This is a genomic window from Hydrogenophaga sp. (genome assembly GCF_030158645.1).
Taxonomy (GTDB): domain Bacteria; phylum Pseudomonadota; class Gammaproteobacteria; order Burkholderiales; family Burkholderiaceae_C; genus Hydrogenophaga.
Genome location: NZ_JAOASO010000023.1, coordinates 1 through 56440 on the forward strand (window position 1 = coordinate 1; position 56440 = coordinate 56440).

General features: G+C 63.2%; 53 protein-coding genes and 1 tRNA gene (1 of these 54 cut by a window edge). 26 read left to right on the top strand and 28 right to left on the bottom strand.

Annotation, left to right across the window (positions count from 1 at the left end):
- Nucleotides 1–179 precede the first annotated feature (179 nt).
- From Q1W68_RS01530 to Q1W68_RS01540, 3 genes are all read right to left on the bottom strand, one after another.
- Nucleotides 180–1445 carry a restriction endonuclease subunit S gene (locus tag Q1W68_RS01530; protein ID WP_300658990.1) on the bottom strand — a complete coding sequence of 422 codons (1266 nt, stop codon included), beginning with the start codon at nucleotides 1443–1445 and terminating at the stop codon, nucleotides 180–182.
- Nucleotides 1436–3853: an N-6 DNA methylase gene (locus Q1W68_RS01535; protein ID WP_300715481.1), complete on the bottom strand. Its 2418-nt coding sequence runs from the start codon at nucleotides 3851–3853 to the stop codon at nucleotides 1436–1438. The genes Q1W68_RS01530 and Q1W68_RS01535 overlap by 10 nt, the downstream gene beginning before the upstream one ends.
- 378 nt (nucleotides 3854–4231) lie before the next feature.
- Nucleotides 4232–5176 carry a WYL domain-containing protein gene (locus Q1W68_RS01540; RefSeq protein WP_300658993.1) on the bottom strand — a complete coding sequence of 315 codons (945 nt, stop codon included), beginning with the start codon at nucleotides 5174–5176 and terminating at the stop codon, nucleotides 4232–4234.
- Between the two features lie 110 nt (nucleotides 5177–5286).
- Between Q1W68_RS01540 and Q1W68_RS01545 the strand changes: the two genes are divergently transcribed.
- The 6 genes from Q1W68_RS01545 to Q1W68_RS01570 all read left to right on the top strand — a co-directional run bounded on the left by Q1W68_RS01545 (nucleotide 5287) and on the right by Q1W68_RS01570 (nucleotide 10282).
- Nucleotides 5287–5598: a hypothetical protein gene (locus tag Q1W68_RS01545; protein WP_300658994.1), complete on the top strand. Its 312-nt coding sequence runs from the start codon at nucleotides 5287–5289 to the stop codon at nucleotides 5596–5598.
- Between the two features lie 61 nt (nucleotides 5599–5659).
- Nucleotides 5660–6589 carry a zinc dependent phospholipase C family protein gene (locus Q1W68_RS01550; RefSeq protein WP_300658995.1) on the top strand — a complete coding sequence of 310 codons (930 nt, stop codon included), beginning with the start codon at nucleotides 5660–5662 and terminating at the stop codon, nucleotides 6587–6589.
- Nucleotides 6586–6999 carry a hypothetical protein gene (locus Q1W68_RS01555; protein WP_300715482.1) on the top strand — a complete coding sequence of 138 codons (414 nt, stop codon included), beginning with the start codon at nucleotides 6586–6588 and terminating at the stop codon, nucleotides 6997–6999. Before Q1W68_RS01550 ends, Q1W68_RS01555 begins: the two co-directional genes overlap by 4 nt.
- 20 nt (nucleotides 7000–7019) lie before the next feature.
- Nucleotides 7020–8297 carry a DUF2235 domain-containing protein gene (locus Q1W68_RS01560; protein WP_300658999.1) on the top strand — a complete coding sequence of 426 codons (1278 nt, stop codon included), beginning with the start codon at nucleotides 7020–7022 and terminating at the stop codon, nucleotides 8295–8297.
- A 228-nt stretch (nucleotides 8298–8525) separates the two neighbouring features.
- Nucleotides 8526–9164 (top strand): hypothetical protein, encoded by a 639-nt coding sequence (locus Q1W68_RS01565; protein WP_300659001.1) that lies wholly within the window; start codon nucleotides 8526–8528, stop codon nucleotides 9162–9164.
- Complete coding sequence (locus tag Q1W68_RS01570; RefSeq protein ID WP_300659003.1) at nucleotides 9164–10282, top strand: hypothetical protein; 1119 nt, start codon at nucleotides 9164–9166, stop codon at nucleotides 10280–10282. Before Q1W68_RS01565 ends, Q1W68_RS01570 begins: the two co-directional genes overlap by 1 nt.
- A 218-nt stretch (nucleotides 10283–10500) precedes the next feature.
- On the opposite strand, the gene Q1W68_RS01575 is transcribed toward Q1W68_RS01570, so the two are convergent.
- From Q1W68_RS01575 to Q1W68_RS01650, 16 genes are read right to left on the bottom strand one after another with little or no spacing between them, the layout of a single operon-like run.
- Nucleotides 10501–11844 (bottom strand): DUF1173 domain-containing protein, encoded by a 1344-nt coding sequence (locus Q1W68_RS01575; protein ID WP_300659005.1) that lies wholly within the window; start codon nucleotides 11842–11844, stop codon nucleotides 10501–10503.
- A gap of 10 nt (nucleotides 11845–11854) precedes the next feature.
- Nucleotides 11855–13033, bottom strand: a complete 1179-nt coding sequence (locus Q1W68_RS01580) for an LPD7 domain-containing protein (RefSeq protein ID WP_300659007.1) — start codon at nucleotides 13031–13033, stop codon at nucleotides 11855–11857.
- A 40-nt stretch (nucleotides 13034–13073) separates the two neighbouring features.
- Nucleotides 13074–13751: an OmpA family protein gene (locus Q1W68_RS01585; protein ID WP_300659008.1), complete on the bottom strand. Its 678-nt coding sequence runs from the start codon at nucleotides 13749–13751 to the stop codon at nucleotides 13074–13076.
- On the bottom strand, nucleotides 13748–15814 hold the full coding sequence (locus Q1W68_RS01590) for a type IV secretory system conjugative DNA transfer family protein (protein WP_300659009.1): 2067 nt from the start codon (nucleotides 15812–15814) through the stop codon (nucleotides 13748–13750). Before Q1W68_RS01590 ends, Q1W68_RS01585 begins: the two co-directional genes overlap by 4 nt.
- A complete protein-coding gene (gene virB11 / locus Q1W68_RS01595) occupies nucleotides 15811–16947 on the bottom strand; it encodes a P-type DNA transfer ATPase VirB11 (protein ID WP_300659011.1) in 1137 nt (378 codons plus the stop codon). Before virB11 ends, Q1W68_RS01590 begins: the two co-directional genes overlap by 4 nt.
- Nucleotides 16944–18347 carry a type IV secretion system protein VirB10 gene (gene virB10, locus Q1W68_RS01600; protein ID WP_300649047.1) on the bottom strand — a complete coding sequence of 468 codons (1404 nt, stop codon included), beginning with the start codon at nucleotides 18345–18347 and terminating at the stop codon, nucleotides 16944–16946. Before virB10 ends, virB11 begins: the two co-directional genes overlap by 4 nt.
- A complete protein-coding gene (locus tag Q1W68_RS01605) occupies nucleotides 18344–19282 on the bottom strand; it encodes a TrbG/VirB9 family P-type conjugative transfer protein (RefSeq protein ID WP_300649048.1) in 939 nt (312 codons plus the stop codon). The genes virB10 and Q1W68_RS01605 overlap by 4 nt, the downstream gene beginning before the upstream one ends.
- The gene (locus Q1W68_RS01610) at nucleotides 19279–20049 is read right to left on the bottom strand and encodes a type IV secretion system protein (protein WP_300649049.1); all 771 of its coding nucleotides are present in this window, start codon (nucleotides 20047–20049) and stop codon (nucleotides 19279–19281) included. Before Q1W68_RS01610 ends, Q1W68_RS01605 begins: the two co-directional genes overlap by 4 nt.
- Before the next feature lie 37 nt (nucleotides 20050–20086).
- On the bottom strand, nucleotides 20087–20776 hold the full coding sequence (locus Q1W68_RS01615; RefSeq protein WP_300659013.1) for a type IV secretion system protein: 690 nt from the start codon (nucleotides 20774–20776) through the stop codon (nucleotides 20087–20089).
- Nucleotides 20777–20810: 34 nt separating this feature from the next.
- Nucleotides 20811–21878, bottom strand: a complete 1068-nt coding sequence (locus Q1W68_RS01620; RefSeq protein WP_300649051.1) for a type IV secretion system protein — start codon at nucleotides 21876–21878, stop codon at nucleotides 20811–20813.
- Nucleotides 21879–21893: 15 nt separating this feature from the next.
- The gene (locus tag Q1W68_RS01625; protein WP_300649052.1) at nucleotides 21894–22301 is read right to left on the bottom strand and encodes a hypothetical protein; all 408 of its coding nucleotides are present in this window, start codon (nucleotides 22299–22301) and stop codon (nucleotides 21894–21896) included.
- Nucleotides 22298–24826 (bottom strand): VirB4 family type IV secretion/conjugal transfer ATPase, encoded by a 2529-nt coding sequence (locus Q1W68_RS01630; protein WP_300649053.1) that lies wholly within the window; start codon nucleotides 24824–24826, stop codon nucleotides 22298–22300. Before Q1W68_RS01630 ends, Q1W68_RS01625 begins: the two co-directional genes overlap by 4 nt.
- Complete coding sequence (locus Q1W68_RS01635; RefSeq protein WP_300649054.1) at nucleotides 24810–25142, bottom strand: VirB3 family type IV secretion system protein; 333 nt, start codon at nucleotides 25140–25142, stop codon at nucleotides 24810–24812. Before Q1W68_RS01635 ends, Q1W68_RS01630 begins: the two co-directional genes overlap by 17 nt.
- An 18-nt stretch (nucleotides 25143–25160) precedes the next feature.
- A complete protein-coding gene (locus tag Q1W68_RS01640; protein WP_300649055.1) occupies nucleotides 25161–25460 on the bottom strand; it encodes a TrbC/VirB2 family protein in 300 nt (99 codons plus the stop codon).
- Complete coding sequence (locus tag Q1W68_RS01645) at nucleotides 25457–25966, bottom strand: lytic transglycosylase domain-containing protein (protein WP_300649056.1); 510 nt, start codon at nucleotides 25964–25966, stop codon at nucleotides 25457–25459. The genes Q1W68_RS01640 and Q1W68_RS01645 overlap by 4 nt, the downstream gene beginning before the upstream one ends.
- Before the next feature lie 11 nt (nucleotides 25967–25977).
- Nucleotides 25978–26547 carry a hypothetical protein gene (locus Q1W68_RS01650; RefSeq protein WP_300649057.1) on the bottom strand — a complete coding sequence of 190 codons (570 nt, stop codon included), beginning with the start codon at nucleotides 26545–26547 and terminating at the stop codon, nucleotides 25978–25980.
- Nucleotides 26548–26648: 101 nt separating this feature from the next.
- On the opposite strand from Q1W68_RS01650, the gene Q1W68_RS01655 reads away from it, so the two are divergent.
- A complete protein-coding gene (locus Q1W68_RS01655; protein WP_300649058.1) occupies nucleotides 26649–27791 on the top strand; it encodes a rhodanese-like domain-containing protein in 1143 nt (380 codons plus the stop codon).
- Here the strand turns inward: Q1W68_RS01655 and Q1W68_RS01660 are convergent.
- The gene (locus Q1W68_RS01660) at nucleotides 27784–28737 is read right to left on the bottom strand and encodes an autoinducer binding domain-containing protein (RefSeq protein ID WP_300659015.1); all 954 of its coding nucleotides are present in this window, start codon (nucleotides 28735–28737) and stop codon (nucleotides 27784–27786) included. The genes Q1W68_RS01655 and Q1W68_RS01660 overlap by 8 nt on opposite strands.
- A 533-nt stretch (nucleotides 28738–29270) precedes the next feature.
- Between Q1W68_RS01660 and Q1W68_RS01665 the strand changes: the two genes are divergently transcribed.
- Together Q1W68_RS01665 and Q1W68_RS01670 are read left to right on the top strand one after the other, a co-directional pair.
- Nucleotides 29271–29477 carry a hypothetical protein gene (locus tag Q1W68_RS01665; protein ID WP_300649061.1) on the top strand — a complete coding sequence of 69 codons (207 nt, stop codon included), beginning with the start codon at nucleotides 29271–29273 and terminating at the stop codon, nucleotides 29475–29477.
- A gap of 116 nt (nucleotides 29478–29593) precedes the next feature.
- Entirely contained in the window at nucleotides 29594–29899 is a 306-nt protein-coding gene (locus tag Q1W68_RS01670; protein WP_300649062.1) for a hypothetical protein, read from the top strand.
- A gap of 117 nt (nucleotides 29900–30016) precedes the next feature.
- Here Q1W68_RS01670 and Q1W68_RS01675 read toward each other — a convergent pair whose 3' ends face one another.
- A complete protein-coding gene (locus Q1W68_RS01675) occupies nucleotides 30017–30244 on the bottom strand; it encodes an AlpA family phage regulatory protein (protein ID WP_366146688.1) in 228 nt (75 codons plus the stop codon).
- Between the two features lie 213 nt (nucleotides 30245–30457).
- Between Q1W68_RS01675 and Q1W68_RS01680 the strand changes: the two genes are divergently transcribed.
- Entirely contained in the window at nucleotides 30458–30718 is a 261-nt protein-coding gene (locus tag Q1W68_RS01680; RefSeq protein ID WP_300649063.1) for a hypothetical protein, read from the top strand.
- 172 nt (nucleotides 30719–30890) lie between these two features.
- Nucleotides 30891–31523 carry a LysE family translocator gene (locus Q1W68_RS01685; RefSeq protein ID WP_300649064.1) on the top strand — a complete coding sequence of 211 codons (633 nt, stop codon included), beginning with the start codon at nucleotides 30891–30893 and terminating at the stop codon, nucleotides 31521–31523.
- Between the two features lie 154 nt (nucleotides 31524–31677).
- On the opposite strand, the gene Q1W68_RS01690 is transcribed toward Q1W68_RS01685, so the two are convergent.
- The 5 genes from Q1W68_RS01690 to Q1W68_RS01710 all read right to left on the bottom strand — a co-directional run bounded on the left by Q1W68_RS01690 (nucleotide 31678) and on the right by Q1W68_RS01710 (nucleotide 35029).
- Nucleotides 31678–32892 (bottom strand): integrase arm-type DNA-binding domain-containing protein, encoded by a 1215-nt coding sequence (locus Q1W68_RS01690; protein ID WP_300649066.1) that lies wholly within the window; start codon nucleotides 32890–32892, stop codon nucleotides 31678–31680.
- A gap of 189 nt (nucleotides 32893–33081) precedes the next feature.
- A tRNA-Ser gene (locus tag Q1W68_RS01695) sits at nucleotides 33082–33171 on the bottom strand.
- Between the two features lie 36 nt (nucleotides 33172–33207).
- The gene (locus tag Q1W68_RS01700) at nucleotides 33208–33600 is read right to left on the bottom strand and encodes a DUF2237 domain-containing protein (protein ID WP_300649067.1); all 393 of its coding nucleotides are present in this window, start codon (nucleotides 33598–33600) and stop codon (nucleotides 33208–33210) included.
- A 22-nt stretch (nucleotides 33601–33622) separates the two neighbouring features.
- Nucleotides 33623–34537 (bottom strand): stomatin-like protein, encoded by a 915-nt coding sequence (locus Q1W68_RS01705; protein WP_300649068.1) that lies wholly within the window; start codon nucleotides 34535–34537, stop codon nucleotides 33623–33625.
- A gap of 66 nt (nucleotides 34538–34603) precedes the next feature.
- Nucleotides 34604–35029, bottom strand: coding sequence for an NfeD family protein (locus Q1W68_RS01710; RefSeq protein ID WP_300649069.1), 426 nt, complete (start codon nucleotides 35027–35029; stop codon nucleotides 34604–34606).
- Between the two features lie 227 nt (nucleotides 35030–35256).
- On the opposite strand from Q1W68_RS01710, the gene Q1W68_RS01715 reads away from it, so the two are divergent.
- Entirely contained in the window at nucleotides 35257–37539 is a 2283-nt protein-coding gene (locus Q1W68_RS01715) for an arginine/lysine/ornithine decarboxylase (protein ID WP_300715483.1), read from the top strand.
- Nucleotides 37540–37547: 8 nt separating this feature from the next.
- Here Q1W68_RS01715 and Q1W68_RS01720 read toward each other — a convergent pair whose 3' ends face one another.
- The gene (locus Q1W68_RS01720) at nucleotides 37548–38402 is read right to left on the bottom strand and encodes a DNA ligase (RefSeq protein ID WP_300649071.1); all 855 of its coding nucleotides are present in this window, start codon (nucleotides 38400–38402) and stop codon (nucleotides 37548–37550) included.
- A gap of 24 nt (nucleotides 38403–38426) precedes the next feature.
- Nucleotides 38427–39224, bottom strand: a complete 798-nt coding sequence (fabI, locus tag Q1W68_RS01725) for an enoyl-ACP reductase FabI (protein ID WP_300649072.1) — start codon at nucleotides 39222–39224, stop codon at nucleotides 38427–38429.
- Nucleotides 39225–39262: 38 nt separating this feature from the next.
- Between fabI and Q1W68_RS01730 the strand changes: the two genes are divergently transcribed.
- The 14 genes from Q1W68_RS01730 to Q1W68_RS01795 form a co-directional block, all read left to right on the top strand.
- On the top strand, nucleotides 39263–41110 hold the full coding sequence (locus Q1W68_RS01730) for an extracellular solute-binding protein (protein ID WP_300649073.1): 1848 nt from the start codon (nucleotides 39263–39265) through the stop codon (nucleotides 41108–41110).
- A gap of 107 nt (nucleotides 41111–41217) precedes the next feature.
- Nucleotides 41218–42246: an ABC transporter permease subunit gene (locus tag Q1W68_RS01735; RefSeq protein WP_300649074.1), complete on the top strand. Its 1029-nt coding sequence runs from the start codon at nucleotides 41218–41220 to the stop codon at nucleotides 42244–42246.
- Nucleotides 42230–43282 carry an ABC transporter permease gene (locus Q1W68_RS01740; protein WP_300649075.1) on the top strand — a complete coding sequence of 351 codons (1053 nt, stop codon included), beginning with the start codon at nucleotides 42230–42232 and terminating at the stop codon, nucleotides 43280–43282. Before Q1W68_RS01735 ends, Q1W68_RS01740 begins: the two co-directional genes overlap by 17 nt.
- Nucleotides 43282–44889, top strand: coding sequence for a dipeptide ABC transporter ATP-binding protein (locus Q1W68_RS01745; RefSeq protein WP_300649076.1), 1608 nt, complete (start codon nucleotides 43282–43284; stop codon nucleotides 44887–44889). Before Q1W68_RS01740 ends, Q1W68_RS01745 begins: the two co-directional genes overlap by 1 nt.
- Nucleotides 44890–44952: 63 nt before the next feature.
- Nucleotides 44953–45702 (top strand): DUF2189 domain-containing protein, encoded by a 750-nt coding sequence (locus tag Q1W68_RS01750; RefSeq protein WP_300649077.1) that lies wholly within the window; start codon nucleotides 44953–44955, stop codon nucleotides 45700–45702.
- Between the two features lie 3 nt (nucleotides 45703–45705).
- Nucleotides 45706–45927 carry a DUF2788 domain-containing protein gene (locus Q1W68_RS01755; RefSeq protein WP_056274579.1) on the top strand — a complete coding sequence of 74 codons (222 nt, stop codon included), beginning with the start codon at nucleotides 45706–45708 and terminating at the stop codon, nucleotides 45925–45927.
- A 181-nt stretch (nucleotides 45928–46108) separates the two neighbouring features.
- Nucleotides 46109–46708: a ribosome maturation factor RimP gene (gene rimP / locus Q1W68_RS01760; protein WP_300662200.1), complete on the top strand. Its 600-nt coding sequence runs from the start codon at nucleotides 46109–46111 to the stop codon at nucleotides 46706–46708.
- Between the two features lie 51 nt (nucleotides 46709–46759).
- Nucleotides 46760–48259 (top strand): transcription termination factor NusA, encoded by a 1500-nt coding sequence (gene nusA / locus Q1W68_RS01765; protein WP_300715484.1) that lies wholly within the window; start codon nucleotides 46760–46762, stop codon nucleotides 48257–48259.
- Nucleotides 48260–48290: 31 nt separating this feature from the next.
- Nucleotides 48291–51164: a translation initiation factor IF-2 gene (infB, locus tag Q1W68_RS01770; protein ID WP_300715485.1), complete on the top strand. Its 2874-nt coding sequence runs from the start codon at nucleotides 48291–48293 to the stop codon at nucleotides 51162–51164.
- A 3-nt stretch (nucleotides 51165–51167) separates the two neighbouring features.
- Entirely contained in the window at nucleotides 51168–51539 is a 372-nt protein-coding gene (rbfA, locus tag Q1W68_RS01775) for a 30S ribosome-binding factor RbfA (protein ID WP_300715486.1), read from the top strand.
- A 2-nt stretch (nucleotides 51540–51541) separates the two neighbouring features.
- Nucleotides 51542–52531, top strand: a complete 990-nt coding sequence (truB, locus tag Q1W68_RS01780; protein WP_300715487.1) for a tRNA pseudouridine(55) synthase TruB — start codon at nucleotides 51542–51544, stop codon at nucleotides 52529–52531.
- Nucleotides 52528–54351 carry a translational GTPase TypA gene (typA, locus tag Q1W68_RS01785; RefSeq protein WP_300715488.1) on the top strand — a complete coding sequence of 608 codons (1824 nt, stop codon included), beginning with the start codon at nucleotides 52528–52530 and terminating at the stop codon, nucleotides 54349–54351. Before truB ends, typA begins: the two co-directional genes overlap by 4 nt.
- A gap of 50 nt (nucleotides 54352–54401) precedes the next feature.
- The gene (locus Q1W68_RS01790) at nucleotides 54402–55421 is read left to right on the top strand and encodes a DMT family transporter (protein ID WP_300651510.1); all 1020 of its coding nucleotides are present in this window, start codon (nucleotides 54402–54404) and stop codon (nucleotides 55419–55421) included.
- 22 nt (nucleotides 55422–55443) lie between these two features.
- Nucleotides 55444–56440, top strand: the 5' portion of a protein-coding gene (locus Q1W68_RS01795) for an enoyl-CoA hydratase/isomerase family protein (RefSeq protein ID WP_300651507.1). The gene runs 104 nt beyond the window's last position; the window shows 997 of its 1101 coding nt (coding positions 1–997); it begins with the start codon at nucleotides 55444–55446; its stop codon lies off the right edge, out of view.

Here is a 56440-nt window from a genome sequence, read left to right on the forward strand (position 1 = left end):
GCGCGGCCAGAAACAGGCCGTTCTGGGCGTCGCCAAAGGCGGTCTTGCCCTGGAGCTGGTGCACCAGCTCGTCGGCCAGGGCGGTGCGGGGGTAGGCGATCATGTTTATCTCATTTTATGTTGACTTTGATAATTTATCGAAATCGAAATAAAAGTCAATAAAAGAGTGCCCTGCAGCGTCACACCAGCCGGATGCGCCCGGTCAGCAGGGCCTGGGCCATGCCTTGTTTGAGCTGGCGGGCTTTGGTCAGGCGGACTTCGAGGGCAGAGATCTCAGTGTCCATGTCGGACAGGATGGTGGCGATGGCGGTTTGCTCTGCGATCTCGGGAGCTCGCACAGATATTTGAGCCAAGGCGGCTGCGCTGATGTGAACAACCGCGTCCCCTTGACCTTTGCTGGCCTTTTGCCGGTTGACTTCAGCGGCATTGAGCGCGTAGCCAAGAAATCGCGAATCGGAAGCCCTTGGCCGCAAGATCACGATATCGCTGCCGGCATAGGCCTCAAAGTCATCCAGAAACGCGACGCACTTGCCGATGTCTTCTTTCGTTTCGCCAGACCCGGCGAACAGAATGTCCCCTTGTCGCAAAGGTGTAGCTGTTGCAGCGACAGCTGGAGAAATTCCAGACTCGAAAGACCGAACGTGGTCTGTGTGGGTCGTGTAAATCTCACCGTAGCGAACGCAAGGAATGGCGCCACTTTGTGCCTGTTCTCGCGTGATGCCTGAACCCTTCAAAAACGTACCTATTTCTCCCAAAGACACGGTACACCACTCAGCTTGGAATCCCGGCAAACGTCGCTGGCCGGTGAGCAGTTCCTGCATCGCGCCTTGCTTGATTTGGCGCTTCTTGGCCAGCAGTTGCTCCAGCGATTCGATCAGAGCGTCGGCATCTTGGAGCGCCTGAGCAATAGACTCTTGTTCCCGCTTGGGCGGTAGAACGACGCGCAGCGACTTGAAGGTGGGCATGTAGACAGTGTTGTGAATACTGCCGGCCATGAGCTTGCGCCATTCAGGAGCCATGTACCTGAACAGGTACACAAGGAAATGACTGTCAACAGCCGGACCACAAACATAGTTTGCAAAGTCCTGACTCGTGGCCATTTCCCTACCCATCGATGTCGCTTTCCCTACCGTGGCGGTCCGCGAAAGAACAACAGTGCCCTTCGGTAGCAAACGGGCCGATGAGTTCTTCAGCCCAGCTTGCGAGATGTATTGTTGGGTCGCAAGTATCTCCAGGTCGTTCAGTGAGCCCGTGTCGTGGAGTGAAATCCAAGGAATGTTTCCACCCCAATAGGAGGGCTGCCGACGGCTCGGCGTGTGTCCGCTTTCAAGGCGAGCAACATCCGTGAGTTGCTGGTAGTTCCAGTCCACGGGGATCACACCACCTTCTGTCTGCTTATAGCCAGCCTGCACCAGGTACTTCGCATTTGGCTCGTTCAGTTCCATGCGAACCCCATCCGGGCCAGATGCTCGTCCACCCGAGCCTGCAGTTCGTCGGCCCGTTTCGACACGGCAGGCAGGGGAAGGTCGTAGCGGTCAGCCAGCTCTTTCACCCGCTGCGTCAGGCTCTGGGTGATGCGGTTCAGTTCGGCGTGCATGGAGGTGTCCAGCGCTGCGAGCCATTTTTCATCCACTACCAAGGTCTGGATCTCGGCTTCGCTCAGGCGCGGGTAGTGGTCGTGGGCCAGTTTGTCCACGTGAGCGTCCAGCTCCTTGAGGGTTTTCTTGAGCTGGGCTTCTTGCTCGCTGAGCTGCAGCCACTGCCGGAGCACGCCGGCTTCGTCTTGCGCGTCGGCGTCGCGCTGAATCTCTTTCAGCCGTGCGCTCACCTGGGCCTTGTTCACCTTGTCCAGCTCGGCAAAGGCGCCTTCGTCGCCGCCGTGTTCTTCTTCCAGCTCGGCGAGCTGGGCGGCCATGGCGTCGAGCTGAGCGCTCATCTCGTTCATGAGCGCCTGCTCTTTGGCGTAGTACCGCGCCACCAGCGTGGCCTTGGACACCAGATCGCAGGCCCAGCCCTTGTCCACCTGCTTGCCGGGTTTTCCGTCCTTGCCCTTCTTGGTTTCGATCACGCGGTAGGTGGCGGCCTTCCAGCCGTCGGCCGCCAGCAGGTAGGCGTCGTCTTGCCAGGTGCTAGCCCACAGGTCCATGAGGCGCTGGTACACGTCGTAGGCGTTGAGCAGCGGTTGGCCCTGGTAATGGGCCAGCAGGTCTTCGGCCAGCTCCACGATCAAAGCCTTGGGTTTGAAGCCAGGCTTGAGCTTTCTCAGGCGCTGGCTGGCGCGGCTGCGCCAGGCGTCAAAGTGCGCGGCCATGCGCTGGGTGTAGGCCACGAACTCGGGGTGCTGGTAGATGCTGGTCTGGATGGCGGCTTTGTCCACCGCCAGAGCCAGGTAGCCGGGGCGCAGCGGCGCGAAGAGGGCCGCGCGCAGCTGCGGGCAGGTGGCCCAGTAGGCCTGCAGCGCGTCCACATCGGCCTGGGGAATGCCGCCGCGCAGGTGGCCTTCAATGTCTTGCTGGTCTTCGGTCTGGCGGTTTTGCAGGTAGCGCGGCAGGTTGAGGTTGAAGTCGTTCTTTTCGATCTCGGCCAGGGGCACGAGGCGCGCGTAGGTGGGGTCGCTGCCGTCCTGCTTGCTGTAGGCGTCCACGATGCGGTGGATGTCTTGCTCGCGCAGGCGGTTCTTGGGGCCGTCTTTCATGAAGGCGGCGCTGCCGTCCACCATGAAGATGCCGCGCCGGGCCTGCGCGTCCTGCTTGTCGATGACGACGATGCAGGCCGGGATGCCGGTGCCAAAGAACAGGTTGGCCGGCAGGCCGATGATGCCTTGGATGAGCCCACGGCGAACGAGGTTCTTGCGGATCTCGGCTTCGGCATTGCCCCGGAACAGCACGCCATGCGGCAGGATGCAGGCGGCTTTGCCCTGGGGCTTGAGCGAGCGGATGATGTGCAGCAGGTAGGCGTAGTCGCCCTGTTTGGTGGGCGGGATGCCAAAGCCCTTGAAGCGCTCAAACTTGTCGTTGTCGGGCGTGAGGCCGGTGCTCCAGCGCTTGTCTGAAAACGGCGGGTTCGCGACCACGTAGTCGAAGGTCTTGAGCGCAGCGCCGTCGAGGTGCTTGGGGTTGGCCAGGGTGTTGCCCTGGGTGATGAGGGCGCTGGCGTTGTTGTGCAGCACCATGTTCATCTGCGCCAGGCCGCTGGTGGCTTCGTCCATTTCTTGCCCGTACAGCGTGACCGGGGTGGGCGCGGCGTCGGCCACTTTCAAGAGCAGCGATCCGGACCCGCAGGTCGGGTCGTACACGGTGGTGTCGGGCGTGGTCTTGGCCTGGTGGATACCAATGACCTGCGCCAGGATACGGCTGACTTCGGCGGGTGTGTAGAACTGGCCTTTGCTCTTGCCGCTCTCGGTGGCGAAGTGGCGCATGAGGAATTCGTACGCGTCACCCAGGATGTCGTCACCATCGGCCCGGTTCTTGGAAAAATCGAGCGCCGGGTTTTCAAAGATGGCGATCAGGTTGCCCAGCTTCTCGACCATTTCCTTGCCCTGGCCGAGCAGAGCGGTGTCGTTGAAGTCGGCCTTGAGACGGATCTTGTTGGCTTTCTCAAGCGGCTGCAGGATGTGCTTGTTGATCTGGTCGCCAATGTCGGACTTACCCTTGAGGGCCACCATGTCTGCAAAGCTGGCGCCAGCGGGAATCTGGATTGCGGCGAAGGGCTGGCCCGCAAATTTGTCGCTGATGTATTTGATGAACAGCAGGACCAGCACGTAGTCCTTGTACTGACTGGCGTCCATGCCCCCGCGCAGCTCGTCGCACGAGGCCCAGAGGGAGGAATACAGCTCGGATTTCTTGATGGCCATGGAGAACACAAAAAAGGTGCCTTTGGGCACCTGAAAAAACTGGGTTAACCGGAGGAATGTTACGGCAGCGGGATGGCCGGTTGCCTGTGCTGTGGTACGACAGGGCGGGCATTTCACATTCTGTGGTGTTCCACCGCCAGAGGGACGTGTTATCAGGGGTGGTCTGCGCCATGAAATCGGGCGGTAAGGGATCGTCATGGCCATGGTCGGGGACGATGAGCAGGGGCCGTGGAGCATCGCCACAGTCCAGCAGACTGACTGCAACCAAGGGCTGATCGGGCGCTTCGTTGTCTAGGAGCCCGTTAATAAAGCTTCGACCGTTTCGCACAATTGCGCCCATAGGTTGTATCTCATGGCTTCGCAATTTTTCAGTATTTTCTAGCTCCGACGCGCGCGTACTTGGGGGGAATCTTCGGTAACGGGATGTACATAACCAGGTGCCAGCTTTGCGCTGTCTGACCCATACAGCGAGAGCGGATCTTTAAGCCAGAGCGCGTGTTCATTCCAAGGCTCACTATGGTCTGGCGAACAATCCACCGCCCACAACCTAAGCATGTATCCAGCCAGCGCAGCACGAACTGTTGCCCTCAACACGCCGTCTATCATTCGATAGTCTCTGACCACAACGTCAGGCATTTTGTGGTCGGGGTGAACCACCAAATCAAGTTCCATGATCCGACTCCACTGGGCATCGAATTCAGCGGTCTCCTCCCGCGTCACCTGACTGTCCGCCAAGACAACAGGGTTCTCCATGCGCGTGGGAACAAAGTCTAGAAACTTCTTCCGCTTGCGATCGAATGCGCGTACGTGCCATCGCGCGCCGCTATTCACCAAGGCAAGGGGAACGATCTCGCGCACACCGCCACCACTGGTGACCGAGTAGTAGGTGAGGCGCAAAGGCTTTCTCAGGTTGATCGCGCGCGTAACCGGCGCTAGAACGGACATCGCCGGCAAGCTCAGTGGGATGGGGTATTCGCAGGGAAGCATGCTCATGGGATGGTCAGCTCCACCATCGCCAAAGCCTTGTGAGAGAGCTGTCAAAACCCTTTGGGGCGCGTGCTCAAAGAGTGGGACAAATTCGGCACTGGGCTTGTAGACCTTGCCAATCCCGTCGAAGTCCAGGTTTGCAGGAGCGAGCTCCCGATACAAGGCGATGTCTCGTGTGGCTGCAGCGGGTCCGGTGCCAAATCGCTCCGTCACATCCGAACGCCGCAGCTTGCCCAGAAAGTACGCGGCGAAATCGATGTACGAAAGCCGGTCTTGCTGCGCGCGTGACATGCCCTCCAGGCGGAGCGCGACATCGATTGCTTGGCGTTCTGACATGCCGCGCATCATACATCTGGGGGAGTCGTGGTCAGATCACCACCATGCCTTGGCATGATCATTTTGATGATATAACATCGTCATTACGAACTTCATCCGAGATCTATCCCATGTACGAATCCACCATGACCTTCTTTTTATCTCGCCCACGCCTGCTTGTTTCGTGCGGCAGGACGCTGATGAAGGCGGCTGCCTATCTGGCGCTGTTGGGGCTGATCGGCCAAGTCATGAAATCGGTGATGTCTGTCACAGGACGCATTTCCCAGACTCCACCAGTGCAAAGTCTTGCGGAAGCCTACGGCGCAGGTGTCACATGGTTCATACCTGAGGGGTTGATCGGCTTTGCCGTCGTGTTGATCTTGGCCGTCACAGGACTGAGTGCCATTCGATTGGGCACAGAACTCGACCGCATGAGCCGCTAGACCGCGCAGCAGCTCCACCCGAAACAAATCACGACCAACTTAACCCTGAGAAAGAACGCTCATGTCCGGCGCCTACACCCATCTTGCGATCGCCAATGACGCACGCCCTTTGGCGGCAAGGGCTGGCCTGCGCAGCAGTACGCTGAAGTCCCTCGGGCTTCACCTGAAGTACGTTGAGCTTGGTGCCGTGAGTCCGGACTACCCATACCTCTGCCTGGATCGGCGGCAAACGGTTTGGGCAGACTTGATGCATTACACGAGCACGGCAAGGCTTGTGCGTGCCGCGGTCAGTGCTGTTCACAAGCTGCCGCCTGACCTTCAACCACAGGCGACTGCTTGGTTGTTCGGGTTTGCTGCGCACATAACGACTGACATGACGATCCATCCCGTGGTCGAACTGAAAGTCGGTCCTTACAAAGGAAACGAAGCCGCACATCGACGGTGCGAGATGCATCAGGACGCATACATATTTCCTCGAGTGATGAACGCTGGGGCGACCAACCTCACGGAACATCTGAGTACGGGAATCGCGGCATGCTGCGATGGGCAGGATGAAGATCGTCTCCACAAGGCGGTAGAGCAAGTCTGGCTTTCGATGCTGAAAGACACCTACCCAGACAGGTTCGCAAAAGAGCCCCCAACACCGAGCGCCTGGCATTCAGGCTTCAAAGGCATTGTGACGTCGCTCTCGAAGGCCAATCACCTGTTTCCTTTCTCCCGGCATGTCACGGCGAACGCTGGCCTGACCTACCCACCGGAGCGCGACGTTGACAAACAGTACCTCGAGGATCTGGCCACGCCCGAAGGGCCCAAGAGCTTCGACGAAATCTACGCCAAAGCGCGCGACAACGTCCTCGCCATTTGGAAAGGACTCGATGATGCGTTGATCCTCGGAAATTCACCCGAACTGGACCGACTTGAAGACTGGAACCTCGACACAGGACGAAGCGTTTCGACTGGACAACTTGTCTTTTGGGGGAACTCAAAATGATGCTGGTGCGAAAAGCAGCCGCGCTGTTTGCGGCACTCACCCTGCTGAGCTGTGCAACCCAGACAGACGAGCGGGAGATGAACTACCTCGCGTCAGCGCTCACCAAGATATCTGCCGCGGTCGACGCAACTGTTCGATACGGCGCACTCGCACCCAACGTCACAGACGACCAGGTTTTGGAGATGGCAACTTCACAAGATCCAGCGCTACTGAAGAACTTCGCAGGTCAGACCGTCCGCGTGATTCGGCAAGGTGAAAACTCGGCCGTGCTTGTCTGTGAACGCGTCACTGGCAAGGCCTTGCTTGAGGATGCCGGGTGCACAGCAAAAATGGACCTGCATCGATGGAACATGGCGGCAACGCGAACCTGCGAACCCGTTCTTGATTTGAATCGAGTTTGCGGTCAATAAAAAAGGGCAGGGAGTTCCAAGTGTCAAAGAACATCGTCATCTTCTCCGACGGGACCGGGCAGGCTGGAGGGCTGAGGCCTGACCAAAATCTCAGCAACATCTACAAGCTGTTTCGTGCGTCACGCATTGGACCAGAGAGCCCAATTGATCCCAAGGAACAAGTGGCGTTCTACGACGCAGGGCTTGGCACTGACAACGATGGTGGAAGTATTCCATTCAGGTCGGTTCAGTGGTTTCGAAAGATGTGGAGCAGCGTGACCGGCACTGGCATCAGCCGAAACATCGCGGACTGCTATGAAGCAATCCTCAAACACCACGAGCCGGGCGACCGAGTTTTCCTGTTCGGGTTCAGTCGTGGAGCGTACACAGCCAGGTGTGTTGGTGGCGTGATGGCCCTTTGCGGCGTGCCCACGCGGGCTGCAGACGGAGGTCCTCTTCCACGCCTGGGAAGAGATCTGAGAAAGATCGCAGACGAGGCCGTTCAAGAGGTGTATGAGCATGGCTCCGGAAGCGACTTGCCCGAGCGAAAAGCGGAACGTTTGGAGAAGGCCCGGCGTTTTCGGCAGAAGTACCGTTGTGAGGACGAGTCTGGTGCGCCAAACGCCGCGCCGTACTTCATTGGTGTTTTCGACACGGTAGCTTCTCTGGGGGCATCTGGCCTGCGAAGACTTGGGATGTTGCTTCTGCTTGTTGGCTTCGTCGCTCTCATGACCGCCATCGTGACCGGGGTCGTTAACGCGGTGCTGCCATTCGGAAGCTACTGGCGGACCCTTTTTGCTTTGTGTCTCGCAATCGGAGCAATCATCCTTGCTTTATCTTTCAAGGTCAGCCTGAAAACGATCAAGGATTTTCCGAACAAAGGAAACTTCAGTTGGCACCTTGCTGCGTGGCGTTTCCGCTTCTACGACAACAACTTGAATCCAAACGTCCGGTATGCCAGGCACGCCATTGCCATCGACGAGGATCGAAGGGACTTTCAGCGGGTGCCATGGGGGTCGCCAAAGGACTGGCCAGATCGAAAAGGCGAACCAGAATGGCTGCGCCAGATATGGTTTGCGGGCAACCACTCTGACATTGGGGGGAGCTATCCAGAGGACGAATCTCGCCTTTCTGATGTATCCCTTGAGTGGATGCTCGAGGAGGCAACCAGCCTGCCACATGCGCTACGGGTCGACAGATCACGGCTGCACCTCTTCCCTGACCCTACGGGCATGCAGCACTGCGAAATCGAAAGCATGCGGAACTCGTACCCCTCGTGGATACCGGACCGGCTGCGCCCAGTCTGGGCACGTCAATAACGCGACCTTAAAGCCCAAGCACCTTTGCACCCGTCAGTCGCCGTCCGCATACGCCATATGAACGGCGTACTGCAGTACGGTCGAAGAGCTCCTTACCGTCCTACAAATTTGATTGCTCATGAAGTTGCGGTTGGTATTCTTCAAGAGCAAGGCGTGGATGGCTGAGCAAACTGCCTGAGCGAGCGAGGGAAGTCGCACGCGCCAACAACTACGATTCGGAAATGAAGCTTGACCTCAACTAACGATCATGAATACGCCGTGCTGGGCGGAATCAATCGCGCCAGCATCGGCCGCTATCTGGCCATTTTGTCCAGTTCAATATCAGCGGGGCTTGTCTTTGTGCTGCTTCAAGCTCAGAACTTCGCCAGTTCGATGGGCTTGCACGTCAATTTGCCACCCATTGTGTTGTCACTTGCCGGTGCGGGCGCGGTGTACACGCTGCTCTTCTGGGTACTTAACAACCATGCGTGGAAATGGCGCCCACTGTCACTCATGCTAAAGGTGCCCAACCTCGCGGGCACCTGGGACTGCAAGGGCGAGAGCTTGGACCGTGATGGCAAAGTCGTCTATGCGTGGACGGCAGAGGTGGCGATCGTTCAATGCTGGGACAGACTCCGCGTGCGGCTCAAGACCTCGCAGTCTGGCTCCAACAGCATGGCAGCCGCGCTGACCCATGACAACGTCGATGGCTGGTTGCTTCTCTATCAGTATCGGAACGATCCCAAGATTGGCGAGCCCGAGTTGCGCTCGCACGTCGGCACCTGCAGCGTGACGTTCTCCAAAGATCTCGCATACGCCTCCGCCGAGTACTTCAATGGTGTGGGGCGTGCGACGTTTGGCAAGATGACCTGGACCCGGAGGAAATGATGGCCCGTGATATCAATCAGCGACTGCAGCAACTGCGCATCCGACGTGACGGCTCGCGCGGCACTGCCATGGACAGCGCAACGCTCGGATCTATCTTTAGGTCGGCCCCGCCAATTGAGCTGTGGGAGTCACGCGGCACGGGTGACCAGCCCAATACGCGCTATGCGCTGGGATCCATGCAGGCCGTCAGCGACACCTACACACGAGTGAGCAAGGACACCGCCGATCGAGTAGCCAACCAATTGAAGGAGCGCCTTGCGAAGGACGGTATTGACGCTGAGTTCAAGCTGCAAGGATCGGTGCCGCTTGACGTACATATCAAGGGGGTCAGCGATGTCGATCTGCTGACACTGTCCAACGAGCTATTCTCATACCACCCGAACGGTATCAAGGCGCTGCGCGGCGACTATACGAACCCTGCAAGGCGCAACTCGCTGGGTGTCCTTATCGAATTGCGCAGCCGTGTAGAGGTCAGGCTGGAAGAAGCCTTTCCAGCGGCCAAGGTGGACAAGGCGGGCGCGAAGGCAGTGAAGATCTCAGGCGGGTCGCTGGCCCGTGATGTGGACGTCGTCCCTGCCCACTGGTCTGATACTGTCCAGTATCAAGCGACGGGTAGAGCATCGGATCGCGGCACCAAGATCCTGGACAAAAGAGCGATGACGACGATCGAGAACCAGCCATTTCGTCACATTGAACTCATAGGAGCGCGGTGCGACCTAAGCGGCGGCGGACTGCGCAAGGCGATTCGCCTGTGCAAGAACGTCAAGGCGGACTCTGACCGTAAGGTAACCTTGCCCAGCTTCGACATCGCTTCAGTCATGTACCACGCGGACCTGGATGCACTGAGGCACGGCCGCTACTATGAACTTTCGATCCTCGCCGAGACGCAGCGTCACTTGGACGTACTTGCTTGCAGTCACGCCATGGCCCAGACCTTATATGTGCCCGATGGCAGCCGGCTGATCTTTGACACTGCCGAGAAGCTGCAAGGCTTGAATGAGTTATCGCGCGATATGGACGAACTCCTGAGCGCAGTTCACGCTGAGCACGCGCCAAGTTATCTGTCGAACCAACTTATGAGCGAGAAGCGGCAGACGATCAGTGCGCTCGCCGCTTGATGCACACCTAGCTACCGCCGCCTCCGGCGGGTACCAGCGCATCTTTCAGATCAAGACCGATGGCATCCAATGAGCGATCGCGAGAGCTTCGTCGTCCTTGCGATCGTTCAATCAGAACAGAGTCACACGTAGGTCGTTGTGGGCAGGGAGCAGCAGCTGCCGGTCATCCGGGCCCACGGCACTAAGGACCGCTGTCGCTGCACGACGGACCTACAGCATTAGGTTCTGGATGTCTGCATGGTCGATCGTGAGCCCCAATTCAATTGATCCCCCGACGCTGGTTTGAATAGCAGAGGCTCGATGTAGCTTCGACCTTTGACAGGAATCTTCGGTAGTGGCTCAACGAGCGCGTTCCATACCCACGGGCGCTGACCCTCACTGGTGATCAATCGTTCAAGATCCCCAGCGCTCTCATCTTTGTTGAAGGATTGCCGTTCAATGATCAAGAAATGCGGCGAGGCACCACAGTCGGTGAGGCTGGCACTGACCCCCACCTTGGATGTCGGCGCGTTGTACCGAAGACATTTGATGAAAGAGCGGCCCTCTCCCACAAGCTTTTCAAGGAGTTGGCGGTCGAAATGATCCTCGATGAGGTGCCACTGCGCGGTGGCTGGCATCAGTGACAGCTCCACGATGTTGGGCAGGCCTGCATCAGTCATTCTGAAAGTCGCAATCATCAACATGTGCAGGTTTTCTACCGCGCTCCAAAGCGCCAACTCCTGCTCAAAACACCGGGCGAGCCGGCGGTACAGCTGGTCATCGAGCCCGAACGGTTGGTCGGGAACATGTTTGATGACTGCCTTGTGGCCATAACGGGCCGGGACGATCTCTTTGACCTCGACGATCATGAGCATCAATGGCTGGGGAGACCCCGATGTTGGTCTTGAGCGCGTCCACTGCTGCAGGCGGCGCGCGGTGATGGCGTCCTTGTTTTCAACCGAAAACACCTCCGGGATGTAGAGGCTGGCCAAGAGCGGATGGCCGCCGACGACCTTGTTCTCGGCGGCGCGCAGCAGGTGGCGGCGCACGGTGGCCCAGGATCTTTTGCCAGTGAAGCTGGGTTGCCATCGCGTCAGTTCGGCCTGGTCCCACAGGTAGTGCAACAGGCTGCGCAGGGTCAGCTTGTTGCCTTGGGACGAGGCGCTGCTGGCGGTGCTGCTTGCCGGCGGTGGTGCCGAGCGCCCCGGCATCTTGGTCATCGGGAAGTCCAGCTTCAGCGTTGTTGTGCCGGTGGACGGATTTTCGAGAATGGCCGTTCCGAGAAGTTGCCCCAGACCGGAGAGATCTGCCGGTGGCTCGTAGGAGGGGCAGGCGGTGGCGTGTTGGCTGCCAGTGTTCGGCATGCGTTTGACGATGTAGCCGTCCAGCAGACGGGCCACATACATCTCGATGCCTTGGCCCTGAGTGTCTCGCTGGCACAGGCAGCGGGGGCGCAGGTGCTGTTCGTGGGCTTGCGCGACGGCCTCTTCAAAACCTGTCGTGCCCTTGTTCCAGCGCTGGCCGCCGATCTCGTAAGCGACTTGCGGCTCCGATGGTTCGAGAGCGTGTTCCGGGGCACGCACAGCAGCATCCTCAACGAACAGGTGCCGCCCGTTCGCGGGTGCGTTGCGTTTCCCGAGGCGTGATCACTGCGGGGCGCCGGGAGGGGGCGTTCGTGTCGTAGACCTTGACCTTGGGCATCTGACCGTCGCGCATGCGTTGGGCGAGTTTCTCTGTGGCGACCGCCATGATCGCCATGCGCTGTTTCTCGGGCACCCGTTTGGCCAGCAGGATGGCATCGATGGCAGCCAGCACCGCCTTGCGTCCGCCGCTGCCACGGCCAGTGGGGGTCGCAGTGCTTGCCGTCTCCTTGCCCGTGATGGCATCCCGGGCCGGTTCAATGCGGTTGACCTGGCGCAACTCGCGTTCGACCTTGAGGCGCTCCAGATCGGCTGGGATGGGCTCGTAGCCCAGCGTTTTGACGCCACGTGCAGCGGCCTCCAACCAGACCAGGCGCTTGAAGTCTTCGTTGCCCGAGATACGAAGCGAATGCCAGTTACGCGCCTCGGCCACATCGACCATGGAGCGCGCGACCGACGGGCTGTTGGTGTCGGTGGCCAGGCGGAACGTGGACTCGGTGAAGGCCACGCGGGAGGTGTCTCCCCGAAACCGGTATTCGGTCAGGCCAATGGTCAAGTCGCCCACAGTGACGGGCGCACGTTTGATCAGGTAGCGGTCGATCAGCGCAGCTTCCAGCCGTGCCACGAGGGCTGCACGTTCTGCCTGGGCATCCATCTTGGCCAGGGCTTGTGCGTCGGCGACGTCGGTCGACCGAGGTGGTGGCTGGGTTGTCGGTGTCGTCGCCAACGGGATGACGTTGCTGGCGGGTACCGACCGATCCCTGTCCGGTGCGGCCTTTACCGGTCGCTCGGGCGTGGCCGCGCGTTGCGGCGAACGCGGAGTGTCGCGCAGCCATTGGCCATCCACCTTTTGCACCCACGATCGCTGGCCTTGTGCATCCAGGGCCACGAAGCGGCTCGCGCCAAGGCGGTCGGCCTTGGCCACCATGTCGGTAAAACGGTCGCTGCGGTAGGTCACGTCGGCAAATGGATCCCGCAACTCGAAGCGTTCAGCCGGTGGCTCTGCTGGCGTCTGAAAACGCTCAATGGCGACCGTGGTGCGGTTGGCGGGCTCGACAGTCCCGCCTTGCGGCGGAGTGTTGACCGGGGTCGCACGGGTCGCGCGGCGGCTGGGGGGGTTGTTGGCATCCATGGAAACCTCGCTCGGTTGGGCTGGCTGATGACAGATCGTTTCAGGGTTGAGGGGGAGGCGTCGCCCGCAGGGCCACCGGCAAAGCCCGGTACACCTCGATCTCGACCCGCCGGTTCAGGTCACGGCCCTGCGGGTGGTGGTTGTCGGCGACGTGGTCACCGCTGGGCTGGTGGGTGCTGCGGATGCGCGCAGCATCGACGCCGGCGGCCACCAGGTAGTCGCGCACGGCCGCGGCGCGGGCCTGGGCCATGCGGCTCTCGGCGGGTGTGTCGGTGTTGCCGTCGGTGCGTCCGCGCAGCACCACCAGCGGCGCGACTCTGGCGTCCTCCAGCAGCGCGGTGGCCACCTCGGTGGGGATGAGCACGCGCGCACTGCCAAAAGCGAAGCGCACCGTGTGCACGCTGTTGGCCAACGGGGCCGGTGACAAAGACGGCGGCGCGGGTGACGAAGGCATTTGCATGGCCGCGAGCAGTTGCTGGCGCGCCGCCAGGTGGGTAAGGGTCGCGGAGGCTGTGTCTGCCAACCGACCCGATTCGATCGCCAGAATGCGGGTGTTGTGCAGGTCGTTCTTGCAGACCTGCAGCTCCACCGCCATCTGTGCGTTGGCTGGACGCTTCTGCGATTCGTCCACCGTCGGTGGTTTGGGCGGCGAGCCACAGGCGCTCAGCAGCGCACCCAGCAAGCAGCACGCAGCGAGGCTAGGGGTGGGGATTTTCATGGTCGGTCTCCTGTGGTCTCGAACAGTTCGCGGTTCACACCCGTCTGTGCGGGTGCCGCCGCTGAAGTCGTTGTGCCATCTGCGTCCGCAGCGGGGTTGAGCTCGACGGGCTCAATCGACCCACCATCGTCCAGAGTCGTTGACGGATTGGCCGGCAGACCTTGACTGAAAAACTCCAGCAGTGCCTCAGCAGTCTGTTCAGGAGACCCGTGAAAGTCGTCCGGCAGCAACGTGAGGTCGTGCGCGAGGGCTTCCACGGACAGGCTCTCGTCCGCTGCGAGTTCGTCGTCGGCAAAGCGCCAGCGCTGCTGCACCCGGGCCAGGTGCAGCTCAACATCCATGCGGGGCACCAGCGGGGCGGGGAACAGGCGTGATTTGAAAGCCTTGTCACTGAAATAACGGATCTTCTCGGCCAGGATGGGTTTGCAGTTCTCGCAGATCACCACCAGTCGCTCACGGCCCAGTTCCTTGAACTCTTGCGGGAGCAGGAGGGCGCGGCGTTGGTCACTCTCGTTGCGACTCACCGTGCTGTGGCCGTGGCCACTGAAGGAACGGCTGCGCCCGCGCGAGGTGGCGCGTTCCGTGAAGTGGCCGAGCATGGCGCTGTACTCATCGGCGTCGCGCTGTTCACGCGGCGCGTAGAGGATCTGCAGGCCGTGGTTGGTGGCGAAGGTGCGCGCCTCCTTGTCGCCGTAGACCGCGTCCAGCTGCGACATGGCCTGCACCACCGTCAGCAGGCGCAGGTTGTAGCCCGCCAGAAAAGCCGCTGCGTTGGTGATGACACCCACCCGGCCCATGGCGGTGAACTCGTCGTTGACCAGCAGGCACTGCAGCTTCAGACTGGGGTCCTGCTCGGGCAGGTGCTGGGTGTTGAGGCTGACCAGTTGCGAGAAAAACAGGTTCAGCAGCGGGCGTGCGTTGGCCAGGCGGTTGGGCGGGATGCGCACATAAATCGACATGCGCCGCCGCCTCAGGTCCTCCAGACGGAAATCGTTGGCGCTGGTCGCAGCATCCACCACCGCGTCCGCAAAAATCGTCAGCGGCGCGTGGAAGGTGGCGACCACACTGGCGAGTGTGTTCTCCGAGTTTGAGAGCAGGCGCTGCAGGGCATCGACACATTCGTCTGTCAGTGCACGGCCATCGTCACGGCGCTGGGTGATCAGGCTGCTCAGGTGGTCTTTGAGGGGGCGACCTTGGCCTGAGGACTGGCGCAACATCTCGCCGACCGTGCGCGGGAGCTCGGGGGTCTCCAGCAGGAGCAAGCCCAAACCCAGGAACAGGTTGCGCGCTTGGTCGTTGAAGAATGCTTCGGACGAGCTACCACCCCCGTCGTTCGGAAAAAACACCTGTCCGATGCCCAGCAGGTCCCCCACCCTGTGCAGCGGGCTGGTGCGCACAGCACTCAGCGGGTTCCAGCGGTGGCTGCGCGCCTCTTCGTCGAACGGCGAGAAAGCGAACACCGTCTGACCGTGCGCGGCACGAATACCGGCCGTGATCGCGTGGTTCTCGCCCTTGATGTCGAGCACCACGACCGAATCGGGCCAGTTGAGCAGGTTGGGGATCACCACGCCCACACCTTTGCCGCTGCGTGTGGGCGCGGACAACATGACCGAGAGCTGGCCGGGCAGGGCGAGGAACCGACCCCGGAAGCGCCCGATCAGGATGCTGGGCCCGGAGGACGGATTGTTTGAGGCGATCAAACCAGCGCGCGCGACCTCGGACGGGGTGGCAAAGCGTGCATCGCCGTGCAAGGCCCGGCGCGGCCTGGCTGCCGCGATCAGCGCGCCGGGCAACACCACGAGCAGCCCGATGCCGGACAAGGCCATGGCAGCCAGCAACTGTTTGCGCAGCGCAGCGTCGGTGGCGTAGATCTGCCAGTAGCCGACGACGCTTCCCCACCGGGCCTGGCGCGGATCTGCCTTGTTGAACACCAGAAACAGCACACCCGCCAGATACACGGCCGCGCAGGTGAGCGCTCCGTAGGCCGCGACCGAAAAAATGCCCGCCGCGATCTTTCGACCCAGAGGCCACGCCGAAAAGGATACCGAGGTCAGTGCGCTCATCTGTGCGCGCCCTCGAAGGCCGATGCACATGATGTGGGACGATCGATCCCGCGTTCCTGCGCCGGCGAGTCGTACCGGCGTTGGGGTTCGTAACGAATATCGGCGATGAAGCGCCCCCGCTCGTCCCGGTCGAATTGCACGATGACATCGATAACGATGTGCAGCAGCGCCTTGATCTCGTCCATGCGCAGGCCACCACCCGCGCCACTTTCACGGATCATCAGCGACATCTGTTCCAGGGCCAGGGCACAGCTGCCGGCGTGCACGCTGGTGATGCTGCCCGGATGGCCGGAGGCCGCCAGCCGGATGAACGAAAAACACTCTTCGCCGCGAAGCTCGGCGAGGAAGATGCGGTCTGGCTTCATGCGCAGGCAGGCTTCCAGGAGCGACTTGGCCGATACACGCGCGGTGCCCTGGGCGTCCTTGCTGTAGAAGAGGTGCACCACGTTCGGGTGATTCGGCAAGGTGAGCTCGGCCGTGTCCTGGATCGTGATCAGCCGCTCGTGCTTCGGCACCTCCTCGACCAGGCCTTTCATGAAGGTGGTTTTGCCCGACCCGGTTTTGCCGCTGACCACGATGGTCTGGTGGTGGCGCACGGCCAGGCGCAGGAACTCGGCGAACTGTCCCGCCGATTTCAAGTTGATCAGCTCCTGCTCAAAAGGACGCAGGCCTTCGTTGGTCGAGCCGCCGTCCTTGCTGTTGTGTTCACCGAGGCGATCGAACAGCCCATCGCGCTCAAAATCGCCCAGCCGCAAAATCAGCTCGGACGGTTTGCGCACCGTGATCGAGACCGTGCCGCGTGGCACCGCCGGTGGAATGGCGAACTGGATGCGCTCGCCGCTGGGCAAGGTGGCCGAGAGCAGGGGCCGTTCCTGGTTGATCTGCTGGTCGCAGAACGTGGCCACGGCGGTGGCCAGGGACAGGCAACGCTCCTGCGTCATCTCGGGCACAGCAACAGTTTTCCAGCCGCGCGCGGTCTCCACCTGGAGTTCACCTGGCCGGTTCACACAGACCTCCAGCACGCCCGGCGCGTCGAGCTGCTCACGCAGCGGGCGCAGAAACTCGATGACCGAGGTGGCGTCACCGCACCAGCCTTCGAAGAGCACTTCCTGGTCGTGGGCCATGGTGGTCATCGCGCCACCGGGTTCAGTTCGTAGACCGATGAAAAGTCCACGTCACGCGCCACGTAGATGCCGACGATGCCGCCCTGGTTCTGGTAGATCAGCGGCGGGATGTTGATGGTGCTGTCCAGCACTTTTTCGGCGAGCTTGCTGGTGTTGTTGGTGGTCGAGGGCAGGATGATGGTGTTGGCCTGCTGGTCCTGCGCCTGGTTCTGGATCACCAGCTTGACCGAGTCGTCGATGAGCGAGAGCAGCATGGCTGCGCCGATGCGCTCGCCCCAGCGGTTGTCGACATAACCATCGATGCCCGACTCACCCAGTTGGCCTGTGCCTGGGGAATCGATTTCCACCGTCACGCCCAGCGGCGTTCGGATGCGGGTCCACAAAACGGGTATGCGCACCGTTCCCGGCCGCACCGAAGTGATGCGGTACTCCCCGTCCAGATGCGAGCCGCGCTCGATCAGTAGCACCCGGCCGTTGTCGCCGAACACGTTGCGCTGGACCTGGCAGCCCACCAGGCCCGAGGTGGCGCTGATCACCTTGGTCTTGAGGGCGCAGGTGAAGGCCGTGCCTTTGGGCAGGGTGAGGCTTCGGTCGCCGAGCAGGGTGGCCGCCACCCTGGGCATGGCCGAGCCCTGGAGTTGCCCGCCGAAGAGCCCGGCAGCAGCCTGTGGAGCAGCCGCCCCCATGGGCCCGCCCGCCATGGCGGGCGTTTGGACCGGGCTGCTGTTCGGGCCCGTTGCGATCGCTGCACTTTGGGTCAGGTCGTCGAGCAAACCTTGCAGCTGGCGCTGGTAGGCCTGGAGGTTGCGCGAGGTGGCGGCGAGCGGGTCGTCGGGGTCGGTCGGCCCTTCATCCATTCCGCCTCCTGCTTCTGTCATCGGGGCGGCGGCCACCTGCCTTGGGGGTGCAATACCCGATGAACTGGGCGGTGCACCAGGGCGCGAGGACACCACCAACACCGGGGCGTCTTCGGGTGGCACACCCTTGGGGCCGCCTGCGGTCGGAGCCGCTTCCCCGTTGCGGCGCACACCAATGGGTTCGACCACTTCGTTGGCCGTGGGCAACAGGGCCGGAATGCGGGGTGAGGAGGGTGGTGCAACAACCGCCATGTCCAGCCTGCGGGGCTCCGTCGTGGCAGCAGAGGGGAGGTCGTGCGCGAGCTTGGACGCCTCTTTGTCGGCCTCGTGACCGCTGGCGGCAAAGCGGTGGATGGAGAACGCCGAGACCGCGATCAAGGACAGCATGAGCAGGGCCACCGCGAGCAGGCCTTTGGCCGACCACGAGACGCGCTGGCGTGCGGCGACGTTCGGGATGCCCGCCTCACCGAGCAGCGGCGAGATGGTGTTGCCGTCTGTCTCAGCGGAAGGTTCGGCCGAGGGAAGACCCGCCGGGACGTCTCGATCGTTCATGGTGCGCCTCCCGTTTGGCGATCGGCCGGTGAGGAGCCAACCGCTTTGAGCATGCGGCGCACACCTGGCACGGTGGTGGCGCCTTCAGTGGGGGCGCCGTCCAGATCGAAAGCCTCGTTCCAGACGCCCACCACGGCCGAGCCCGCTCGCAGCATCAAGCGGCGGCTGACCCGATCCACCACGAGCAGGTCGTCTTCCATGCGCGCGTTGACCAGGGTCTCACCGCCATCGCCCAGCACGTGAAAGACGGCGGGCACCTCGCGGTTGCCTGGAAAACGCAAGTAGGTGAAACGCCCGTCGTCATAAATCAGCGTGGGCACGATGTCCAACGATCCTGCACCTTCGGCAATCGAGTACTGGGTGTTCATCACCGATGGCCTGGCCTGCAGCCGTTCGGCCACCACTTGCTGGGGCGAGAGGGGTCGGGGCAGCGCTGGGAGCGTGGCGAGGCCGGGCGTGTCGCGCAGCGCGAGCCGAGGCGGTGGCACGGGCCGGGCTGGTGCCTGGATCGTCAAGCGGTACACCGGTTGTTGGCGGTCGTTGTCTGACAGCACCACGAAGCGCAAGCTGTGTGAGCGCCGGTCGGTGACCACGGCCAGGTTGTTGGGATTGCTGGCGCTGCTTTTGGCCTTGACGAACAAATGGCGCCCACCGGGCTGGGCTGCCACACACCACACGGTATCGGCCTTGCTGCAGTCACCGCCCAAGCCGGCGGCCACTTCGGTGATGGCTTCGTCCGTGTCGAACACCACGAGCGTCACGACGCCCCGTTTGACCGGCACGGTCACCACGGCATGCGGGTCGTAGATTACTTCGCGCAGCCGTGGGTCAGCGGGCGTGTTTGTAGAGGCCGCAGCGGTGTCAGCAGCCGCCCCCGGCGCAAGGGCGAAGGACAGCGCACTGGCGAGCACCAAGGCGACCGGCGTGCGACTCATGGCTTGTCTCCCGCTGGGACGGTGTTGATCTCCGGGTCGGAGCGGTAGGCCGTGACCACAAAGCCAAACGGGTTCTCCAGCCGATCACCTTCTTTGGCGAGCACCTTGGGCTGGTACTGGTAAACGATGCTGGCCACGTGCCGGGTCTTGACCTCGGGCAGGCTTCGGTCGGTGAGCCGCACCACCTTGTCGTAGGTGACGGTGGCGTCGCTCTGGTTGCCCGTGCGGCCCGACGCGGCCAGGCGCACGCCCACGATCTGGATGCGCCAGTCCTCGGTGGCGCCGAGTTTTTTCTGCAGAGCGCCTTCACCCTCGAAACGGCGGTTGTAGTCGGAGAAGACGCCCGGGACCGCCATGCGCGCCACCTGGTCGAAGTCGCGCTGCAGGAACATCCAGCTGTAGCCCTCGCGGGCGCGCACGAAGGTGGCCAGGTTGTGCTTGTCCAAGGCCTCCATGGGCGGAATGGTTTCTTCGCTCAAGCGCTGCTGGATGGTGGTTTCACCGGTGAGGCGGTCCACCACGATCGGGATCTCGACCACGCGGCGCAGCGGTCCCTGCACGAACACCGCCGCGATGCCGATCAGACCCATGACCAGCCCGGCGATTGCCACCGCCCAGGCGCGGCGCTCCGAACGTTCGAGCATCAGGGCACGGTCGATTTCCCAGTCGCGGTTCGCGATGAAGGTCGGTGATTCGGCTGCATGCCCGGGGTCGCTGTTGCGATCCGGCCATGCGGCGGCTTGTCCTGAGGTCAGGATGGCGCTCATGGGGGGCTCCTGTGAGGCTGGTGGTCAGGGCAGCGGGTCAGGGAAGGAAGTCGGACACCTTGCCAGTGCGCCCGAGCATCTGGTACTGGCGTTCGCGCTCGCGGGAGCGTGCGATGCGCTCCTCGCTGTCGGCCATGCCTTGCAGCATCTGCACCTGCGACATCTCATGAGACAGCAGCGCGTTCTCAGCGCCCACGCGGGCCTGGATCTCCTGAACGGACTTCTGATCTGTGGTCGCGTTGATCTGGCCCATCAGCGACTGGATTTGCGAGAGCCGACCGGCCGCCGACTTCATCGCGTCCTGCAACAGGCCTTTCTGCTGGTAAGGCTGCGCCAGCGTTGCCTGGCAACTGGTGCGCGCGTCACCCGTGAGGTCCATGCAGTTGTAGACCATACCTGCGTCGCGCAGGGCCTTCGCGGTCGTGTTGAGACCGGAGTAACCCGAGGTGTTCACCGCATTGAGGTGGGTGTAGGCATCTGCCGGCACGTAGTTCTTCAACAGCGGGTTGTTGAACACGTTGCCCAGATTGCGCACGCCGTTGATGCTGCTCAACTGGCTTTGCAACTGGGTGATCTGCTGCACCTGGTTGTTGATCTGGGTGATGTCGTTGACCACCTGCTGCACCGTCTGAACCAGGTTGGCGACATCGATGACCGGGATGCCACCCGCTCGCGCGTGGTTCGCGCCGAAGGCGATCAGGACGGCGGCCGCAACTTTGAGATGCATGCGCATGGTGAGGCTCCTTGTGCTGGGTTGACGATCAGGACCGCCCTCGCAGGGCGGCGAGTTTGTAGGCGGCAGAACGGGCAGCTCCATAGCCGCGTCGTGCCATGTTGCTGGTGTAGCGCCCGGTGGCGGCAGTGGCTGCGCCTGCGGTATAGGGCAGGCCAGTGCCGGCGCGGATAACGCCACCGGCCCCTGCAGCAGCGCCCGCGCCCCGTGATGACGATGCAGAACGCAATCCAGACACCATCATGGCGTTCTGAATCATCTGGATGCCTTGTTGAACGGCGGCGCCTCCCGTCAGCGCGGAGGCGAGACTGGGTGCCTGGAAGCAGATGATGGCCATCAAGATCATGACGACGCAGTACTTCAGGCTTTCGCCGACCACGTTGAAGGTTGGACCGAGGAAGCCGCCGTTCACTTGGATGGCTTGCACAAGCGCATCCCCCATGAACGCACTGAGTCCGAGCGCGAAGAAGGCAAACCAGGTTAGAACTACAGCGTTCAGCACCATGGACAGCCAGCTGTCGAAGAACCGGGCCGTGGGGCGCCATGCCAGGCACAGGACGAACAGGGGGCCGACGGCGATGACGAAGGTCAGAAATAGCTTTGCCAATGTCACCACAAACAGTGCGATGCACAGGAAGACGACATTGCCGATTGAACAAACTACTGCAGCGAAGAGAAGATCCAACCTGAGGATGCCAGCATCTTTCAGCAGATCCAGCACCAGCTTGCTCGCTTCATCGTTGAAGCTATCCAGCAGTGCATAGGGCGAGGAAATCGTCATTGGATCGGCGGCTGATGGGAGGAAGGTCGTTGCGACGCCGGTCGCCAGTGCATTCGCGGTATCGGAGACGTTGGAGATATAGAGGCCAGACTGCAGCGCGAATGCGAGCACCAAACCTATCTTGAAGACTTTCCAGAGGAAGGTCGGCACGGTCTCTGAGACCTCGTTGCGAAGGACAGCCCAACCGTAGAGGCTCACCCAGATCGTCATGGCAGTCAGTGCTATGGGCGCAATCCCCGCCATGAGCGAACTCACGACACCGAGCACATAGGTGCTCAAGACCGCGTCAAACTGAGAACCAACCCAGGCAAACATGACGTTTCCTTCCTGTCATTGGACGGCACTGATTGGGAAGCTCTTTAGGCTGACACACTTCCCGGAGATATCGGGCCGCTCGCACTGCGCCCACTCGCCCTTGATCTTGACGATCCATACGCGTGATCGTTTTTCTGTGCCGTACGTGGCTGGGCGACAGGTCGCAGGACGGGCGAAGACTTCAGTGCATTCAACCAGTCCCGAATCACTCTCTAGCATCTTCCAGCCGCCGCCAGCGCATCCTGGCTTCGTTGCGGGGCATGGCGATCCCAGAGACACGGATGGAACTGGCGGCACATCCACTTGTTTGCGTCCATCCGGCATGACCTTGACGGCCTCATTGCCCTTCACGAACTGGGCACTGGCTGCGGTGGATGCCAGTACCATCAAGGCCAGCGAAAGGTGATGAAAAATCGGTTTCATGCAGATCTCCTGGAGGTTCGAGATTTGCGATCCTGAACCTCACGCAGCAGAACGGGAAGCCACTGAAACGGATCGTTACCATGACGCTCACGCACGGCATCGAGCAGCGCCACGTTGTCGGTGGTGGCCGAGAGCACGGTGATGAAATCGTCCAGACCGGTGAGGTCCAGTTCACAGATCGCGCTGGTGTGGCCTTGTTTGACCAGAAAGCGCCGGCCACCTTGCGCACCGAGGCTGCGCACGATGCCGAACTCGGCCTCACTCAGGCCAAACCCCTCGATGTATTCCTCGCGCACAGCCTCCGGGTTGGCCAGGAAGATTTTGGTCACGCTCTGCTCAACCATGGTGCGCCCGATGGGGTGGCGCAAGACGTCGGACGGGCTCTGGGTGTCGAAGATGCCCAGGCCGTTCTGCTTGCGGATGGTCTTTTGCTTTTGTTTGGCGAAGTCGCTGAAGATCTCGTGGTCCAGGGCCTTCCAGAACTCGGAGATCACGTAGATGAGCCGCTCCCCGTTGACCAGCTCTTCCATCACCTGAAGCAGGTACAGCATGACCGGGGTGCGGACCTCGGGCAGATCGAGAAACTCGGTGGTGTCAAACCCGATCACCGAGGACGCATCCAGGTCCATCAGCTGGTCGTTGGCCTGATCGAACACCCAGCCCAGCGCACCCCCTTCGCACCAGCGCCCCAGGCGCTCGTACAGGCTGTTCTCGCCGGCTTTGGGCAGGTTTTGCCTCACGGTGGAAAAGCGGCGCAGCGCCGCCGGCATCGTGGCCACGGTTTTCACGGCATCGGCGATGGCGCGTTCGTCAGCGGGCAACAGCGGCAGGGCCGGTGTGGCGATGCAGGTGCGGATCAACTGCTCCCAGAACTGGACACGTGCTGGTGTGGGGTCTCGCTGCAGCGGGTTCAGGTGCGTGGGCTTGCCGGCCTCGAGCGTGAAGTAACGCCCACCGAGCGCCCGGATGGCGATCTCACAACCGCGGTCGAGGTCAAACAGCACCAGGCGCGGTGCCGGGTCCCACTTGCGGGTGAGTGTCAGCAGGAACATCTCCAGCGTGGTCTTGCCCACCCCGGTCGATCCGATGATGAGGGTGTTGCCGGGCAGCTTTTTGTCGCCCGAGTCTTCACCGTCCGGGCTGCTGTGCAGGTTCAAGTAAAACGGCTGGCCCGAGGGCGTGCGCAGCAGCGCGAGCGCTTCGCCCCAGGGATTGCCATCGCGTTTGCCGCGGGCGAAGTTGTGGCCGCTGGCCAGGGCTGCAAAGGCGCGCGAGGACAGTTTGGCGTCGCGGGGCCGCCACTGCCAGTTGCCCGGCATCTGGGCAAACCAGGCCGCGTCGGCCACCAGGTCCACCGGTGACATCTGCAGGCTGGACGCTTCACCAACCGCACCGATGGCCTGCGCCGCCCGGCGCCCCGCATTGGCCAGGCTGTCGGGCCCGACGTTGCCGAACACCACCAGGCTGTAGTGGTACTCACCCATGCAGAACTGGCCGTCGCCCAGATCATTGAGCGCTTCATCCATGTCGGCGATCTGGCTGGCGACCACGTCGTCGCTGGCGATCAACTGATCGCGCTGCAGTTGCAGTGCGCGTGTCGCTTCGCGCCGGGGCAGGATCGAAAAACTCTGGGTTTCGATGAACTCGCTATCTTCGTAGAGCAGGGCGTTCAGGATGCCGGGCTCCACCGCGTCGGCGTATTCCTTGATGTCGACCAGTGCGGCACAACGGCGCTGGTCACCGTGGCGCAACTCCAGCTTGTCACCACCGAACGAGAGGCGGGTGCTCGGCAGCGTGCGGTACAGGGGGCCGGCGGCCAGGGGCACCGTGCGCCAGTGCCCGTTGACCAGGTAGCCCAGAAACTCGGCCACTTCGGAACAGGACCGGCCGCGCTGCTCGCGCCGGCCCAACAACTGCGGACCAAAGCCGCGCAAGACACGTTCGACGAAGGCGGAACGTTCTTCCATGGCCCGCAGGGCTTCGGCCTGCGCTTCGAGCAACGCCGCGCGTGAGCGCTGGGTCGATTGCAGGGCCCGACCAATGCGTGAGGCATGGGGTCGGTACACCAGGGTGAGGTACAGCTCGTTGCTCATCATGGGTTGTGTGCCCAGCCGTGCCTGGTAAGCGCGGGAGAGATCGCGGGCGAATCCGGGTGCGGTGGGGTCCTGCAGGGAGTCTTGGACCGCGCGGTGCAGCCGGTGGGTCCACACCGCCCACTGGCCGCCGGCCAGGTTGCGCAACAGACTGCACAGCGCTTCATGCCGCTCGGTGATCAGGTGCTCGTCGGCGCATTCGAAGGCCACACCGTCGAGCCGCCAGACCCTTAGGTAGTCCCCACCGCGTGTGATCACGTCGTGTTCACTGACGAGCGAGGAGAACGGCACGAAGCGCGTGAGCGGGTTGTCTGCTAAGGCTTGTTTCCAGTGGCGCGGCTGGGTCTGATTTTGCGCACCGAGGTTGGGGCGGTTCAGAGGAGCCGGGCGGCGGGTGACCGCCCTGCCGAGCGAATCAAAGATGCCAAGCATCAAGGGCTCCCCGGTACAGCGTGGGCGAATAACTGCGTGCGTGCCAGAAGCGGCGGTTGTGGTCGTGCAGGCGCAGCTTGAGCGCAACGAACATCTGCCGAAAGCGCTGGTCGTCCCGGGCGGTGACCCAGCGCATCCACAGCAGGGCGGGCACAAATGACAGCAGCACGCCAGCAGCGATCCACCAGCTCAGCAAGATGCCGCCCCAAATGATCAGCAGCATGCCGCTGCCGAAGAGCACGACCAGGGGCACCAGGGGGATGCCCAGTTTCATGGCCGGTCGCGTAGCGCCTTTGTAGATGACTTCGGCTTGCATGGTGAACGCCCGGTGTCATCAAGTGACGATGTAGCTGGCGAAGGCGCCTGCCCCACCGACCAGGGTGCCGCCGATCAGCACGTTGGCCACATCGGCCAGACGCGCGCCCTGGAAAATCATCTTGAAGCCGGCCCAGATGATTGCGATGGTTACCACGGCGATCGAGATCGTGACCAAGATCGCGCTCACATTGAGGACCGTGGTGTTGATCTTGGCGAAGCCCTGGGCGCGAGCGTTGCAGGCCAGGGACAACAGGAGCAGGGCGATCAGCGGCCGTGCCTGGCGCAGGATGGGGTGTGTGGAGTGGATGGGGGTCATGACGCCTCCTGGGTTGAAGTGGATGAACTGGGGCGGGACGTTGAACGGACGGCTGCCACGACCTTGCGCACGTAACCATGGCGAAACCCGGTGGAAAAGTTGCCGCTGTAGTAGCAGGAGAGGGCGCGATGCAGCGCTGTTTGGGCATGCGGCGAACCGTTGGCCGATCTGCTGGCGCGCTCATAACACTCGCCGAGCACGGTCTGCATCGCAGCCAGGTTGGTGCAAGGCTCAAAGGCCGAGCCCAGCGTCAACCCCAGGCGCGCGAAGTTGCCGACATTGATTTGCCCCAGGCCCACGCTGAAGCTCCAGCCGGCCGCCTGCAGCGATTGCGCCGTGGCCAGCGCTTCGGCGCGGTGGCGCGGTTGGCGCACCAAAGCACCGCCCACCACACCAATGGCCCAAGGGTTGAAGCCACTCTCCACACGAACCAGGGCGTGTGCGGTGTCGCTGTGCACCTGCGGGGCGCAGGCCAATGTTAGGGCGAGGAAGGTGGGGGCGTCCATGCTGGTCTTCCTCAGCGTGTGGAGTCCGCTGCCACGGGTGGGGGCAGGGCGGCGCGCCAGGCGGCGTGCTCGTCGTCGAAGCGGGTGTCCCAGCTGCCGAGTTGGGCCTTGGCGGCCGGGCTGAACTCGGTCACCGTGTCACCAGCCATGGCCCACCAGGTTTGGGCGAAAGGCGCGCCGTTGATGGCAACCGAGACCGCGCCGGTGTAGTCGCAGGTGTAGACCCGACCCACTTTAGTTTCGCGCTCACGGGTGTATTGCGGCGGGCAGTGGCTGGGTGCGCGGGCCCAAGTGTGCTGGGCCGAGTTGCCCGCGCCGGCCATGGCGCAGGTGGGGAATGCTTTGCCACGGGCGAGGTCGCGCAACACCTGACGGATCGGCGGCACGCACTGGGGCACAGCGCGCCAGTTGGGTGCGGCAAAGCACAGCAACACCAGGCATCCGTCGACCGCCAGCGCCGGAGCGGACAGCAGGCAGAGCGTGGCCGTCCCTAGCCCTGCGATGCAACGCCGCGTTACAGAGGCGGGGGTTTTCCGCTTGTTGACGGCAGCTCGGGGGTCTAGAGTGTGGTCGGTGTGCATGCGGCGGTCCTCCAGAAAATCGCCCAAGGGAGCCTTCGTTTCGTGTCGCGGTCGCTTGCGGCACGACTTCAATGTAGGTTCGCCAACCCTTGGTTCACGCGATGACTTTGATTCCAGAATCATCGGCAGACGGCCCGACTCCGGGCATCTATGCCGGCATCGAATCCCTCGCGGGTGTTTTTCACCCCCATGCGATCGAGGTGCAGGACTTCTCCCACTACCGCGCCATCATTGACCTGCGATCTGCGGCGGCGTTTGAGGACGACCACATCCCCGGTGCGCTGCATGCCGATGTGCGTGATTGGGCGATCGGTGCGGCAGGTATGACGTCCGATTCCCCCGCGACAGCGCCTCTCGCGGTGCCCGAACCGACAAAGTTGGAGCTGCCACCCGCGCTGCAGGCCTCTGTGGCTGCGGTGGGTCGGGACCAGGCCCTGCTTGTCTATTGCGACCAGGGAGGGCGGGTCAGCAACCCGGTGGCCCGCGCCTTGCGCTGGCGCGGCTGGACGGTCGATGTGTTGCCCGGTGGCTGGATCAACTACCGCCGCTGGGTGTTGGCCGGGCTGGAGGTACTGCCGCGCTTGGTCCCATTCCGCGTGATCGCGTCAGCTCTCGGCAGTGAGACGTTGCGCATCATGGCCGCCCTTCGCACCCTGGGGCAGCAGGTGCTCCACATCGAAGCACTGGCTGGGGTACGACGCAATGCGTTGTCTGTGCCCGTGTCAGCCGCCTCTCAACCCTCCCAAGCTTGGTTCGACAGTCAACTGCTGCAGGCGCTGCGCGCGCTGGACCCGCGCGCGGCGGTGTGGGTGACTGACACTGGCGCCCGGATCGGGGAGGTCATGTTGCCAGGGGCCCTGAACGACGCGCTCGCCATTGCACCGGTGGGCCAGCTGCGGATCGATGTGGCGATTCGGGCGGCGACATGGGCACAGGATGAACCCCTTTGCGCGAATGCCGATGCTTTGATCGAAACCGTGGCCAATCTGGATCCGCAGCCCCCGCCTGCTCTTGTGGCCCATTGGCTCGATCTGGCGAGACGTGGCGGCGGTATCCCCCTGTGGTCGAGCGTGTTGAGCGGGCACCTGGAGCCGATCTATCAATTTCAGCGCGCGCCGCGCGCTGATCGGCAGCATGCGCTGCCGTCGTTGCAGGTGGCGTCTATGTCCGGGCCAGTGCTCGCGCAGGCCTTGCGGCACTGGATACCCACACCAGGTGATGGTCGCTCAGCTGCGGTTACTTGAGGATCAGGCCGAATTCCACGGCAAGTTGCACCGCCATGCGCCGGTTACCCACACCCAGCTTGGCGTTCATGCGCTGAAACCGTGAGTTGATGGAGCTTTTGCTGACCTGCATCTCATTTGCAATTTTTTTGCTGCTGTGACCTTGGCATTCGTGCTGCAGCAGCACGAGGTCGGCCGGTGTGATGCGGGCCTTGGCGATCAGGTCGCGCCGAATGCGAGCCAACCACCAATCGTGCAGTTCCAGCGCCAACATGCGCGCGCTCACACGCAAGCGGGGCAGACCTGCATCCTCGAAATAGCCCGGGGTCGCTGAGCCCAGGCACAACAAGCTGATGCGTGAGTGCCCGGCGCCGGAATGGGCCGGCACCAGCACGGCCGATACAAAACCGGCGCGCGCTGCAAGGTCGATGACACGTCGGTGATCATTGTCCAATAAGTTCAGCGCGCTGGCGACGATGGGCTCGGAGTGGTGCGCGGCATAGGCGAGCCACGGGTCGTGGACAAAGTGTCCTTCCTGGACGTAAATGCGGGCCCAGGCGGGGTCGCAGGCCAGCATGAAACGGCAGGCCGCCAGGTCCCCATCGTCACGCACGAAACTCACAAAGACCGCACTCGTTGCCCCCAGGGCTGTGACGCCTTCAAGGAACAACGTGTGCACGGTCGGCTGATCGTTCGCCGCCGTGATCTGGGCAGCAATGGTGGCCACGCGCGCGGGGTAACGTTCGTCGGCAACCCGGGTGAGCAACGTCTCAGCGGGGGAGGGCGCAGTTGGTGGATTCGATGTCCCACAGTGCTTCTGCATCCCGCTGGAGCTGGAGGTAGAGCAGGGGCTGCTCGAATCGGATGGGGTCGTCCTCTCGCCAACGTTCGAACTTTCCCCGTTCGTCAAAGTGCAGGGACTGGCAGACACGGATGCCGCGGCGGGGGACTTCTTCGCGTTCGACATACAAACCTCCTTGGACGCGTTGCAGGAAGAACTGCACCGACCCCTGCGGGCCCTGTGCGCTGCAGTGGCGCTCTGTGGGTGTGGCGACCGGCGAGCCCGAACCCACCCAAGGCGGACTGCGTGTGGCCCTGCGCCGTTGTGGCGGAAGCGGGCTGGTTGTCATGAACACGCTCTCAAGCGGCAGTCGGCCACGACGGCCACGCCAAGGGCGCGGCGGGCATTCACCGATGGGGAGTCCTTCGACGCCGCAGATGCTGCGGCCGACACCATGACCAAGAGGTGCATAGCTGCTCCGAGCGAATCGTTCAATGACACGGTCCGCACGGACAGGCGGCTTGAGGTGGCCCGAAGTGCACGGGCTTCTGAAGGGTCCCAAGTAGTGACCAAGACATCCCGTTGTGTCCATACCGAGCCCCAATTGTTTTGTTAAAAATCGTACGAATATGCTGCAAAGGCTGGCGCCGAGATGCAGACAATTTGGCATTAGCGCACCAAGGTTTTTACGGCTGGCTTTGGTTCCCTCGATGCGTGACATGAGGCTCTTTCGCGCCATCGTGAGCGGCTGGTTCCCGTTGAGACTTTTACGAAATGTTGCCGTGTCGTTTCTATCCGGTATCGGGTTGTTGCTTGATCGAGGGGTGTTGAATCGGCTCGCCCTGCAGCAGTCGCCGACGTCCAAGGAAGGAGAAACGCATGCCAAGAAACCAGGAACAAACTTTGATGAATCAGATGTGCAATGACGAGCTCGATTGCACATGGCGCGTGTCCTGCGGGGATGTTGGTCCTTGTAGTTGTGATGCAGCGGGTGGCGCCCACGGGTGCATTGTTCTGGCAAAACGTGCAAGGGGGGCGTGCCATGTGGCTGTTGGTCGCCCGTGAAGCGCCGCCCGACGCGCCGTTTTGGCCAGGCCGTCATCTGCTGGCCGCGGTGGATGCGGTGCTGTGGCCGCTCCTCTGGGTGATGGTCTTCAGCGCTGCGCCGGCACCGATGGGCGTGGTGGGGCCGTTCGTGTCGGCCCTGGCGTTGCTGGCGGGACTGAGTCGGTTGCACCGCGCCCTGTGGGTAAACCACCGCTACCGGTTCACGACCTGGCGTTGGGGGCGCGTGGTGGCCGTCCTGTTGCTGGTCGGATTCGTGATGAAGGTGATGCTGGTTGTCTAGGTTGCGGCGGTGGGAGCGCGCCGTTTAAGTTGAGCTTGGCGCGCGGAAATATCGCGACTCGCTTTCAGTTGAGTGTGGTGGTGGCCCACCACGCCGATCCATCCGCCCTGCAACACGTCAATGGCTGGCTGTGGGACGTGCTGCGCTCCACCGTTCCAGATCGGCTCGGTGCCAGCCGATGGCACGGCTCGACAACTTGACGGGGGAGGGGAATTTGTCCTCTGCCACCAGACGGTAAATCGTCGAACGGCCCAAGCCGGTCAATCGAGTGACCGCAGGCAGTCGCAGGAACGTCAGAGCGTCCGTGTGGGTGGACTCCATGGGGGGAGGCGGGTTGGTGCGCATGGGTGTGCTCCAAGTGAGGAATGCTTTCCACTGTAGGCAGGTCGCAAACACCCGAGCCGATGACTTTGGGATAAAAATAGTCTTTTATCTCGTGTGCCGCCCCTTGGCGATCGATACCCCCCTCAAGGTTGTCCTGCCTGCCGTCGACCACCGTTCACTCAGGTGCAGCAGCAAACAGCCCGCAACAACAACTGAGTTCCACCGTTACCCACCATGCGAGCCCTGTTTCTGAAAGCCAACAACGGTTTGCGTCGAACACTGCGCCATGCACTGGTCGCTCTTTTGCTGTTGATTTTGTGTGTGTACGGGATCCGCGCGGCGTTGACGTTCCTGCTCGGTAGGTTGCCTTCGATCTGGGAGTTGGTGGGCATTACGCTGCCGCTGGGTCTTGTGGTGGTCCTGATGCTGCGGTGGCACCACAACCGACGAATGCGGCGCACGATCGTGAGCTTGCAAGACTCCGCACTTTGGTGATCAGACGTCGCGCCAACCAGCTTTGCCAGCCCAGCGCTGCGGTACGACTGATCGAACCACTTTCAAATGGACAAGCGACGTTGGGCCCTCTGTGTTGTGAGCGCTGTCAGGGAGAATGGCGAGCCATAGGCTGCACCTTGTTGACAGCCTCACTTCATCCAACACCTACCCCATGACTCTTTCCACCTGGTTGCTGTACGCGGTAGCGGTCCTCGTCTTGACGGTCACTCCCGGGCCAAGTGTGCTCATGTGCATTTCTACGTCGGTTCAGCTCGGTTCGCGCCGTGCGCTCATAGCGGCACTGGGGAGCACGACGGCCATCGCTTGCATCATGTTTCTGTCCATGCTCGGCCTGGGTGCCGTTCTCGCCGCATCGGACGTGCTCTTCTCAGCTCTGAAGTGGATGGGCGCCGCCTACTTGGCCTACCTGGGGCTGACCTCCTTGTTGTCGAAGGCCGCTGGCCTGAAGGTTCCAAGTGACGCGCGTGGGTCCAACAGCACTCGCTCGTTGTTTTCGCGTGGCATGCTGGTGGGTGCCAGCAACCCGAAAGCCTTGCTTTTCTTTGGCGCACTGTTTCCCCAGTTCATCGACTCCTCGGCGTCGCAAGCTCCGCAGTTCGTGGTTCTGGGAGTCACCTTCGTCTTTTTCGAACTCTTTTGGCTGTCGATCTACGCACTGACCGCGGCGCGTGCAAGGCAGTGGCTGCAACAGCCACGCCGAGCACTTGCCTTCAACCGCGTCACGGGTGTGGTGTTTCTGCTGGCTGCAGGGTTCCTGGCCGCCACCAAACGCACCGCGCCTTGACCAGCGTCACCCATACAACTGCTCGGGTTGGATCGGCATGTCTGCAGGATCGAGTCGGCGCGCCAGATATTGGTCAGTCAACACACTAGATAAGGATTGAATCTCAGATAAGCCAACGGTCAAAGACATCGAGTCCTCCTTCAAAAGGGCGCCTCTACGCACGGTGCTTTTTGGTGGCCACGACGTTGCCCGCCACGCAGGCATCCAGAAAGTTGCTCCACGCCTGCATCATGGCTGCGCGCGGCTGAAGATACAGGGCGTGGTTGTAGGACGCGCTGACCTGGTTGCGCTCTTGGTGGGCCAGCTGCAGCTCGATGTGCTCATGTGGCCAGCCCTGCTCGTGCAGCAGGGTGGACGCGATCCCACGAAATCCATGGCCCGTCATTCGGCCCTTGTAGCCCATGCGGTCGAGTGCACCCAAGATCGTGTTGTTGCTCATGGATTTTTCGTGATCGCGTTCGCCAGGAAAGAGTAAGGTGCTGTGGCCAGTCAGCGTGTGCAAGCTGCGCAGCAGTGTCACCGCTTGAGAGGACAACGGCACAATGTGCGGGGACTTCATCTTCATGCGTGAGGCCGGAATGTCCCAACGAGCCCCATCCAAATCGAACTCTTCCCAGCGAGCGCCGATCAGTTCACTGGTGCGCACGAAGGTCATCGCCATCAGCTTGATGGCGACACGTGTGACGGTGCTGCCGTTGTACACCTCAATCTTGCGCAGCAACTGCGGTAGCTCCTTGCCGTCGACCCGGGCGTAGTTCTCCTTCTTGCGTGTGGCCAGTACGTCGCTCGGGCGAATGTCCACGGCTGGGTTGCGGCGGGCCACGCCGTGCGCTATGGCGTAGCGGAAGATCTGGGAGCAGGTTTGAAGGGCACGCTTGGCGATGTCTAGCGCGCCACGCTTTTCGATGGCTTTCATCATCGCAACCAGTTCGGGCGCTTCTATCTCTGCGATGGGGCGCGTTCCGATCGCTGGAATGACGTCGGCTTCCAGGCGGCGCCAGACGTAGACGGTGTGGCTGTCGCTGCGTGCGGATTTCCAGCTTTCCCACCATTTTTTCGCCACGGCAGCAAAGGTGTCCTCCACGGCCAAGCGGCGGGCGATCTTCTCGGATTTGCGGGCCGCCATCGGGTCAGACCCAGAGGCCAGGAGTTTGCGGGCTTCGTCCACCTTGTCTCGGGCTTGGGCAAGCGAGATATCCGGGTAAGAGCCCAGGGCCATGAGCTTTTGTTTGCCGTCAAAGCGGTAGGCCCAGCGCCACAACTTCGAGCCTTGAGGCGTGACATGCAGCTGCAAGCCACGCCCATCAGAGAGTTTAAAGGCGGTGTTCGTGGGCTTGCTGGCTTTGATGGCTATGTCGGTCAGGGCCATGTTTCCCCCTGTTGGTAGAGGAGATACCAACACGGCATCACCTGCATACCCACAACGATACCAACAGAAAACCTTGGATGACAAGAAGTGTTTTGGGACGCCGAAAAACAAAAAAGCCCCGAATCACTAGGTGAAACGGGGCTTTTCGGGGTCTGTCGAGATGCCTTGGGAGGCTCTGAAACTCAATTTTGGCGGAGAGGGCGGGATTCGAACCCGCGGTGGGTATTAGCCCACACACGCTTTCCAGGCGTGCGACTTAAACCGCTCATCCACCTCTCCGCGAAGCCTGCGATTGTAGCAGTCTTGCCGACCTGCTCAGGCGGTCGGGCTGCCATCGGCGGTCTTGTGCCAGGCGTGTTGTTGCAGAACCTCCAGTGAAACGTGTTGCAAGGTGGTGGCGTTGGTGCTCTCCAGCACCACGGGTGGGGCCACGCCGGCTTGCAAGGCCTCTTTCCAGCGCTGCACGCACAGGCACCAGCGATCGCCCGGCTTGAGGCCGGCGAAGCGCCATTCGGGCCGCGGCGTGCTCAGGTCGTTGCCGCGCTCTCTCGAGAACTCGAGAAAGGTCGCCGTCACGCGTGCGCACACGACGTGGGTGCCATGGTCGTCGGGGCCGGTCTCGCAGCAGCCGTCGCGGTAGAAGCCGGTGAGTGGGTCGTACGAGCAGGGCAGCAGCTCGGTGCCAAGGACGTTGCGGGCGGTGGTCATGGTTGTTCGATCTGCAGAAAGTTCACGGGGTCTTGGTGGCGCCGACCATTTTCATGGCGGACGCAATCAGGGCAGACACCTCCGTCATGTTGCTTGGCACGATGAGCGTGGTGGTGGCGTCGGCAGCAACCTTGCTGTAAGCATCCACCGCGCGCTCGGCCACCTTGAGCTGCACGGCTTCCTGGCCACCCGGCTGGCGGATGGCTTCGGCCACCACACGGATGGCTTCTGCGGTGGCCTCGGCCACCGCCAGAATGGCCGACGCTTCGCCCTGTGCATTGTTGATCTCGGCTTGCTTCTCACCTTCGGATCGGGCGATGAAAGCCTCGCGCTCACCGGTGGCGATGTTGATCTGCTCCTGACGGCGACCTTCGGAGGCCGCAATCAGCGCGCGCTTCTCGCGCTCGGCGGTGATCTGGGCCTGCATGGCCAGCAAGATCTCTTTCGGCGGGGTGAGGTCCTTGATTTCGTATCGCAGCACCTTCACACCCCAGTTCAGCGCGGCCTCGTCGATGGCGTGCACCACCTGGGCGTTGATGATGTCGCGCTCCTCGAACGTCTTGTCGAGTTCGAGTTTGCCGATCACCGAACGCAGCGAGGTCTGGGCCAGCTGGGTCACGGCGACGATGTAGTTGGACGAGCCATAGCTCGCACGCATCGGATCGGTGACCTGGAAGTACAGGATGCCGTCGACCTGCAGCTGGGTGTTGTCGCGCGTGATGCACACCTGGCTGGGCACATCCAGCGGGATTTCCTTCAGGCTGTGCTTGTAGGCCACCTTGTCGATGAAGGGCACCAGAAAATTCAGGCCCGGTGCCAGCGACGAGTGGTACTTGCCCAGTCGCTCGACTACCCAGGCGTTCTGCTGCGGCACCACCTTGACGGAACGCGTGATGAAGATGGCAGCAACGATGAGCAGGAGGATGGCGATTTCCATGGCGGGCGGTTCTCGATGAAGTTGGAGAGTGGTGAGGGTAGCGCAGGCGCGCCAAGCTGTCCGGGGTCAGACCTTGTCGACCAGCAGGCGGCTGCCCACGAGCTCGGCCACACGGTAGCTGCCGGGTGTGGGCGTGTTGCCCGGACGGTGGATGGCGGTCCACTGGGCGCCCCGGTATTTGACGCTGGCGGTGCCATCGACGTTCCATTCGTCGATCTGCAGGATCTCGCCCACATCGAGGTTCACGCTGCGCAGGGCGCGCACCGACGGGTCGCTCTCGCGCCGCTTCTTGATGAAATACCAGGCCACCACGGCCGCCGAGCCGGTGATCGCGGCAACGAGCAACTGGCCAACCATCCCCAGGCCGGCGTGAGCGGCCACGGCGCCCGCGGCCATGCCCACCGCCAGCATGAGCAGGTAAAACGTGCCCGTGAACAGTTCGAGTGCGACGGTGGAGCCCGCCAGCAGCCACCACAATGTTGAATCCGACATGCCTGCTCCCGTTACTTGGATGGATGGTTCTGGCCGGTGTGCCCACCGCTCCGCTGGGGCCGAGGGTGGCGTTTGTCTGACCAACGCCACATTTTGCGGCAAATGAGTGGCGTCGCCCGGACCCGGACACACGTTGTCCGTACACTTCGCGCCTGCTTTGCCTTTGGTGGCATGCGCACGACCCGCACCCTTTTGCCCGATGGCCGCTCCGGCGGCTGGAGAACCTCATGAAATTCCGTTTCCCCATCGTCATCATCGACGAGGACTTCCGCTCCGAAAACACCTCGGGTCTGGGCATTCGCGCTTTGGCGCAGGCCATCGAGGTCGAGGGCTTCGAGGTGGTGGGTGTGACCAGCTACGGCGACATGAGCCAGTTCGCCCAGCAGCAGAGCCGGGCCAGCGCGTTCATCCTGTCGATCGACGACGAAGAATTCAGCCATGGCGCAGACCTCGACCCGGTCGTGCTCAACCTGCGCAACTTCATCGACGAGGTGCGGCGCAAGAACTCGGATGTGCCGATCTACATCTACGGCGAAACCAAGACCAGCCGGCATCTGCCCAACGACATCCTGCGCGAGCTGCACGGCTTCATCCACATGTTCGAGGACACGCCCGAGTTCGTGGCGCGCCACATCATCCGCGAGGCCAAAAGCTACCTCGAAGGCATCCAGCCGCCGTTCTTCAAGGCGCTGCTGGACTACGCCGAAGACGGTTCCTATTCGTGGCACTGCCCTGGCCATTCGGGCGGCGTGGCGTTCCTCAAGAGCCCGGTGGGCCAGATGTTCCACCAGTTCTTCGGCGAAAACATGCTGCGCGCCGACGTGTGCAACGCGGTGGAAGAGCTGGGCCAATTGCTGGACCACAACGGCGCCATCGGTGCCAGCGAGCGCAATGCGGCCCGCATCTTCAACGCCGACCACTGCTTCTTCGTCACCAACGGCACCAGCACCAGCAACAAGATGGTGTGGCACCACACGGTGGCGCCGGGCGACGTGGTGGTGGTCGACCGCAACTGCCACAAGTCGATCCTGCACGCGATCATCATGACCGGCGCGGTGCCGGTGTTCTTGCGGCCCACGCGCAACCACTACGGCATCATCGGCCCGATCCCTCAAGCCGAGTTCTCGCCCGAGGCGATCCGCCAGAAGATCGCTGCCAACCCGCTGCTCAAGGGCGTCAATGCCAAGACCGTCAAGCCGCGCATCCTGACCTTGACGCAGAGCACCTACGACGGCGTGCTCTACAACACCGAGACCATCAAGCACGCGCTCGACGGCTACATCGACACGCTGCATTTCGACGAGGCCTGGCTGCCACACGCAGCTTTCCACCGCTTCTACGGCAGCTTCCACGCCATGGGCAAGAAGCGCGCACGGCCGAAGGACCAGATCGTCTTCGCGACGCAGTCCACCCACAAGCTGCTCGCCGGCATCAGCCAGGCCAGCCAGGTGCTGGTGCAGGACGCGGTCGATCGCAAGCTCGACCGCCACCTCTTCAACGAGGCCTACCTGATGCACACCAGCACCAGCCCGCAGTACGCGATCATCGCCAGCTGCGATGTGGCCGCGGCCATGATGGAGCCGCCCGGTGGCAAGGCGCTGGTGGAAGAGAGCATTTTCGAGGCGCTCGACTTCCGCCGCGCCATGCGCAAGATCGACGCCGAGTTCGGTGACGACGACTGGTGGTTCAAGGTCTGGGGACCGGACGATCTGGCCGACGAAGGCATGGGTGAGGCCGTCGACTGGGTGCTCAACCCCGACCCGGCGGGCTCGCAGGCCACCGCCAAGGAATGGCACGGCTTTGGCGACATGGCGCCCGGCTTCAACATGCTGGATCCGATCAAGGCGACCATCGTCACGCCGGGTCTGAACCTGGATGGCCGCTTCGAGCCCGAAGGCATCCCCGCGTCCATCGTCACCAAGTTTCTCGCCGAGCACGGCGTGGTGGTGGAGAAAACGGGTCTGTACAGCTTCTTCATCATGTTCACCATCGGCATCACCAAGGGCCGCTGGAACACGCTGCTGACCGCGCTGCAGCAGTTCAAGGACGACTACGCCAAGAACCAGCCGATGTGGCGCATCCTGCCGGAGTTCTGCCAGAAGCACCCGCGCTACGAGCAGATGGGCCTGCGCGACCTGTGCCAGCACGTGCACGAGCTCTACGCCCGCTACGACATCGCGCGCCTGACGACCGAGATGTACCTGAGCGACCTGACGCCGGCCATGAAGCCGACCGACGCGTTCGCGCACATCGCGCAGCGAACCACCGAGCGTGTGCCCATCGACGAGCTCGAAGGCCGCATCACCACCAGCCTGGTCACGCCATACCCACCGGGCATTCCGCTGCTGATCCCGGGCGAGGTGTTCAACAAAAAGATCGTGGATTACCTCAAGTTCGCGCGCGAGTTCAACGCCCTGTGCCCCGGCTTCGAGACCGACATCCACGGTCTCGTGGAGATGGTGGGCGACGATGGCAAGAAGCGTTACTTTGCCGACTGCGTGAAAGCCTGAAGAGACGCTTATCGGGGCGGAGCATCAGCCCGCACCCGCAAGAAGCTGGCGAAGCGCGGCACGCCGCTCTCGTTGACACCGCGGAAGCGGAAAGTCACCCACTCGCCCACGGCGGGCGGACGCTCGCGCTGGGCGTCGGTGAAGCCAGTGCCCAGACGGAACCGCACACCTTCCTGTGTCTCCACCAGCAAGGCGCCCATGCGACCGGCGTGTCGGCCCTGACCGGGCAAGTGCTGCAACACGCGCGCCTCGGCGTCTTCGTGCGTCTTCACCTTCAGCAGGTCGTCGTTGCGCTCGGCTCGATAGAACGAGTCGCCCCGGTGCAGCATCAGGCCTTCGCCGCCGGCTTTCACCACTTGGTCCAGCCGCGCCATCAACTCGGTGTGGCTGGCGACGCGCTCCTGAGGGACGGCCTGGACCCAGGGGCGATGGAGTTGTCGCACCAGCGCCTGACAGGCCTGGATGCGGTCGGTGAAGCGGCCCGGGTGGGCGGGCAGGTCGAACACCATGAAACGCACGCGTCGCCAGGCGTCATCCATGGGGGTTTGGCGGCGCACGGTGGCGAGCGCTGCTTCAAATTTCCCTCGACCGATCCAGAGTTCGCCGTCCATGGGCTCGGCGGGCCATCCGGCGGTGAACCAGCCGGGCGCTGCGATGACTTCACCGCCGCGGGTCAGCAGCTGCTGGCCATCCCAGAAGCCGCGAAGGCCATCGTATTTTTCACTCAGCCAGTAGTCGTGCAGCGGCACACCGGGCCGGTACACGTTGGCAAGCATCAGGGCCGGTGCATCGGCAGCCAAAACAGGGGCAGACAGGCCACAGGTGACCAGGCCCAACCAGCCAAGCAGCTCGCGTCGCCTCATGGCGGCCCCCGAAGCGCAGAGGAATCAGCTCAGCGCGTCGCTGTCGCGGCTCACGCCCGTGGTGTGGCTGTAGCCACCGTCCACGTAGGTGATCTCGGCGGTGACGCCAGCGGCCAGGTCGCTCAGCAGAAACGCGGCCACGTTGCCCACGTCTTCAATGGTCACGTTGCGGCGGATCGGTGAAGCGCTGGCGACCATGCCCAGCAACTTGCCGAAGTCCTTGATGCCGCTGGCGGCCAGGGTCTTGATGGGGCCAGCGCTGATGCCGTTGACGCGCATGCCCTTGGGACCCAACGACTCGGCCAGGTAACGGACCGATGCTTCCAGGCTGGCTTTGGCCAGACCCATGGTGTTGTAGTTGGGCACGGCGCGCAGGGCTCCGAGGTAAGTGAGGGTCAGCAGCGCCGACTTCTCGTTGAGCATGGGCAGCGCGGCCTTGGCCATGGCAGGGAAACTGTAAGCGCTGATGTCGTGCGCGATGCGGAAGTTCTCGCGCGTCAGGCCGTCCAAAAAATCCCCGGCAATCGCTTCGCGCGGTGCAAAGCCGATGCTGTGCACAAAGCCGTCGAACTTCGGCCACACCTGCGCCAGGTCGGCAAACAGCTTCTCGATCTGGGCGTCGTCGCCCACATCGCAATCAAAGATGAGCTTGGAGTCGAAATCGGCAGCGAACTCGGTGATGCGGTCCTTGAAACGCTCGCCGACGTAGCTGAACGCGAGCTCGGCACCCTGCTGGTGGCAGGCCCTGGCGATGCCGTAGGCGATGGACCGGTTGGACAGCACGCCCGTGATCAGCAATTTCTTGCCGGTGAGAAAACCCATGTTTCTGTCTCCAATGAAAAATCCTTCAGAATTGTCGCATGCACTTCTCCCGCATCTGCCCCGGCCACCGACTCGTCTCGACGTCCCTGGCCGCGTTGCTGGTGCTCTGGAGCACGGCGGGTTGGGCCGCTCACGGCTATGCGCTGTGGGGCCAGCTCAAGTACCCCGACGGGTTCACCCATTTCAACTATGTCAACCCCACCGCACCCAAGGGCGGTGAGTTGCGGCTGGTGAGCAACCTTCGGCTGTCCACCTTCGACAAGTACAACCCGTTCACGCTGCGCGGCAGTGCGCCGGCCTATTTGTCCAACTTGATGTTCGACTCCTTGCTCGCTGGCGCGCTGGACGAAAACGGGGCCGCCTACGGCCTGCTGGCCGAGGACGTGGTGACCGCGCCCGATGGCCTGTCGGTCACGTTCAAGTTGCGCGACACCGCGCGCTTTCACAACGGCGACCCGGTGCTCGCCGCCGACGTGAAGCACAGCTTCGACACGTTGCTGGGTCCACACACCTCACCCGCCTTCAAGACCGTGCTGCAAGACGTGGCCGGACTGGACGTGCTGGGCGAGAGAACCGTGCGCTACCGCTTCAAGAAGCCCAACCGGGAACTGCCACTGACCGTGGGCGGGCTGCCGGTGTTCAGCCGTGCCTGGGGCAATGCCATCGACCCCAAGACCGGCCAGCGCAAGACCTTCGACCAGGTCGTGACCGACATTCCCATCGGCAGCGGGCCTTACAAAATCGGTCCGGTTCAGTTCGGCCGGGACATCACCTACGTGCGCGACCCGGCCTACTGGGCGCGCGACCTGCCGGTTCGCCGGGGCACCGCCAATTTCGACCGCATCGTCGTCAAGATCTACAAGGACAACACGGCCAAGCTTGAAGCGCTGAAGGCGGGCGAGTTCGACCTCATGCGCTTTTTCTCGGCAGGGGACTGGGCGCGTCGCGTCAACGGCAAACGTTTCAATACCGGTGAACTCGTCAAGGGCGAGTTCACCCACCGCCTGCCCACCGGCTTTCAAAGCTATGTGCTCAACACACGCCGACCGCCGCTGGACGACATCCGCGTGCGCGAGGCGCTGGGTCTGGCGATGGACTACGAGTGGATGAACCGGCAGATGTTCTACAACGCCTACCAGCGCGTGCAGGGGCTGTTCGGCAACACCGATTGTTCGCCGCAGGGCACGCCCCCGCCCGAGGAGCTGGCCTTGCTGGAGCCCTGGCGCAAACAACTGCCACCCGCCGTGTTCGGCCCGGTGTATGCAGCGCCGCGCACCGATGGCACGGACTCCCTGCGCGGCAACCTCAAACGCGCGCAGGCCTTGCTGCGTGAGGCCGGCTGGACCGTGCAGGGCGGCCAACTGCGCAACGCGCAGGGCAAGTCCATGACGATCGAGTACCTCGACAGCAACGAGACCGGCGCTCGCGTGGTCACCCCCTGGATCCGCAACCTCACCAAGCTGGGTGTTGAACTGAAGTTCCGCCCGGTGGACTTCGCGCTGTACCAGCAGCGCCTGCGCAGCTTTGATTTCGACATCGTTTCGCTGGCCTACGGCGGCACCAACAACCCGGGTGCGGAGTACGCCGACCTGTTCGGCAGCGCTGCTGCCAAGACCGAAGACTCGGGCAACCACACCGGCACCGCCAACCCGGCCGTGGATGCGCTGATCGAGCGCATGGTGGAAGCCCCCACACAACCCGAATTTCTGGCCGCCTGCCGTGCGCTGGACCGCGCCATCACCCACAGCCATGTGCTGATCCCGCAGTGGTCAGCCACGACCCACCGCATGGCCTACAACGCATGGCGGCTGGCTCGCCCGAAAGACATGCCCCCTTATGCATCCGGTGAGGTCTGGGCCATCGACACCTGGTGGGCTCAGAAATGATGCCCCCACGCTCCACCGCTGCGCGGGTCGCTGCCCCCCGAGGGGGCTGGCCTTGCCTGGGGCGGCCCGGCGCGGCGGCCTTCTCACCTCGGAGCAACTGACACGCCATGTGGGTCTACATCCTCAAACGCCTGCTGCTCATGATCCCGACGCTGTTCGGGGTGCTGTTGCTGACCTTCGTGGTGATCCAGTTCGTGCCAGGCGGTCCGGTGGACCAGTACCTGGCCGAAGCCCGTGCGGGTGCCGGGGCAGCGGGCGCCGAAGGTGGCTCGGTCTACCGCGGCGCGCAAGGTGTGGACCCCAAACGCATCGAGCAGATCAAAGCCCTCTACGGCTTCGACAAGCCGGCGCACGAACGTTTCTTCCAGATGCTCGGTCAGTTCGCGCGCTTCGATCTGGGCACCAGCTTCTTCCAGAACAAGGCCGTGTCCGAACTCATCCTGGAGAAGCTGCCGGTCTCCATCACGCTCGGCTTGTGGACCTTCCTCATCAGCTACGGGGTGGCGGTGCCGCTGGGCGTGGCCAAGGCGGTGCGGGCCGGCTCGCGTTTCGATCTGGCCACCACCTTGCTCGTGCTCATCGGCTACGCCATCCCGGGGTTCGTGCTGGGTGTCGCGCTGCTGGTAATCTTTGGCGGTCAGCTGCAGTGGTTTCCCCTGCGTGGTCTCACATCCTCCAACTGGGAAGAGCTCAGCTGGGGGGCGCGCATCGTCGACTACCTCTGGCACATCACCCTGCCGGTCACCGCCATGGTGCTGGGCAGCTTCGCCGTCACGGCCATGCTGACCAAGAACGCGTTTCTGGAAGAGATCCGCAAGCAGTACGTGATGACCGCGCGTGCCAAGGGCCTGAGCGAGCGGCAGGTGCTTTGGAAACACGTTTTTCGCAACGCGCTCATCCCCATCGTCACCGGCTTTCCCTCGGCCTTCATCGGCGCTTTCTTCGCGGGCTCGCTGCTGATCGAAACCCTGTTCTCGCTCGACGGCCTGGGCTTGCTCAGCTATGAGAGCGTGATCCGGCGCGACTATCCCGTCGTGCTCGGCACGCTGTTTTTCTTCACGCTGATCGGCCTGGTGACCAAGCTGATTTCCGACCTCTGCTACGTCTGGGTGGACCCGCGTGTCAAATTCGACTGAAGCCGTGACACCCTCGTTGTCGCCGAGCGCCCGCGCCTGGCGCCGCTTCAAGCGCAACCGCCTGGGCTACTGGAGTCTCGTGCTGTTCTGCCTGCTGGTGGTGGGCAGCCTGTTCGCCGAGGTGCTGTCGAACGACCGGCCCTTGGTCGTTCGCTACGAGGGCACGACCTATTTCCCCATGCTGAAGGACCATGCGGAGACGGTGTTCGGTGGCGACTTCGACACCACCACCGACTACCTCGACCCCTTCATCCGCGAACAACTGAGCAAGGGCGACAACTGGGCGATATACGCACCCAATCCCTACGGCCCGCAGACGCTGAACTACTTCGCCAAACTGCCCAACCCGTCGCCGCCCACGCTGGACAACCTGTTCGGCACCGACGATCGCGGCCGCGACCTGCTGGCCCAGCTGATCTACGGCTTTCGCGTGAGCGTGCTGTTCGCACTGGCGCTCACCGTCATCGGCGTGCTGCTGGGGGTGGTCACCGGTGCCATCCAGGGCTTCTTCGGTGGCAAAACCGATCTCGCTTTCCAGCGTTTCATCGAGATCTGGGGCTCCATGCCCGAGCTGTATTTGCTCATCATCTTTTCGGCCGTGTTCGCGCCCAGCATCAGCCTGCTGCTGATCCTGCTCAGCCTGTTCGGCTGGATGGGTCTGTCCGACTACGTGCGCGCCGAGTTCCTGCGCAACCGCCAGCTGGACTACGTGCGCGCAGCGCGCGCGCTGGGCCTGTCCAACTGGCAGATCATCTGGCGCCATGTGCTGCCCAACAGCCTCACACCAGTGGTCACCTTTCTACCGTTTCGCATGAGCGCAGCCATCCTGGCGCTCACCTCGCTTGACTTTCTGGGCCTGGGCGTGCCACCCGGTACACCGTCGCTGGGCGAGCTGCTGAGCCAGGGCAAGAACAACATCGACGCCTGGTGGATTTCGCTCTCGACCTTCGCGGTGCTGGTGATCACGCTGCTGCTCTTGACCTTCATGGGGGATGCCTTGCGCGATGCGTTGGACCCGCGGAAAGCGGACAAATGATGGCCCCCAAGCTCCTCGACGTGAAAGGCCTGCGCGTGTCCTTCGGTGGGCAGGACGTCGTGCACGGCATCGACTTCGCCATCCGGGCCGGCGAGAAGCTCGCGCTGGTGGGCGAATCCGGCTCGGGCAAGACGGTGTCGGCGCTGTCGCTGCTGCGCCTGGTGCACAACGCCGATGTGAGCGGCTTGGCGCTGCTCAACGGCCGCGACCTGCTGCAGATGACCGAGCACCAGTTGCGCGGTGTGCGCGGGGACGAGGTGGCCATCATCTTCCAGGAGCCCATGACGGCGCTCAACCCGCTCTACACCGTGGGTGACCAGATCGGCGAGGTGCTTCAGCTGAAGAAGGGTCTCACGCCGCGTCAGGCGCTGTCGTCCACCATCGAGCTGCTGGCCTCCACCGGCATCCCCGAGCCAGCGCGCCGCGCCAACGCCTTCCCGCACCAGCTCAGCGGCGGCCAGCGCCAGCGCGCCATGATCGCCATGGCGCTGGCCAGCAGCCCGAAGCTGCTGCTGGCCGACGAGCCCACCACCGCGTTGGATGTCAGCTTGCGCGGCCAGATCCTGGACCTGTTGGCCGATCTGCAGCGCCAGCACGGCATGGCGGTGCTGCTCATCACGCACGACCTCAACCTGGTGCGCCGCTTTGCCGACCGGGTGGCCGTGATGGAGCAGGGCCATCTGGTGGAGCAGGGCGGCGTGAGCGACGTGTTTGCCGCGCCCCGGCACCCCTACACACGGATGCTGCTGGCCAGCAAACCCGAGCGTGACGTGGTGCCCGCTGGCCCGCCTGCTGCCGACGCCACACCGGTGCTGCAAGCCCGCGGCCTGCGCGTGGGTTACCCCGTTCCATTGCCCGGCCTGAGGGGCTGGTTCAAGAAGGGCGAGTTCATCGCGGTGCAGGGCGCCGATCTGGATCTGGGGCCGGGCCAGACGCTGGGCGTGATCGGCGAATCGGGTTCGGGGAAATCCACGTTGGCGCTGGCCGCGCTGGGTCTGCTGCCCTACCAAGGCAACTTGCAGGTCACAGGATCCGACTGGACGCAGGCCCTGAAGAACGGCGAGAGCAGGGCGCTGCGCCAGCGGGTGCAGGTTGTGTTCCAGGACCCGTTTTCATCGCTCTCGCCGCGCATGACCATCGAGCAGATCGTCGGCGAAGGCCTGCTGGTGCACCAGCCGGGTCTTTCAGTGGCGCAGCGCCGTGACCGCGTCGTCATGGCACTGGCGGATGTGGGCCTGGTCGACGATCCCCGGCGCGGCGGTGACTGGCTGCAGCGCTACCCGCACGAGTTCTCGGGCGGGCAGCGCCAGCGCCTGGCGATTGCGCGTGCGCTCATCATCGACCCGCAACTGCTGGTGCTGGACGAACCCACCAGCGCGCTCGATGTGACGGTGCAGAAACAGGTGCTGGCCTTGCTTCAGCGCCTGCAGCGCGAACGCGGTCTGAGCTACCTGCTGATCACGCACGACGTGGATGTCATCCAGGCCATGGCGCACCACGTCATCGTGATGAAAGACGGCGCCGTGGTCGAGAGCGGGCCGGTCGAGCAGGTGTTGCGCGCGCCCGCGCATCCCTACACACGCACGCTGGTGCAGGCGGCCGCCTGAGGCGCTCAAGGGCTTGACCTGCGTCAGGCCGCTGGCGGGTGGGGCGGCGTATAACCGTCGGTCATGACCGACCCATCACCCCCTTCAACGCGCCCTGTCTCGCTTCAGTCGTCCTGGCGCTGGCTGGCCCTGGGTTGGGCCGACCTGCGGCGCAACCCGGTGCCCGGCCTGGTTCACGGCCTGCTGCTCACCGCCTTCGGCTGGCTGCTGCTGTGGGCTGCGCGCGACCAGTTCTGGCTGCTGGCCGGCGCCTTCTCGGGTTTCCTCATCGTCGCGCCCATCCTGGCCACCGGTCTCTACCAGGTCAGCCGCCAGCGCAACGCCGGGTTGGGCGAGGTGGTGCAGCTTTGGCGCTCGGGCGACGGCCGTCTGGTGAAGTTCGGCCTGCTGCTGGGACTGGCCGGCACCGGCTGGGTGCTCACCTCGGCCGGCCTGATCACGCTCTGGTCGCCCGTGCCCATCCAGAAGCCGGTGGACTTCCTGCGTCATGTGGTGCTGGTGCGCGAAGTGGGCCTGTTCGAGGTCTGGCTGGTGCTCGGCGCCTTGTTGGCCGCTCCCGTGTTCGCCTCCACCGTGGTGGCCCTCCCCATGCTGGTGGACACACGCGCTTCGGTGATGGAGGCGGTGGCCGAGAGCTGGCGTGCCGTGGCCAGCCACCCCGGGCCCATGGTGACATGGGCGGTGGTGATCGCCTTGCTGGTCGGCATCGGCATGCTCACCGCCTTGCTCGGTCTGATCGTGCTGATCCCGCTGCTGGCGCACGCAAGCTGGCATGCCTACCGCGACCTGACGGCCCATCGGCTGGAGGGCTGATTGATGGGCAACACCCTGTTCGGCTACACCGAAGGCCAGATCGCACAGTTCGGGCTGACGTTTGGCGTCGGTGCCTTCATCCTCTACATGCTCTTCATCGTGTTCAACCTGGCCCGGGAATCCAAGGCCGGCAAGTTCGGCACCTTCGTGCTGTTTCTGGTGCTCTCATTCGGTATGTTGGGGTTTCTGGCCAAAAACCTCATTCAATGGGTGCTGGGTATTTGAACGGTGTTCAGCATTGAACGGTCGATTGGGTTGCCAATCGGTGGTTGCAGGCGTTACAATGCGAGCTTCACGACCAAATGGGCGGGTAACTACCGGCCCATTTTTTTTGGCCGAACGCTTTTGACCCTGGGGTAATCCACAGGGTGGATCGAACGGCGCACCCTGGGCAGACACCATCAGCATGGCTTGGCAAGAGATCGTAGAGCAGACCGTCACCGGACTGGGTTTTGACCTGGTGGAGTTGGAGCGCTCGGGCAGCGGCTTGCTGAAGGTCACGATCGACCTGCCTTGGGAGGCGCCCGTTGCCGGCCAACCGGTGCCGGCCGAGCGTTTTGTCACGGTCGAAGATTGCGAAAAAATCACGCGTCAGTTGCAATACCTGCTGGAAGTCGAGGGCCTGGAATACCGACGCCTCGAAGTGGGTTCGCCGGGCATTGACCGGCCCCTCAAACGCGAGATTGACTACGTGCGGTTTGAAGGTCACGTGATTGACCTCACCTTGAAGGCGCCGATCGGCGCCACCGGGACCGACGTGGCGGCGAACCGCAAGAAATTCAGGGGCACGCTGGAGCGTGCTGACGATGGCGTGCAGTGGCAGGTGGTCTGGAGCGATGCGCCCGAACCCAAGCCCGGCGCTCGGGTGAGCAAGAAACGCGCGCCCGTGGCCCTGCAGGCCATGACCTTTTCGCTGGACGACATCCAGCAGGCGCGCTTGGCGCCGATCGTGAATTTCAAGGGCCGCCAGGCCCCTGGAGCCAACGCTTCAGACAGTGACGAATGAGAGAAATCAAAGTGAGCCAGGACATGCAATTCGGAAAGGTGGGCGAGTGAAATGAACCGCGAAATGTTGATGCTGATCGACGCGATCTCGCGCGAAAAAAACGTCGAGCGCGACGTCGTGTTGGGCGCCGTGGAACTGGCGCTGGCCTCGGCCACCAAAAAACTCTACAAGGGCGACGTGGACATCCGCGTGGCCATGGACCCGGACACCGGTGCCTACGAGACCTTCCGCCGCTGGCTGGTCGTGCCCGATGAGGCCGGCCTGCAGAACCCCGACGCCGAAGAGCTGCTGACCGACGCTCGCGACGAACTCGCCGACATCGAAGAAGGCGACTTCATCGAGAAGCCGGTGGAGAGCGTGCCGATCGGCCGCATTGGCGCCATGGCCGCCAAGCAGGTCATCCTGCAGAAGATCCGCGACGCCGAGCGCGAAATGTTGCTCAACGACTTCATGTCGCGCGGCGACAAGATCTTCGTGGGCACCGTCAAGCGCATGGACAAGGGCGACCTCATCGTCGAGAGCGGCCGTGTTGAAGGTCGCCTCAAGCGCGGCGAGATGATCCCCAAGGAAAACTTCCGCACCGGCGACCGCGTGCGCGCCATGATCATGGACGTGGACCTGACGCTGCGCGGCGCACCCATCCTGTTGTCGCGCTCGGCCCCCTCTTTCATGATCGAACTCTTCCGCCAGGAAGTGCCCGAGATTGAACAAGGCCTGCTGGAGATCAAGACCTGCGCCCGCGACCCGGGTTCGCGCGCCAAGATTGCCGTGCACACCAACGACCGCCGCATCGACCCCATCGGCACCTGTGTCGGCGTGCGCGGTTCGCGCGTCAACGGCGTGACCAACGAACTCGCGGGTGAGCGTGTGGACATCGTGCTGTGGTCGGAAGACCCGGCGCAGTTCGTCATCGGCGCGCTGGCGCCGGCCAACGTGGTCTCCATCGTCGTGGACGAAGAGCGTCACGCCATGGACGTGGTGGTGGACGAAGAAAACCTCGCCATCGCCATCGGCCGCGGCGGTCAGAACGTGCGCCTGGCGTCCGAGTTGACCGGCTGGCGCATCAACATCATGACGGCCGACGAGTCGGCCCAGAAGCAGGCCGAAGAGGCCGACGGCATCCGCAAGGTCTTCATGGCCAAGCTCGACGTCGACCAGGAAATTGCCGACATCCTGATCGAGGAAGGTTTCACCAGCCTTGAAGAAGTGGCCTATGTGCCGCTGCAGGAAATGCTGGAGATCGAGTCGTTCGACGAAGACACGGTCAATGAGCTGCGCACCCGCGCCAAGGATGCCCTGCTGACCATGGAAATCGCTCGCGAAGAGAGCGTCGAAGAAGTTTCGCAAGACCTGCGCGACCTCGAAGGCGTGACCCCGGAGCTGATCGCCAAGCTGGCCGACGGCGGCATCCACACCCGCGACGAGCTGGCCGATCTGGCCACCGACGAGCTCACCGACATCACCGCACAGACGCCTGAAGAGGCCACCGCGCTGATCATGCTGGCACGCGCTCACTGGTTCACCGGTGACGAAGCGCAATCCACGACCTGACCAGCGGAGGCCCATCGGAGAATAGAGACCTATGACAAGTACCACCGTCGCCGAACTGGCTGCCGAGCTGAACAAGCCCACCACCGTCCTGCTGGAGCAACTCTCCGCAGCGGGCGTGCCCAAGTCGTCCGGGACCGATCCGGTCACCGAATCCGACAAGCAATCGTTGCTGGGCCACCTCAAAGCCAGCCACGGCACGGCCGGCGGCGAGCGCAAGAAAATCACCTTGGTGAAGAAATCGACCTCCGAAATCAAGCAGGCCGACTCCACCGGACGCGCCCGCACGATCCAGGTGGAAGTGCGCAAGAAGCGCACCTTCATCAAGCGTGATGACGAAGTGGCCGTGCCCGAAGCGGTCGAAGAGCCGGTCGCGGCCGCGCCGGTGATCGACACCGAAGAACTGGCCCGCCGCGAGGAAGACGCGCGCCGCCAGGCCGAGCTGCTGCGCCGCCAGGAAGAAGAGTTCAACGAGAAGCGCCAGGCCCGCGAAGCAGAAGAAGCCCGCCTGGCACAAGCGGTTGTCGAGCAGGAACGTGCCGCTGCAGCAGCCGCCGACGCGGCTGAGGCAGCCGCCCGCGCAGCCGCTGAAGCCGCTTCGCCCGAAGGCATCGCCGAAGCCATTGCAGCCCGCACCGCCAAGGACGCCAAGGCCAAGACCGATTCGCTCGAACGCGATTCAGCCGCCCGTGTGATCGCCGACCGCAACGCCGAGAGCAAACGTGCGGACGACCTGCGCGCGCAGGATCTGGTGGAGCGCCGCCGCAAGGCCGAGGCCGAAGCTGCGAACATCCGCGCCATGATGTCGGCACCCGCCAAGACCATGGTGGCCAAGAAGCCCGAGCCAGCGCCTGTCGACCCGAAGGCCGGCATCAAGGGCACGCTGCACAAGCCCGCCGGCACACCCGGCAAGCCCGCCACCACCGCCGCTGGTGCTGCCGCCGTCGGAGTGGCCGGCAAGAAAGAGATCAAGTCGGAGAACCTGTCGTCCACCTGGAAAGACGACGCGGCCAAGAAAAAAGAAATCAAGACACGTGGCGACACCAGCGCCGGGCGTTCGACCAACTGGCGCGGAGGTCCGCGCGGTCGCCGCGACTCGCGCGATTCGCGCGACACGGGTCAGAGCAACTTCGTGGCGCCGACCGAAGTCAAGGTCATTGAAGTCCACGTGCCGGAGACCATCACGGTGGCTGAACTGGCTCACAAGATGAGCCTGAAGTCGTCCGAGGTCATCAAGCAATTGATGAAGCTGGGCCAGATGGTCACGATCAACCAGCCGCTGGACCAGGACACCGCCATGATCGTGGTGGAAGAGCTGGGCCACAAGGCGGTGGTGGCGGCACTGGACGATCCAGAAGCCTTTGCCGACGACGAAACCTCGCAGCAGGAACATGCCTTGCTGCCGCGCGCCCCCGTCGTCACCGTCATGGGTCACGTGGACCACGGCAAGACCTCGCTGCTGGACTACATCCGCCGCGCCAAGGTGGCGGCGGGCGAAGCGGGCGGCATCACGCAGCACATCGGGGCGTACCACGTCGAGACCGAGCGCGGCATGATCTCGTTCCTCGACACCCCGGGTCACGAGGCCTTCACCGCCATGCGTGCCCGTGGTGCCCAGGCGACCGACATCGTCATCCTGGTCTGCGCGGCGGACGACGGCGTGATGCCACAGACCAAGGAAGCCATCAAACACGCCAAGGCGGCGGGCGTGCCCATCGTCGTGGCGCTGACCAAGATCGACAAGCCGGGCATCAACCTGGAAAAGGTCCGCTCGGAACTCGTGGCCGAAGAAGTCGTGCCCGAAGAGTTCGGTGGTGACGTGCCTTTTGTGGGCGTGTCCGCCAAGACCGGCGTGGGCATCGATGCCCTGCTGGAGCAGGTGCTGCTGCAGGCCGAAGTGCTGGAACTCAAGGCGCCGGTGGAATCCATGGCCAAGGGCCTGGTGATCGAAGCCCGTCTGGACAAAGGACGCGGTGCGGTGGCCACGGTGCTGGTGCAGAGCGGCACGCTCAAGACCGGCGACGTGGTGCTGGTGGGTCAGACCTCCGGCCGCGTGCGCGCCATGCTGGACGAGAACGGCAAGCCGATCAAGGCGGCCGGTCCGTCGATCCCGGTGGAAATTCAGGGTCTGTCGGAAGTGCCGCAGGCCGGCGACGACTTCATGGTGATGACCGACGAGCGCCGTGCGCGCGAAATCGCCACCTACCGTGCCGGCAAGTTCCGCAACACCAAGCTGGCCCGCCAGCAAGCCGCCAAGCTGGAGAACATGTTCTCCGACATGTCGGCCGGCGAGGTCAAGCTGCTGCCCATCATCGTCAAGTCCGATGTGCAGGGCTCGCAAGAAGCGCTGGCCCAGTCGCTGCTCAAGCTCTCGACCGACGAGGTCAAGGTGCAGCTGGTCTTCGCAGGTGTGGGCGGTATCAGCGAGTCCGACGTGAACCTGGCCATCGCCTCCAAGGCGGTGATCATCGGCTTCAACGTGCGCGCCGACGTGGGTGCGCGCAAGCTGGCCGAAGGCAACGATGTGGACCTGCGCTACTACAACATCATCTACGACGCTGTGGACGAGTTGAAGGCGGCGATGTCCGGCATGCTGGCGCCCGAGAAGCGCGAAGAGGTCATCGGTTCGGCCGAGATCCGCACTGTGTTCGTGGCCACCAAGATCGGCACGATTGCCGGCTGTATGGTCACAGCTGGCCAGGTCACCCGCAGCGCGCATTTCCGCCTGCTGCGCGACAACGTGGTCATCTACACCGGCGAGATCGACACGCTCAAGCGCCTCAAGGACGACGTGCGCGAAGTCAAGGAAGGCTTCGAGTGCGGTATCAAGCTGAAGAACTACAACGACATCAAAGAAGGCGACCAGCTCGAATTCTTCGAGGTCAAGGAAGTGGCGCGGACGCTGTAAACCATGCCTCGCAAAGCCTCATCCGTCCCCAACCGCGGTTTCCGCGTGGCCGACCAGATCCAGCGCGATCTGGCCGAGCTGATCGCGCGCGAGTTGAAAGACCGGCGGGTGGGCATGGTCACGATCAATGCGGTCGAGGTCACGCCCGACTACGCACACGCCAAGGTGTTCTTCAGCCTGCTCACGGGCGACCCGGATGAAACGCTGGAAGGTCTCAACGCAGCGGCGGGTTTCCTGCGCAGCGGCCTGTTCAAGCGGCTGCACATCCACACCGTGCCCACGCTGCACTTCGTGTTCGACCGCACCACCGAGCGCGCGGCCGACATGAACGCCTTGATTTCCAAGGCGGTTTCCTCTCGTTCAAAGGAAGAGTGAACATGCACGCGCCACGCACGAGGGTGCAACGGCGCCCTGTGCATGGGGTGCTGTTGCTCGACAAACCGCTGGGTCTCTCCAGCAACCAGGCTTTGCAAAAAGCCAAGTGGTTGTTGCGCGCGGAAAAGGCGGGCCACACCGGCACGCTCGACCCACTGGCCAGCGGTGTGCTGCCGCTGTGTTTCGGTGCGGCCACCAAGTTCAGCCAGATCCATCTGGATGCCGACAAGACCTACGAGACCGTGGTGCGCCTGGGCGTGAAGACCAGCACCGGCGACGCCGAGGGCGAGGTGATCGAGACCCGAACCGTGGCTTGCACGCCGGGGCAGGTGGTCGAGGTGCTCGACGGCTTCATGGGCCCCATCAGCCAGGTACCGCCCATGCACAGCGCCCTGAAGAAGGACGGCAAGCCGCTGTACGAATACGCCCGCGAGGGCGAGACGGTGGAGCGCGAAGCGCGCAACGTCGTCATTCACGACCTGGACCTGCTGGACATGCAGCTCCAGGGTGATGCACCGCATCTGCGCCTGCGCGTGCGCTGCAGCAAAGGCACCTACATCCGCACGCTGGGCGAAGACATCGCCGAGGCCCTGGGCTGTGGCGGTCATCTGAGCATGTTGCGCCGCACCGAAACCGGCCCGTTCAACGCTTCGCAGTGCATCACGCTGCAAGCCCTGGAAGCGCTGGACGAGAACGAACGCACGGCGCTGTTGCTGCCGGTGCAGATCTTGCTGGACGGACACGAAACCGTCACGCTGGCCGCTGACGATGCGGGGCGTTTCTTGAGCGGCCTGCGCCGCCGGGGCGCCTGGGCCGACAACGAGCGCGTGGCCGTTTTCGGTCCAGTGCCGGCGGGCGACGAATCGTTCTCACAAGAAGCCGTGCTGCTGGGCAGCGCGCACACCCAAGCGGGTGAACTGATCCCGGGGCGGCTGCTGAGCCCCATCGAAATACAGCAAATCCTGGAAACCTCACCGGAACTCGCATCATGAGCAAACAAATCCGCAACATCGCCATCATTGCCCACGTTGACCATGGCAAAACCACCATGGTGGACCAGCTGCTTCGCCAGTCGGGCACCTTCGCCGAGCACGAAAAAATCGTCGACACGGTGATGGACAACAACGCCATCGAACGCGAGCGCGGCATCACCATCCTGGCCAAGAACTGCGCTGTGAGCTGGGAAGGCACGCACATCAACATCGTCGACACCCCCGGCCACGCGGACTTCGGTGGTGAAGTCGAACGCGCGCTGTCCATGGTTGACGGTGTCGTGCTGCTGATCGACGCGCAAGAAGGCCCGATGCCACAGACGCGTTTCGTGACCAAGAAAGCGCTGGCCCTGGGTCTGAAACCCATCGTGGTGGTGAACAAGGTCGACAAGCCGGGCGCGCGCCCCGACGCGGTGATCAACGCCGCGTTTGATCTGTTCGACAAGCTCGGCGCCAACGACGAGCAGCTCGACTTCCCGGTCGTTTACGCCTCGGGCATCAACGGCTGGACCTCGCTGGTCGAAGGTGCACCGGGCGAGCAGTGGGGCCCCGACATGTCGGCCCTGTTCAACACCGTGCTCAAGCACGTCAAGCCGCAAGACGGCGACCCGGCGGCACCGCTGCAGTTGCAAGTCTCCGCGCTCGACTTCTCCACCTTCGTCGGCCGCATCGGTGTCGGCCGCATCAGCCAGGGCACCATCAGGCCCAACATGGACGTGGTTGTGATGGAAGGCGTGGACGGCAAGGTCGTCAAAGGCCGCGTCAACCAGGTGCTGAAGTTCCAGGGTCTGGACCGCGTGCAGGTGACCGAAGCCGGCCCGGGCGACATCGTCTTGATCAACGGCATTCCCGACATCGGCATCGGCGTGACCGTGACCGATCCGTTGAACCCCGCGCCGCTGCCCATGCTCAAGATCGACGAGCCGACGCTGACCATGAACTTCTGCGTGAACACCAGCCCGCTGGCCGGCCGCGAAGGCAAGTACGTGACCAGCCGCCAGATCTGGGACCGCCTGCAGAAAGAGCTGCAGCACAACGTCGCGCTGCGCGTGAAGGAAACCGACGAAGACGGCATCTTCGAAGTGATGGGCCGCGGTGAACTGCACCTGACGATCCTGCTGGAAAACATGCGCCGCGAAGGCTACGAACTCGCGGTGTCCAAGCCGCGCGTGGTGTTCCGCGACATCGACGGTGTGCGCCACGAGCCTATCGAGATGGTGACGGCCGACATCGAAGAACAACACCAGGGCGGCGTGATGCAGGCCCTGGGCGAGCGCAAAGGCGAACTGGCCAACATGGAGCCCGATGGCCGTGGGCGTGTGCGCCTGGAATACCGCATTCCGGCGCGTGGCCTGATCGGGTTCACCAACGAATTCCTGAACCTGACGCGCGGCTCCGGCCTGATCGCCAACATCTTCGACGGCTACGAGCCGCACAAGGGCGACATCGCCAGCCGCAAGAACGGCGTGCTGATCTCCATGGACGATGGCGAGATCTTCACCTACGCCCTGGGCAAGCTCGACGACCGCGGCCGCATGTTCGTGCGCGCCGGTGACCCGGTGTACGAAGGCATGATTGTGGGCATCCACAACCGCGACAACGATCTGATCGTCAACGCCACCCGCACCAAGCAGCTGACCAACTTCCGCGTCAGCGGCAAGGAAGACGCGATCAAGATCACCCCGCCGGTCGACCTCAACCTCGAATACGGCGTGGAATTCATCGAGGACGACGAGCTGGTTGAAATCACGCCCAAGAGCGTGCGCCTGCGCAAGCGTTTCCTCAAGGAAAGCGACCGCAAGCGCGCTTCGAAGAGCTGATCCGCGCGGGCCGCAGCGCTGTGCTGCGGCAGCGGCGACCTGAACTGGCCATGCCTTTTCAAGCCCTCAACCGCCTGACGCACACCCAGGCGGTTTTCCTCATGCTGGCGGTCACGCTGATGTGGTCGATCGCCGGTGTGGTGTCGCGCCAGCTGGAGTCGGCGGCGCGGTTCGAGGTAACGTTCTGGCGCAGCGCCTTCACCGCGCTGTCCCTGTTGGTCATCCTGCCCGTCTGGCGGAAAGTGGACCGCGGTCAGGGTCGGCTTGTCGAAACCGCCTCAGGTTCTGCTGTGCGCGGATGGCTCAAGCGCCACTGGGGCCTGATTCCCGAATCGCCGGCGTTCTGGATCTCGGGCGTGTGCTGGTCGGTGATGTTCACCGCTTTCATGCTGGCCCTGACCTTCACCAGCGTGGCCAATGTGCTGATCATCATGTCGATCGGCCCGCTGCTCACCGCATTGGTGGCACGCATCTTCATCGGCCAGAAGCTGGCAGCACGCACCTGGCTGGCCATTCTGGCGGCCGGCGCCGGCATTGCCTACATGTACGGCAGTCAGTTTGTCCAGGCGCTCACGCGGCCTGAAATGGACACCGGCGGCCTGCTGCTGGGTTCACTCACCGCGCTGTGTGTGCCTGTGGCAGGCGCCATCAACTGGACGGTGGTGCAACGCAGCCAGACCCACGGCGAAAAAATCGACCTCGTGCCCTCGGTGCTGCTCGGTGCCGTCATCTCCTCACTCCTCACGCTGCCGTTCGCGTCCCCCTTTGCAGCCACCAGGAACGACGTGGCCTGGCTGGCCATGCTCGGGCTGGTGCAACTGGCGATTCCCTGCGCGCTGTCGGTGGTGTGCGCGCGCGTGCTCAAGGCGCCCGAGGTCTCGCTCCTGGCTTTGCTGGAGGTGATTTTTGGCATCCTGCTGGCCTGGGTCTGGGCCCACGAAGTGCCGGGCGGCGAGGTGTTTCGCGGTGGCAGCCTGGTGATCGGCGCCCTGGTGATCAACGAGCTGCTGGGCTGGCGTTCTCGTGCGGGAACACCGCGCATCCAGACCGTCGACCAGCCACCCCAATGAACGATTTTCCGGAAGAACAACGATGAACGTCCCTGTGCCTGAAACCCACGTCATTGCCGAAGTGATGGGCCGCGTCGGCTGCATCACGCTCAACCGGCCCAAGGCCCTCAACGCCTTGTCGCTCGACATGATCCGCAGCATCGCAAAGGCATTGGAGCGCTGGAGAGACGACGACGCGGTGCTGGCTGTGGCGATCCGCGGCGTCAACAAGGAAGGCCCGTTCGGCAGCTTCTGCGCCGGTGGCGACATCCGTTACTTCCACCAGGCGGCGCTTTCGGGGGACGCGTCGCTGGAGGACTTTTTCACCGAAGAGTACGCACTCAACCACCTGATCCACACCTACCGCAAGCCCTACATCGCCTTCATGGACGGCATCGTCATGGGCGGCGGCATGGGCATCAGCCAGGGCGCGAGCCTGCGCATCGTCACCGAACGCAGCAAACTCGCCATGCCCGAGACCCACATCGGCTTGTTCCCCGACGTGGGCGGCGGCTACTTTCTGAGCCGATGCCCGGGTCGCCTGGGGGAGTACCTTGCGCTCACCGGGCAGGTGCTGGGCGGGCGCGATGCCATGGCCGCCGGCCTGGCCGACGGCTTCATCGATGCCGGTCGTCTCGCCGGTCTGTGGAATTCGCTGGCGCAGACCCCGTTCGAGAACGGTGCCTCGGTGGAGCGCTGGTGCGCCAGCCACCTGAGCATTTCAGTGGCCACAGGCAGCTGGCCCGCCAAAGACATCGACCGGGTATTCGGCCTGCCCGACGTGCACGCCATCATCTCCACACTGGAGTCGGACAACAGCGACTGGGCCCAGGCCACCGCCGCCACGCTGCGTCACCGCTCGCCGCTGATGCTGCACGTGGTGCTGGAGCAGGTACGCCGCGCCCGCGGTCTCGGCCTGGCCGACAACCTGCGCATGGAGCGCGGCATGGTCTACCGATGCTTCCACCTGGGCCCAGGGGCGGCCAGTGAAACCGTGGAAGGGATTCGTGCGTTGGCGGTGGACAAGGACCACCAGCCGC

Coding starts and splice junctions, on each gene's coding strand:
- Q1W68_RS01530 (WP_300658990.1), bottom strand. CDS start 1,445: ATGGAACTGAACGAGCCAAATGCGAAGTACCTGGTGCAGGCTGGCTAT.
- Q1W68_RS01535 (WP_300715481.1), bottom strand. CDS start 3,853: ATGGCCATCAAGAAATCCGAGCTGTATTCCTCCCTCTGGGCCTCGTGC.
- Q1W68_RS01540 (WP_300658993.1), bottom strand. CDS start 5,176: ATGTCAGAACGCCAAGCAATCGATGTCGCGCTCCGCCTGGAGGGCATG.
- Q1W68_RS01545 (WP_300658994.1), top strand. CDS start 5,287: ATGTACGAATCCACCATGACCTTCTTTTTATCTCGCCCACGCCTGCTT.
- Q1W68_RS01550 (WP_300658995.1), top strand. CDS start 5,660: ATGTCCGGCGCCTACACCCATCTTGCGATCGCCAATGACGCACGCCCT.
- Q1W68_RS01555 (WP_300715482.1), top strand. CDS start 6,586: ATGATGCTGGTGCGAAAAGCAGCCGCGCTGTTTGCGGCACTCACCCTG.
- Q1W68_RS01570 (WP_300659003.1), top strand. CDS start 9,164: ATGGCCCGTGATATCAATCAGCGACTGCAGCAACTGCGCATCCGACGT.
- Q1W68_RS01580 (WP_300659007.1), bottom strand. CDS start 13,033: ATGGATGCCAACAACCCCCCCAGCCGCCGCGCGACCCGTGCGACCCCG.
- Q1W68_RS01585 (WP_300659008.1), bottom strand. CDS start 13,751: ATGAAAATCCCCACCCCTAGCCTCGCTGCGTGCTGCTTGCTGGGTGCG.
- Q1W68_RS01590 (WP_300659009.1), bottom strand. CDS start 15,814: ATGAGCGCACTGACCTCGGTATCCTTTTCGGCGTGGCCTCTGGGTCGA.
- virB11 (WP_300659011.1), bottom strand. CDS start 16,947: ATGACCACCATGGCCCACGACCAGGAAGTGCTCTTCGAAGGCTGGTGC.
- virB10 (WP_300649047.1), bottom strand. CDS start 18,347: ATGAACGATCGAGACGTCCCGGCGGGTCTTCCCTCGGCCGAACCTTCC.
- Q1W68_RS01605 (WP_300649048.1), bottom strand. CDS start 19,282: ATGAGTCGCACGCCGGTCGCCTTGGTGCTCGCCAGTGCGCTGTCCTTC.
- Q1W68_RS01610 (WP_300649049.1), bottom strand. CDS start 20,049: ATGAGCGCCATCCTGACCTCAGGACAAGCCGCCGCATGGCCGGATCGC.
- Q1W68_RS01615 (WP_300659013.1), bottom strand. CDS start 20,776: ATGCATCTCAAAGTTGCGGCCGCCGTCCTGATCGCCTTCGGCGCGAAC.
- Q1W68_RS01620 (WP_300649051.1), bottom strand. CDS start 21,878: ATGTTTGCCTGGGTTGGTTCTCAGTTTGACGCGGTCTTGAGCACCTAT.
- Q1W68_RS01625 (WP_300649052.1), bottom strand. CDS start 22,301: ATGAAACCGATTTTTCATCACCTTTCGCTGGCCTTGATGGTACTGGCA.
- Q1W68_RS01630 (WP_300649053.1), bottom strand. CDS start 24,826: ATGCTTGGCATCTTTGATTCGCTCGGCAGGGCGGTCACCCGCCGCCCG.
- Q1W68_RS01635 (WP_300649054.1), bottom strand. CDS start 25,142: ATGCAAGCCGAAGTCATCTACAAAGGCGCTACGCGACCGGCCATGAAA.
- Q1W68_RS01640 (WP_300649055.1), bottom strand. CDS start 25,460: ATGACCCCCATCCACTCCACACACCCCATCCTGCGCCAGGCACGGCCG.
- Q1W68_RS01645 (WP_300649056.1), bottom strand. CDS start 25,966: ATGGACGCCCCCACCTTCCTCGCCCTAACATTGGCCTGCGCCCCGCAG.
- Q1W68_RS01650 (WP_300649057.1), bottom strand. CDS start 26,547: ATGCACACCGACCACACTCTAGACCCCCGAGCTGCCGTCAACAAGCGG.
- Q1W68_RS01655 (WP_300649058.1), top strand. CDS start 26,649: ATGACTTTGATTCCAGAATCATCGGCAGACGGCCCGACTCCGGGCATC.
- Q1W68_RS01660 (WP_300659015.1), bottom strand. CDS start 28,737: ATGTCGAACGCGAAGAAGTCCCCCGCCGCGGCATCCGTGTCTGCCAGT.
- Q1W68_RS01665 (WP_300649061.1), top strand. CDS start 29,271: ATGAGGCTCTTTCGCGCCATCGTGAGCGGCTGGTTCCCGTTGAGACTT.
- Q1W68_RS01670 (WP_300649062.1), top strand. CDS start 29,594: ATGTGGCTGTTGGTCGCCCGTGAAGCGCCGCCCGACGCGCCGTTTTGG.
- Q1W68_RS01675 (WP_366146688.1), bottom strand. CDS start 30,244: ATGCGCACCAACCCGCCTCCCCCCATGGAGTCCACCCACACGGACGCT.
- Q1W68_RS01680 (WP_300649063.1), top strand. CDS start 30,458: ATGCGAGCCCTGTTTCTGAAAGCCAACAACGGTTTGCGTCGAACACTG.
- Q1W68_RS01685 (WP_300649064.1), top strand. CDS start 30,891: ATGACTCTTTCCACCTGGTTGCTGTACGCGGTAGCGGTCCTCGTCTTG.
- Q1W68_RS01690 (WP_300649066.1), bottom strand. CDS start 32,892: ATGGCCCTGACCGACATAGCCATCAAAGCCAGCAAGCCCACGAACACC.
- Q1W68_RS01700 (WP_300649067.1), bottom strand. CDS start 33,600: ATGACCACCGCCCGCAACGTCCTTGGCACCGAGCTGCTGCCCTGCTCG.
- Q1W68_RS01705 (WP_300649068.1), bottom strand. CDS start 34,537: ATGGAAATCGCCATCCTCCTGCTCATCGTTGCTGCCATCTTCATCACG.
- Q1W68_RS01710 (WP_300649069.1), bottom strand. CDS start 35,029: ATGTCGGATTCAACATTGTGGTGGCTGCTGGCGGGCTCCACCGTCGCA.
- Q1W68_RS01715 (WP_300715483.1), top strand. CDS start 35,257: ATGAAATTCCGTTTCCCCATCGTCATCATCGACGAGGACTTCCGCTCC.
- Q1W68_RS01720 (WP_300649071.1), bottom strand. CDS start 38,402: ATGAGGCGACGCGAGCTGCTTGGCTGGTTGGGCCTGGTCACCTGTGGC.
- fabI (WP_300649072.1), bottom strand. CDS start 39,224: ATGGGTTTTCTCACCGGCAAGAAATTGCTGATCACGGGCGTGCTGTCC.
- Q1W68_RS01730 (WP_300649073.1), top strand. CDS start 39,263: ATGCACTTCTCCCGCATCTGCCCCGGCCACCGACTCGTCTCGACGTCC.
- Q1W68_RS01735 (WP_300649074.1), top strand. CDS start 41,218: ATGTGGGTCTACATCCTCAAACGCCTGCTGCTCATGATCCCGACGCTG.
- Q1W68_RS01745 (WP_300649076.1), top strand. CDS start 43,282: ATGGCCCCCAAGCTCCTCGACGTGAAAGGCCTGCGCGTGTCCTTCGGT.
- Q1W68_RS01750 (WP_300649077.1), top strand. CDS start 44,953: ATGACCGACCCATCACCCCCTTCAACGCGCCCTGTCTCGCTTCAGTCG.
- Q1W68_RS01755 (WP_056274579.1), top strand. CDS start 45,706: ATGGGCAACACCCTGTTCGGCTACACCGAAGGCCAGATCGCACAGTTC.
- rimP (WP_300662200.1), top strand. CDS start 46,109: ATGGCTTGGCAAGAGATCGTAGAGCAGACCGTCACCGGACTGGGTTTT.
- nusA (WP_300715484.1), top strand. CDS start 46,760: ATGAACCGCGAAATGTTGATGCTGATCGACGCGATCTCGCGCGAAAAA.
- infB (WP_300715485.1), top strand. CDS start 48,291: ATGACAAGTACCACCGTCGCCGAACTGGCTGCCGAGCTGAACAAGCCC.
- rbfA (WP_300715486.1), top strand. CDS start 51,168: ATGCCTCGCAAAGCCTCATCCGTCCCCAACCGCGGTTTCCGCGTGGCC.
- truB (WP_300715487.1), top strand. CDS start 51,542: ATGCACGCGCCACGCACGAGGGTGCAACGGCGCCCTGTGCATGGGGTG.
- typA (WP_300715488.1), top strand. CDS start 52,528: ATGAGCAAACAAATCCGCAACATCGCCATCATTGCCCACGTTGACCAT.
- Q1W68_RS01790 (WP_300651510.1), top strand. CDS start 54,402: ATGCCTTTTCAAGCCCTCAACCGCCTGACGCACACCCAGGCGGTTTTC.